We start from the raw sequence: 43,594 nt of genomic DNA on the forward strand, positions 1-43,594 counted from the left end.
GTCCACCCTCAGGTGGACCGACGGGGGCCGTGCCGTGCCTGCGGCCCGTCAGGCGCCTGCCGGCCGCCCGGCGGGGGCAGCCGCGTCCACCGCGTCGTCCTGCGCCTCGGCGCCGACGGGCGCCGCGAACTGGCTCTCGTACAGCCGCGCGTACGCGCCGCCTGCCGCGAGCAGCTCGTCGTGCGAGCCCTGCTCGACGATCGACCCCTGCTCCATGACGAGGATCGTGTCCGCGTCGCGGATCGTCGACAGGCGGTGCGCGATGACGAACGACGTGCGCCCCTCGCGCAGCGCGTTCATCGCCTGCTGGACCAGCACCTCGGTGCGTGTGTCGACCGAGCTCGTCGCCTCGTCGAGCACGAGGATCGCCGGGTCGGCGAGGAACGCGCGCGCGATCGTGAGGAGCTGCTTCTCCCCCGCGCTCACGCTCGAGCCCTCGTCGTCGATCACCGTCGCGTACCCGTCGGGCAGCGTGCGCACGAACGGGTCGACGTGCGTCGCGCGCGTCGCGGCGAGGAACTCCTCCTCGCCCACGTCGCGCCCGTCGCGCACGCCGTAGCGCAGGTTCTCCTCGATCGTGCCCTTGAAGAGCCACGTGTCCTGGAGCACCATCCCGATGTCGGAGCGCAGGTCGTCGCGCGTCATGTCGCGCGTGTCCACGCCGTCGAGCGTGATCCGACCCGAGTCGACGTCGTAGAACCGCATGAGCAGGTTGACGAGCGTGGTCTTGCCCGCGCCCGTCGGCCCGACGATCGCGATCGTCTGGCCGGGCTCGACGACCAGGTCGAGGTGCTCGATGAGCGGCGTGTCGGGGCTGTAGGAGAACGACACGTCGTCGAACGCGACGCGGCCGCGCACCGGGTCGACCTTCTTCGCGGGCGACGGGTCCGGCGTCTGCTCCTCGGCGTCGAGCAGGTCGTAGACGCGCTCGGCCGACGCGACGCCCGACTGGAGCAGGTTCATCATCGACGCGATCTGCGTGATGGGCTGCGTGAACTGGCGCGAGTACTGGATGAACGCCTGCACGTCGCCGAGCGTCATGGTGCCCGACGCGACGCGCAGCCCGCCGACGACCGCGACGATCACGTAGTTGAGGTTCGCGATGAACCCCATCGCCGGCTGGATGGTGCCGGAGATGAACTGTGCCTTGAAGCTCGCGTCGTACAGGTCGCCGTTCTCGCGCTCGAAGTCGTCGATCGCGGCCTGCTGGTGGCCGTAGACCTTGACCAGCGTGTGCCCGGTGTACATCTCCTCGATGTGGGCGTTGAGGCGCCCCGTGGCCGCCCACTGCTGGATGAACTGCGGCTGCGAGCGTTTGGCGATCTGCGCCGTGATGATCACGGACAGCGGCACCGTCACGAGCGCGACCACCGCGAGCAGGGGCGAGATCCAGAACATCACGCCGAGCACACCGAAGACGGTGAGGACCGACGTCACGAGCTGCGAGAGCGTCTGCGTGAGCGTCTGGGAGATGTTGTCGATGTCGTTCGTCACGCGCGAGAGGATCTCGCCGCGCGGGTTGCGGTCGAAGTACGACAGCGGCAGGCGTCCGAGCTTGGTCTGCACCTCGCCGCGGAGCCGGTAGACCGTGCGCTGCACGACGATCGCCGTGATGCGTCCCTGGAGCCACCCGAACAGGAACGAGCCGACGTAGACCGCGAGCACCCACGCGAGCACGGTCGCGAGCGCCGTGAAGTCGATGCCCTCGCCGGGGACGAGGCCGGGGACGCCCGAGACGAGGTCCGCGATCTGGTCCTGCCCCTGGGCGCGCAGCGCGTCGACGGCCTGGGACTGCGTCACGCCCGCCGGGAGCTGGGACCCGACGACGCCCGCGAAGATGATGTTCGTCGCGTTGCCGAGGAGCTTGGGACCGGCCACGGCGAGCGCCACGGACACGACCCCGAGGATCACGACGGCGACGATCGGCACGCGCTCGGGCTGCAGCGACGCGGCGAACCGGCGCAGCGAGCCCTTGAAGTCGAGCGCCTTCTCGCCCGGCACGCCCATGCCGCCCATAGGGCCGTGCCCGCCGCCACCGCGGGGACGTCCGGCGAGCCGGGTCCGGGCGACGTCGCCGCCCTTCGCGGGCGTGCGCGAGGCGTCCTGCTCGCCGCTCATGCTGCCTCCTCGATCGAGAGCTGGGAGTAGACGATCTCCTGGTAGGTCTCGTTGGACTCGAGGAGCTCGGCGTGCGTGCCGCGGCCGACGATGCGGCCGTGGTCGAGCACGAGGATCTGGTCGGCGCCGCGGATCGTCGCGACGCGCTGCGCGACGACGATCACGGTGGAGTGCCGGGTGCGGGGCGCGAGGGCCGCGCGCAGGCGCGCGTCGGTCGCGTAGTCGAGCGCGGAGAACGAGTCGTCGAACAGGTAGACCGCGGGGTCGCGCACGATCGCGCGGGCGATGGCGAGCCGCTGGCGCTGGCCGCCGGAGAAGTTCGTCCCGCCCTGCGCGACGGGCGCGTCGAGCCCGCCGTCCAGCGCCTCGACGAAGTCGCGGGCCTGGGCGACGTCGAGCGCCTCCCACATCTGCTCCTCGGTCGCGTCGGGCCGCCCGTAGCGGAGGTTGTCCGCGACGGTCCCCGAGAACAGGTAGGCCTTCTGGGGCACGAGGCCCAGGAGCGAGCCGAGGTCCGCGCCCGTGAGGTCGCGCACGTCGGTCCCGTCGGTCCGCACGGAGCCGCCCGTGACGTCGAACAGCCGCGGCACGAGGTTGAGCAGCGTCGTCTTGCCGGAGCCGGTCGAGCCGATGATCGCCGTCGTCTGCCCGGGCTCGGCCACGAACGACACGTCGTGGAGCACCGGGTCCTCGGCGCCCGGATAGCGGAACTCCACGCCGTCGAGCTCGACGCGCCCGGTGCGCGAGGTGAGGGTCACCGGCCGCTCGGGTTCGACGACCGTGGCGGTCGTGCGCAGGACGTCCGTGATGCGCTCGGCGGAGACCGCCGCGCGCGGCACCATCATGAACATCATCGTCGACATCATCACGGCCATGAGGATGTACATGAGGTAGGACAGGAACGCGGTGAGCGCACCGACCTCCATGTCGCCTGCGTCGATCTGACGACCGCCGAACCACAGCACCGCGACGCTCGACGCGTTCATGACGAGCATGACGGTCGGGAACATGAGCGCCATGAGCTTGCCCGCCTTGAGCGAGACGTCGAACAGCGCGTCGTTCGCGACGTCGAACCGCTCGGCCTCGCGACGCTCGCGCACGAACGCCCGGATCACGCGGATGCCCGTGATCTGCTCGCGCAGGACGGCGTTGATGCCGTCGATCTTCTTCTGCATCTGCCGGAAGTACGGCACCATCCGCCAGATGATGAGCCCGACGCTCACGCCGAGCACGGGCACGATGACGAGCAGGAGGGCGGAGAGCTCGACGTTCTCCTGGAGCGCCATCACCACGCCGCCGACCAGCATGATCGGCGCCATGACCATGATGGTCAGGGACAGCAGCACGAGCATCTGCACCTGCTGCACGTCGTTCGTGGTGCGCGTGATGAGGGACGGCGCACCGAACTGGCCCATCTCCTGGGCGGAGAAGCGCTGCACGTTGGTGAACAGCCCGGCGCGCACGTCGCGGCCGAACGACATCGCGACCCGCGCGCCGAAGTAGACGGCCGCGACCGCGCACACGACCTGCCCGAGGCTCACGAGGAGCATGAGCCCGCCGGTGCGCATGATGTAGGCGGTGTCGCCCTGCGTGACGCCCTGGTCGATGATGTCGGCGTTGAGGCTCGGCAGGTACAGCGACGCGAGCGTCGCGAGGAGCTGGAGGCCGAGGAGGAGGAGGATCGGTGTCAGGTAGGGACGCAACCGCGTCCGCAAGAGGCTGACGAGCATGGGGTTCCTGTCCGGGTGGGGGCTACGGGACGGGCCGTCGGGCGGGGGGCTCCCGGGCACGCCGGGGGCTCGATGTGGCGGGCGGGGCCGGGCGAGGGCTGCCGCTAGAGTCGTCGCCGGCCCGTCAGGGCGAGGGGTCGGTCGTGACGTCCGCTCCGATGCCGCCCAGGATCAGGTCGGCGAGCTGCACGGCGTCGAGCCTGTCACCGCCCGAGAGGTGCGGCAAGGCGTTTCCGAAGACGAGGGAGAAGACGGCGCGCGCCGCGAGCCCGGGCTCCACACGCAGCTCGGCGCGGTGGGCGGAGAGCTTGCGCTCGATCGCGCCGACGATCTCCCGCGCGGAGCGTTCGCGCGCGTCGAAGCCCGCCCGACGGGCGTCCGGGCCGCCCCCGGCCCGCATCCGGCGCACGGCCTCCGCGCGGTCTGCGGTCGCGCGGTCGCCGGTGGCGTGGTCCGGCCCTGCGTCGCCGTGCTGGCCCCCGCTGCGCTCGGCGGAATGGCGGTGTGGGTCGAGCACCTGGTGCGCCGCTGCGAAGATCCGCATCCCCACGCGCTGCGCCTCGAGCAGGAACTCGACGATGCTCACCACGAGCGGCCGCAGACCGTCGTCGTCCGGGAGCAGGCCGATCGCCGCGACCGCGGGCGCCGGGTCGAGCGAGCGCACGACGGCGGCGTGCAGGATCTCGTCCTTGTCCGCGAACGCGCGGAACAACGTGCCTTCCGCGACGCCCGCGGCGTCGGCGATCTGGCGCGTCGTCACGGCGGCACCGTGCTCGACGAGCAGCGGGATCGTCGCGGCGGCGATCGCGTCGCGACGCTCCTCGCGCGAGAGCGGGCGGGCGCGCGTGCGCTCGGGGGCGGGTGCGTCCGGGGGCGTGTCGTGGGGGACGGCGACGGGTGTCACGTCGCCGACGCTAACTGAGTGAGCACTCACTCTCAAGCTCGTCCGCTCAGGGCGAACCCCGACGGCGGCGACCGGCGTCCGCTCGGCGGGCCCAGACGGCGGTCGCGCGACGAAGCCCCCGCACCCGGCCGGGTACAGGGGCTCCGTGGTCGGCGCTGTGGGCCGACCGCGCTCCGGTTCTGGGGAGCGCGGTCCGCCTCAGCGGTGCGGCGGGAACGACGGCGGCCCACCTGCCGGCGGCTCGTCGGTCGGCGGCTCGTCCGTCGTCGGCGCGTCCTCCACGATCGGCTGCGGTGGCGGCGGCGCGTACTGCGAGGGGCCACCCAGCGGGCGCGGTGCGGGGGCTCCCGGCTCCGGCGGTCCGGCACGGTGCTCGCCGGAGCCGCCCGGATGCTGACCGCGCTCGGTCTGCGGGTCGAACGGCAGACCGGAGCGCGTCCCCGCGCTCGTGGCGTCCGCCGTGGCCGCCTCGGCCTGCCGACGTGCCTCGGCCAGCGCCTCCGACGGGTCGGTGAGCGACGGCACGCCGAACTTCACGCGGTCGCGCTCGCGCTCGCGGCGCGCCTCGGCACTCGCCTCGGCCGCCTCCGCGTCCTGGGCCGGCGTCGCGCCTGGCACTCCCCCGCCGTCGATCCCCGGCACGCCGCCGAAGCCCTTGGCGATGGACCCGAGCGCGGCGGTGAACTCCGTCGGCACGACCCACAGCTTGCTGGCGCTGCCGTTCGCGATCTGCGGGAGCATCTGCAGGTACTGGTACGCGAGCAGCTTGGGGTCGGCGTCGCCCTCGTGGATGGCGTCGAACACCTGGAGGATCGCGCGCGCCTCGCCCTCCGCGGTGAGGATCTTCGACTGCGCGTCACCCTCGGCGCGGAGGATCGCCGCCTGCTTCTCACCCTCGGCCGTGAGGATCTGCGACTGCTTGACGCCCTCCGCGGTGAGGATGGCGGCGCGGCGGTCACGCTCGGCGCGCATCTGCTGCTCCATCGAGCCCTGCACGCTGGGCGGCGGGTCGATCGACTTGAGCTCGACGCGGTTGACGCGGATTCCCCAGCGGCCGGTCGCCTCGTCGAGCACGCCGCGGAGCTGGCCGTTGATCTGGTCACGGCTCGTGAGAGTCTGCTCGAGGTCCATCGAGCCGATGACGTTGCGCAGGGTCGTGACGGTGAGCTGCTCGATCGCCGTGATGTAGTTCGCGATCTCGTAGACCGCCGACTTGGGCTCCGTGACCTGGAAGTAGATCACCGTGTCGATGCTGACCACGAGGTTGTCCGACGTGATCACGGGCTGCGGCGGGAACGACACGACCTGCTCGCGCAGGTCGACCGAGGCGCGCACACGGTCGATGAACGGCACCAGCAGGTGCAGGCCCGGCTCGAGCGTGCGCGAGTACCGGCCCAGGCGCTCGACGATGATCGCGACCGCCTGCGGCACGATGCGCACCGCCTTGACGAGCGCGACGATCACGAAGATCAGGATCAGCGCGAGGACGATGTACGCGAGGATCGTTCCGGGACTGGGGTCGTTCATCGACTACCTCCTGGTCGTCGGCGCGACCGGTCGCCCGGCGGCGCGGTGCGGGTCGTGCCGGTCGGTCACGACCCGGTCGGGTGCTGCGCGGGCAGCGGCGCGACGACGGCCGTCGCGCCGTCGATCCGCACGACGCGCACCTCCGTCCCCACGGGGATCTGGGGGGCGTCGGGCTCGGTCCGCGCGGTCCAGACCTCGCCGACGAGCTTCACACGGCCCCCGAACTCGCTCACGCGGTCGACGGCGAGCGCCGTCCGGCCCACGTGGGCCGCGACGTTCGTCTCGGTGAGCGGGACCCGCGAGCGCAGGTGCCGGAGCAGCCACGGCCGCAGCGTGAGCAGCAGGATGACGCTCACGACCGCGAACGTGACGATCTGGAGCCAGAGCGGCCCACCGGCCGCGTTCACGCCCGCCGCGGCGAGCGAGCCGCCGGCCAGCATGATGAGCACGAGGTCGAGCGAGATGATCTCCACGAGCCCGAGGAGCAGCGCCGCTCCGACCCACCACAGCCAGTCCATCTCGACCCCCGTTCCCACGTGCGCGCTTTACGTGTACTTTACCGAATTTCCGCCCGCGGTGCACGCCCCCGGGCGTACCAGTTCGAGGACCGCGTGCGTCACACGCGTGCGGCGCGCGCCATCCAGCGTCCGCCACCGTGCGCGACGAGGAGCGGCACGCCGAACGCGTCGCTGAGGTTCTCCGCCGTGAGCACCTCGGCGATCGGTCCGGCGCTGTGCACCGCGCCGTCCTTGAGCAGCAGCAGGTGCGTGAACCCCGGCGGGATCTCCTCGACGTGGTGCGTGACGAGCACGAGAACCGGTGAGGCCGGGTCGCCCGCGAGCTCGGCGAGCGCACCAACGAGCTCCTCGCGCCCACCGAGGTCCAGGCCTGCCGCCGGCTCGTCGAGGAGCAGCAGCTCCGGGTCGGTCATGAGCGACCGCGCGATCTGGGTGCGCTTGCGCTCACCCTCCGACAGGGTCCCGAACGTACGGTCCGCCAGGTGGTCCACGCCGAACGCGGCCAGCAGGTCGCTCGCGCGCTCGGCGTCGAACTCCTCGTACTCCTCGCGCCAGCGCCCCGTGACGCCGTACGCGGCCGTGAGCACGACGTCACGCACGGTCTCGTCGCCCGGGATGCGGTCGGCCAGCGCCGCGGACGCGAGCCCGACGCGCGGGCGGAGCTCGAACACGTCGACGCGGCCCAGGCGCTCGCCGAGGACGTCCGCCGTGCCGGCCGTGGGATGCATGCGCGCGGACGCGATCTGCAGGAGCGTCGTCTTCCCGGCGCCGTTGCGGCCGAGCACGACCCACCGCTCGCCCTCGTTCACCTGCCAGTCCACCGCGTCGAGGATGGTCTTGGGGTGGCGTCGGACGGTGACGCCCTTCAGGTCGAGAACCGCGCTCATGGTCACCGACCCTATAGGTTGGCCGACGTGGTCTCACACTCGTCCGAGGGTCCGCACGACGCCTCCGGTCCCGGTTCCGGACCCGGCTCCGCCTCCACCGCGGGTGCCCTCCCCCGCAGCGCGCTCCTCGCGCTCTGGCTGCGCGCGGTGCGCCTCGGCGACGACGACGGTCTGGCCCGCCTGCTCCGCGCGGTGCAGCGCGACGACGAGCCGCACGTCGTGTCCGGGGCGCTGGGCGACCTCCGCCTGCAGGACCTGGCCGGCGCCTGGGCTGGCGACGCGCGCGAGGTCGTGGCACTCGCCCCGGTCCCCGGTGACGTCAGCGGCGTCCCGCCGGAGGCCGCGGCACGCGCGACCGACGCCGGCGAGTGCGTCGTCGTCACCACGTCCTCCGGGTCGTGGGCGCTCGTGCCCGAGGTCACCGAGTTCGGCAGCGACCTCGAGCCCGGTCACCTCGTCACCTGGCACGTGACCTCCGTCGGTCCGTGGAGCACGCGTGTCCTCGGCGCCCTCGGCACGCTCGCCGAGGCCGAACGCGACCTGCGCACCGCCCTGCTCCTCGCAACCCGTGCCCTCGACGAGCTCGACGTCGCGCGCTGGCGCGACGACGCCGCCGGTGCCATCGCCAACCTGCGCGCGGGCGGCGCCCCGACCTGGCAGCTCCCCGCGACCGTGCCACCGCGCGCAGTCCAGGTGCTGACCCAGGCGGTGCGCCTGCGCGCCATCGTCGACCTCGCCACCGCCGACGACGGCGGTTCCGTCAACCTCTGGCAGGCCGACCAGCGCTCCACCGCCCTGCGCGAGGTCGACAGAGCCTCCCGCCACGCCGTCGGCGCCGCCACCCTCTGGATCGCCTCCTGAAGTTCCGCGAGATCGACCCGCGCCTCGTGAGTTCGACCTTCTGAGGGTCGATCTCAAACGCTGGGGTCGAGCTCGCGAGGTGTGCGCGGGTGTCAGCCGGGCAGGTTGTCGGTGACGAGGCGGGATCGGGCCTCGTAGACGCGCAGGGGGTCGGCGGTGCTGGTGGTGGTGGCGGTGCCGGTGACGTCGGTCCAGGTGGGAGTGCCCGTGATGCGGAACTGCCCGGACCAGGTCGTGGTGAGCGCGATCTGGACCTGGTCGGCGGGCTGGTCGTAGGTGTGCGCGACGGTGTGGTGGGGGTAGGCCGCACCGGGGTCGGTCGTGGTGAGCGGGGCGGTGCCGTCGCCGTAGTCCCATGTGTAGGACCGCGGGGTGGCGCGGATCTGCACCGAGATGCCGAGAAGGGTCGTGTCCAGGGTCTGCTCGGTGGGCTGGGTGTAGGTGATGGTTGGAACGTTGACCAGGGTCCACCCGTCGGGGGGCTGCACGACGATCGACGACGGCGCGATCGTCAGGGTGCGGAACGCGGCCTCGGCGTGGGCGGCGAGGTCCGCGGCCCCGATGCAGGCGCCGTCATCGACGAACTCCCAGCCCGAGACCGCGGTGCGTGACCCGTCGGGGCCGTTGGTCCACGTCTGACGGAACAACGGGTCCATCGCGAACTCGTCCGCCGTGCACTCCTGGGTGTGGTCGACCGGTGTCTGCCCGCCGGGGCACACCTGCACCAGCCCGGGATACGTCGTGGCGGTGTCCCCGTCGAAGCACCGGAACGCCGGCCCCCGCCGAAACGCCTCCGACGCCGGAGCGCCACCCGCCGAAGCCGGCACATACTCGGCGCCACCTTGCGGCACATTCGCATGCACCAGTGCTTTGTCATCCTCGAGTGACGTCTCGACCAAGGAGCCCTCGTCAGCCCACGTCACGGTTACCGAGGTCACGGCGAGGATCATCGCAAGCACGAAGACCGGCAAGGCATGCGACGGCTGATGCCCATTCACGATGCTGCACTCACTCCTAGGACGACCCAGCCCGTATCGCCATGGTGCATGTCGACCTGAATTCGCCCTGAACCGCCGTTGTCCTCGGCAACGACCGAGCCATCGCTGGCAACCCTTGTGTAAGGGGACTGCTCGAAGTCGAACAACACAGGGAATCCGCCACCGAAGTCGTCGAACTCGCCAACATCTGGGTTGGAGAGCACCACTTCTGCACCACTAGAGGTGTCGCCGCTCTGCAACCCATCAACCGCCTTAGTACGTATGCTCACACAGAACTCACAACTGTCTGCCCAGGTCATGGCGTCCCACTCAGCGGTGTCACCAGTAGCAACGACGTAGGGGAGAAGCTCGAAAAAATACTCCGCTGCGGCCGCCGCGCCCTCACCGTCGTCGCGATCCATGGCCGCTGGCCGCTCGGGCTTCACCGGGCCGGTCTCTGTCGGCGTGGGCTCGGGCGTCTCCGACGGCGACGGCACGACCGGCTCCTCGACCGACCGCGACGGGCCGGGATCGCCGCCTCCGGTACACCCAGCGACCACCCATCCCACGGCGACGACGGCACCGACGGCGAAAGACCGCCGTCGGGCACGGGACAGCACACGAGAACGGCGCACGAGACCCCCTGCAGATCGATGCGAACACCCCGCACGCCACTCCCATGAGGCGCGCGGGCTGCTGAGCAACCTAGCGAAGCGGCGCCGACGGCGGAACCACGTGTCCCGATCTGTGGACAACCCGCCGGGTGCCCCGCGGCGACTCAGGAGCGCGACGTCACGTACGTGTCGAGGTGCGCGAGCGACGACGCCAGGCCCGCGGCGTGGTCCTCCGGCGAGATGCCGGACGGCACGCCCGTGGCACGGACGGTGACGCGCGCTCCGTCTCCGGCCGGCTCGACGGTCCAGGTCATCGTCATGGTGCCGGCGAAGGCCGGGTCGTCGGACGGGAAGTCGACCTCCTGCACGACCTTCCGGCCGGGCACGAGGTCGACGATCGCGACGTCCACGACGTCGGTCCCCTCGCCGGTCTTGCCGGGGTCGGCGTCCGGGTCGGCGTAGGCGAGAACCATGCGGTAGCTACCGCCGGGGCGCAGATCGAACCGCTCGAAGCGGCCGGTCATACCCTCGGGAGGGAGCCACGCGACGAGCGCGTCACGGTCGACGAGGGCTCGGTAAACGTCGCGGGGCGCGGCGCCGACGAGGCGCGACGCCTCGTCGACCCGGCCGGACCCCGCGGCGGTCACGACTGCCCCAGCACCGTCCGGTAGATCTCGAGCGTGCGCTCCCCGATCGCGTCCCACGCGAAGTGGTCCTCGACGCGCTGCCGTGCGGCGCGGCCCATCTCGGCGGCGCGCTCGGGGTCGCGCACGACCTGCGTGAGCGCGGCCGCGAGGTCCGCGACGAACCGGTCGGGGTCGAGCGGGGTGCCCGTGCCGTCGTCCGCCTGGTCGATGGGCACGAGGAGGCCGGTGACGCCGTCGTCCACGACCTCGGGGATGCCGCCGGTCGCGGTCCCGACGACGGGCAGGCCGACGGCCATGGCCTCGAGGTTGACGATGCCGAGCGGCTCGTACACGGACGGGCAGACGAACACGGTGGACGCGGCGAGCACCGCGACGAGCTCGGCGCGCGGGAGCATCTGCTCGATCCAGACGACGCCGCTGCGCTCCTTCTGGAGCTCCGCGACGGCGCCGCTCACCTCGGCGGCGATCTCGGGCGTGTCGGGTGCGCCCGCGCACAGCACGAGCTGGACGTCGTCGGGCAGCGAGCGCGCGGCGCGCAGCAGGTAGGGCAGACCCTTCTGCCGCGTGATCCGACCGACGAACACGACGGCGGGGCGGTCGGGGTCGATGCCGAGGTCACGCACGACCCGCGCCGCGACGTCGGTCTGCGTCCCCGGCTCGGGGCGCCGCCAGCCGTCGAGGTCGATGCCGTTGTGCACCACGTGGACCTTCGCCGGGTCGACCTGCGGGTACACCCGCAGGATGTCGTCGCGCATCCCGCCGGACACCGCGACGATCCCGGCCGCGCCCTCGTACGCGGTGCGCTCCGCCCAGGACGACAGCGCGTAGCCGCCACCGAGCTGCTCGGCCTTCCACGGGCGCAGCGGCTCGAGCGAGTGCGCGGACAGCACGTGCGGGACGCCGTGCAGCAGCCCGGCCAGGTGGCCGCCGAGGTTCGCGTACCAGGTGTGGGAGTGGACGAGGTCGGCGCCCGCGACGTCGTCGGCCATCTGGAGGTCGACGCCGAACGTGCCGAGCGCCGCGTTGGCCTCGGACAGGACGCCCGGCACCGAGTAACCCGTCACGCCGTCCTCGCCGCGCGGGCCGTCGAAGCAGCGCACGCGCACGTCGACGTGGCGGCGCAGGACCGCGGACAGCTCGGCGACGTGCACGCCGGCGCCGCCGTAGACGTGCGGCGGGTACTCACGGGTCAGCAGGTCCACTCTCACGCGCCACACCGTAGCCGAGTCGCCCGCCGCGGTCCCGCGATGACCGCCGGCGGGCCTGTCTCGCGGCACGCGTGAGAGGGCGCGCCGACGCCGCGAGCGAGCGCGCGGACGCGCCGCGCCCAGGATGCGGCTCCCTGCTGCGTGGTGCCGCCCCGAGGGGCTACGGTCTGGGCATGGCCGCCGCACCACGAGTCCTCGCCATCGTCCTCGCCGGGGGCGAGGGCAAGCGCCTCATGCCGCTGACCGCCTCGCGGGCCAAGCCCGCGGTGCCGTTCGGAGGCATCTACCGACTGGTGGACTTCGCGCTCTCCAACCTCGTGAACTCGCACTACCTGCACATCATCGTGCTCACGCAGTACAAGTCCCACAGCCTCGACCGGCACATCACCAAGACGTGGCGCATGTCGTCGCTCCTGGGCAACTACGTGGCGCCGGTCCCCGCGCAGCAGCGCGTCGGCAAGCACTGGTACCTCGGCAGCGCGGACGCGATCTACCAGTGCCTCAACATCATCGACGACGAGCGGCCGGACATCGTCGTCGTGGTCGGCGCCGACCACGTGTACCGCATGGACTTCTCCCAGATGGTCGACGCGCACGTCGAGTCGGGCGCGCAGCTCACCGTCGCGGGCATTCGCCAGCCGATCTCCATGGCGGACCAGTTCGGCGTCATCGAGACCGACCCGAAGGACCCCACGAAGATCGCGGCGTTCCGCGAGAAGCCCAAGGACCCGGTCGGCCTCGCGGACTCGCCCGACGAGGTGCTCGCGTCGATGGGCAACTACGTCATCGACACCGACGCGCTCGTCGATGCCGTGACGTCCGACGCCGCGAACGCGGACTCGCGCCACGACATGGGCGGCGACATCGTGCCCGCGTTCGTCGAGAAGGGCACGGCGGCGGTCTACGACTTCATCCGCAACGACGTCCCGGGCTCGACGGACCGCGACCGCGACTACTGGCGCGACGTGGGGACGATCGACTCGTACTACGACGCGAACAAGGACCTCATCGCGGTCACCCCGGTCTTCAACCTCTACAACGAGGAGTGGCCGCTCCACACGGGCTACACGGGGCTGCCTCCCGCGAAGTTCGTGCACGCGGGCCGCGGCCGCCTCGGGCACGCCGCGGACTCCCTCGTCTCCCCCGGCGTGATCATCTCGGGCGCGACGGCGGTCGGCTCGGTGCTCTCGCCCGGCACCTACCTGCACTCGTGGTCGTCGGTGTCGGACTCCGTGCTCATGGACGGGGTGCAGGTGCACCGCCACGCGCAGGTCCACCGCGCGATCATCGACAAGAACGTCGTCGTGGGCGAGCAGGCACGCATCGGCCTCGACCCCGAGCAGGACCGCGCCCGCGGGTTCACGGTCACCGAGTCCGGCATCACGGTCGTCCCCAAGGGGACGGTCGTCGAGTGACGCCCGCCCCTGCCGGCGTCGCGCCCGACGCCGTCCGCACCGCGCTGCCCGTCGACGCACCCGCCGAGGTGCCCGGCCCGGGCGCCGACGAGACCGACACCGCGAGGAGCCCCCGCGTGACCCCCGACCCCACGAGCGGCCCCGTCCGGCTCCTCGTCATGGACGTCGACTCGACGCTCATCGAGCAGGAGGTCATCGAGCTCCTCGCCGACCACGCGGGCACGCGCGCCGAGGTCACCGAGGTGACCGAGCGCGCGATGCGCGGCGAGATCGACTTCGGCGCCTCGCTGCGCGAGCGCGTCGCGACCCTCGCGGGGGGGGCGGGGGGTGGGGATGGGGGGGGGCGGGGGCGCGGGGGGGTGTGGGGGGGGGGGGGCGCGGGAGGCCGCGGCCCCCCGCCCGCCGCGGCCGCGCGGGACCCCCCCGGCGGGGGCCGCCGCGCCCCCCCCCCCCCCCCGCCGCCGCGGGTGGGAGGTCGGTCTCGTCTCGGGCGGCTTCGAGGAGATCGTCGCCGACCTCGCGGCCGAGCTGGGGATCACGCGCTTCCGCGCGAACCGCCTCGAGGTCGCGGACGGGCGTCTCACCGGTCGCACCACCGGGCCGGTGGTCGACCGTGCCGCCAAGGAGGTCGCGCTGCGCGAGTTCGCGGCCGAGCTCGGACTGCCGATGAGCGCGACGATCGCCGTGGGCGACGGCGCGAACGACCTCGACATGATCGGCGCCGCGGGCATCGGCGTCGCGTTCGCCGCGAAGCCGGTCGTCCGCGCCCAGGCGCCCTACGGCGTCGACGGCCCGCGCATCGACGCCGTCCTCGACGTCGTCGACCAGGTGGACGCCGCCCGCTGAGTCCCGACCACCACGCGAGGGAGCCCTGGTCCGTGCGGGCCAGGGCTCCCTCGCGTCACGAGTGGGACGCGACCGTCAGGACGGGCGACCCACGTAGGTGAGCAGGGCGCCACGAGGCACCCAGGAGTCCCAGGCCGTCGCCGACTCCAGGACGGAGTACGTCGCGGTCGGCACGCCGACACGCACCTGGGCGAGCGCCCCGCCGTCGGACGACGGGTCGGCCAGGTGCGACGCCGTCGCGGCCATGGTGGGCTCGTGCCCGACGACGAGCAGCGTGCGGACACGCGAGTCCGTCGACCGGACGAGGTCCAGCACGTCGGTCATGTCGGCCGCGTAGAGGTCGTCGCTCACTACGACGTCGGGGTCCACGTCGCCCAGGTGCGCGGACAGGAGCTCCCACGTCTGGCGCGTGCGGAGCGCCGACGAGCACAGCACGCGCTCGGGGACGAGCCCCGTCTCGCGCAGCGCGCCGCCGACGCGGACCGCCTGCCGGCGCCCGTTGAGGGCGAGGGGTCGCAGGACGTCGTCGATGCTCCCGCCGCCCGGCTCCGCCTTCGCGTGGCGCAGGAGGACGAGGCGGCGCACGCCGCCGTCGGTGGTCTCCGCGCCCATGCTCTCCTCCTGAGTCACTGCCCCATGGCGTGCACGCCGCCGTCGACGTGCACGATCTCACCGGTCGTCGCCGGGAACCAGTCGGAGAGGAGCGCGACGACCGCGCGCGCGGCGGGCTCCGCCGTCGTCTGGTCCCAGCCGAGGGGTGCCCGCTTGGGCCAGCCGTCCTCCATCTGCTCGAAGCCGGGGATCGACTTGGCGGCCGTCGTGCGGATCGGGCCTGCCGAGACGAGGTTGGCACGGATGCCGTCCGGGCCGAGGTCGCGCGCGAGGTAGCGGTTCGCGGACTCGAGGCCGGCCTTCGCGACGCCCATCCAGTCGTAGACGGGCCAGGCGAACTGCGCGTCGAACGTGAGGCCCACCACGGCGCCACCGTTCGTCATGAGCGGCTTGGCGGCGACCGCGAGCGACTTGTAGGAGAACGTCGAGACCTGGAGCGCGGTGGCCACGTCCTCCCAGGTGCCGGAGAGGAAGTTGCCGCCCATGACGCTCTGCGGCGCGAAGCCGATGGAGTGCACGACGCCGTCGAGGCGGTCCGTGTGCTCGCGGACCGCGTCGGCCAGGCCGGCGAGGTCAGCATCGTCCGTCACGTCGAGCTGCACGACGGGCGCCTCGACGGGCAGGCGCTTGGCGAAGGCCTGCGTGAGCTTCATCTGGCGGCCGAACGAGGAGAGCACGACCTCGGCCCCCTCCTCCTGCGCGAGACGCGCCGCGTGGAACGCGATCGAGGAGTCGGTGAGCACTCCGGTGATCAGGAGCTTCTTGCCGTCGAGCAGACCCATCGGTTTCCTTCCGTCGTGCACCCGCCGTGCGGGCGCGCTGAGGCTGAGCGTACTGAAAGAGAGGGGGCGCGGGCGCGCCGGTGACCGTGCCCGTGACGAGGCCCACGCACGGGCCGGGTCGCGGGTCCGCTCAGTGGCCCATGCCGAGGCCGCCGTCGACGGGGATGACGGCCCCGGAGACGTACGCGGCGTCGTCGGACGCGAGGAACTGGACGACCCCGGCGACCTCGTCGGCCTGCGCGAAGCGCCCGGCGGGGATCGCGGCCTTGTACGCGGCCTGGCGCTCCTCGGGCAGCTCGGCCGTCATCGCGGTGTCGATGAAGCCGGGCGCCACGACGTTCGCCGTGATGTTGCGCGACCCGAGCTCGCGCGTGATCGAGCGCGCCATGCCGACGAGCGCCGCCTTGGAGGACGCGTAGTTGACCTGCCCGGCGCCCCCGTAGAGGCCGATCACGGACGACACGAGCACGATGCGGCCGCGGCGCAGGCGGATCATGCCCTTGCTCACGCGGCGCACGCAGCGGAACGTGCCGGTCAGGTTGACGTCGATCACGGACTCGAAGTCCTCGTCGGTCATGCGCAGCAGGAGCTGGTCGTGCGTGACGCCCGCGTTCGCGACGAGCACCTCGACCGGCCCGAGCTCGTTCTCGATCTCGGTGAACGCGGCGTCCACGGCCGCGGTGTCCGTGATGTCCGCCACGGCGCCGAACACGCCCTCGGGCAGGTCGCCGCCGCGGTAGACGGTCGCGACGCGGTCGCCGTTCGCCACGAACCGCTCGGCGATCGCGCGGCCGATCCCCCGGTTCGCGCCGGTGACGACGACGGTGCGCGGGGCGGGTGCGGTGGCTTCGGACACGGTGCGGCTCCTCGGGACGGTCGGGTCGGTCGGCGGCCGGGGACGGGTCCCGCACGGCTGGTGCCAGGTGGGCCCGTGCGGGCTCGGGAGGGAGCCGCGCGAACGCGCCGCACCGACCGTACCGCGCGCGGGCCCCGCCGTGCGCGGTGCGCCGAGGTCACACCGCTCCCCCACACTTTGTGGGGTCCCGACAAACGTAGACTGGTGGCGTGAGCACACGACGCACGGCCCGGAGGTCGGCCGAGGCGGTCCCGAGCATCACGTCAGCCCCGGAGCCGCTGGCCGCGGACCAGTCACGCCGCGAGCGCAAGTACCTCATCCAGATGGGCATCCGCATCGTGTGCTTCGTGGCCGCGATCCTGGTCGCGCCGAGCTGGCTGACCTGGGTGTTCGCCGCTGCGGCGATCGTCCTGCCGTACAGCGCGGTGCTCATCGCCAACGCCGGCCGCGACCAGGCCCACTACGACACCTCGCCGATGGAGCACCGCGCGCTGCCTGCTGCCGGGGTACCGGGATCCCACGGGATCGCCGGCGAAGAGTCGCCCGACCCGCAGGACCACGAGGAGGACCACCGGTGACCGACGTCCTGGGCCTCGCCGACCCCGTCGGCGAGGAGGATCTGGTGTGCAGCGCCAAGGGCTGCCGCGAGGCGGCCGTCTGGGGCCTGCTGTGGAACAACCCCAAGATCCACACGCCCGAGCGGCGCAAGGTCTGGCTCGCGTGCGACGCGCACCGTGAGCACCTCGAGACGTTCCTCGGCGCCCGCTCGTTCTGGCGCTCGACCGTGCCCGTCCACGAGCTCGAGCGCCGGGCGGCCCCGTGACGCAGACCGCGCCGTCGAGCCCGGCGCCGGGCGCCCCCGCAGGCCCGACGCCGGAGCGCGCCACCGCGGACGCGCACCAGCCGCGCACGCCGCGGCAGTGGGTCACCCTCGCGGTCGGGGTCCTCGTCCTCGTCGCGCTGTGCCTCGTGGCGGGGCGCTGGCAGTGGAACCGGTACGTCTCGCGCGACGCCGAGATCGAGCGCATCGAGACGAACTACGCGTCGGAACCCGTCCCGGTCGACGACGTCCTCGGCGGCCCGGGCGCCACCCTCGACGAGGTCGACCTCTGGCGACCCGTGACGCTCGTCGGCCGCTACGAGACCGACGCGACCGTCCTGCTGCGCAACCGCCCCGTGGGCGGCAGCCCCGGCTTCCACGTGCTCGTCCCGTTCGTGACGAATCCCACGGCCTCCGCGCCCGACGGCCTCGTCGTGGTCGTCGACCGCGGGTTCGTCCCGCTCGGCAGCGACGCCGTCACGCCGGGCGACGTCCCGCCGCCCCCGGACGGTGAGGTCGAGGCGACCGTCACGCTCCGGGGCGACGAGCCGCCGTCGGGCCGCGACGCTCCCGACGGCCAGGTCCAGGCGATCGCGACCGACCAGGTGCTCGCCGCCGGACCGGACGGCGCCGCGTGGGCCGAGGGCCGGACGGTCGGCGCCTACGGGCAGCTCCGCACGGAGGTGCCGCCGGCGGACGAGACGCTCGAGGCGCTCCCCAAGCCCGACACCGACCCCGGGTCGCACCTGTCGTACGCGTTCCAGTGGGCGGTGTTCGCGATCGGGGCGGTCGCCGGCTTCTGGCTCCTGGTCCGCCGCGACCGGCGCGACGCGCGCGGTGAGGAGATCACGCTCACCGCAGGCGACCTCCTCGCTGCCCAGGACCCGGACGCCGCCCGGGCGCGCCGCGAGCCGCGGTCCCGCCGCCCGAGCGCCGAGGACGAGGAGGACGCCCTCATCGACGCCCAGCTGGGCTCCCACCCCGGGCCGCCAACCGGTCAGGCCGACGAGACGAGCTCCGAGCGCGACCTGCGGCCCGAGCGCCCTCCGCTGCGGTAGCCATGTTCGCGTGCCGCGAGGGTCGCGGGTCCACCGAACGGTGGAGGCGCGCGTCCACCTCGGCAGAGCCGTGACGGTCGATGTGGCCCGGTGGCCGGCGACCGTAGCGTCGCAGCATGACCGCTCTGGAAGTCCGCAACCTGCACAAACGCTACGGGGACCGCGTCGCCGTCGACGACGTGTCGCTGGCCGTCGAGGACGGCGAGATCTTCGGCATCATCGGGCCGAACGGCGCCGGCAAGACGACGACCGTGGAGTGCGTCGCCGGCCTGCGGACACCCGACTCCGGGACGATCTCGGTACTGGGTCTCGACCCGGCCACGGACCGGGCCGAGGTGCGGGAGCAGCTGGGCGTGCAGCTGCAGGAGAGCAGCTTCCCCGACGCGATCACGGTCGCCGAGGCTCTCGACCTCTACAGCTCGTTCTACCGGGACCCCGTCGACTGGCGCGAGCTCATGGAGCTCCTCGACCTCACCGAGAAGCGCGACACCCGGTACAAGGCCCTCTCCGGCGGGCAGAAGCAGCGCTTGTCCATCGCGCTCGCGCTGGTCGGTGGCCCGAAGGTCGCGATCCTCGACGAGCTCACGACGGGGCTGGACCCGCAGGCGAGGCGCGACACCTGGAGCCTCGTCGAGCGCGTCCGGGACACCGGCGTCACGATCGTCCTCGTCACGCACTTCATGGACGAGGCCGAGCGCCTCAGCGACCGGATCGCCGTCGTCAACGGCGGCAGGGTCGCGGCGGTGGACACGCCCGCGGGCCTGATCGCACAGGCGAACGCGGCGCAGCAGGTCCGGTTCCGCGTGAGCCAGCCGCTGGACAGGCGCCTCCTGATCGGGCTTCCCGACGTGACCGACGTCGAGAACACCGCGGACCGCTGGCGGGTCACGGGCCGCGGGCAGCTCCTGAGCAGCGTCGCCGGGGCTCTCGCCCGGGCGCACGTCGTGGCGGAGGACCTCCGCGTCGACCAGCGCACGCTCGACGACGCGTTCGTCGCCTTGACGGGGCGGCCCTCAGGCTCCGCGGACGCCTCCGTGCGGAGGGCCGGCTGATGCCCGCGCTCCGGAAGCTGGTCCGGGTCGAGACGAGGCTCTTCCTCCGGGACTCCGCGACCGTCGTCTTCGGCGTGCTGTTCCCGACGGCGCTCCTGCTCGGCCTCGGCACCGTGCCGACCCTCAGAGAACCGACGCCCGAGACCGGCGGACTCCGGCCCATCGACGTCTGGGCGCCGACCGCGCTGGTGTTCGGGATGGTGATGATCGCGGTGCAGCACGTCCCGGCGGTGATCGCGACGTACCGGGAGCGCGGCATCCTGCGCAGGCTGTCGACCACCCCGGCGCCTCCGCGGAGCGTCCTGCTCGCGCAGGTGATCGTCGCGTTCGCCTCCGTGGTGGTGTCCGCGGTGCTCCTGGTCCTCGCCGCGTGGGCGGTGCTGGGTATCGCACCGCCGGAGCGGCCCCTCGAGTTCGTCGTCGCGTTCGTCGTCGGCTACGCGGCGCTGCTCGGGATCGGACTGGTCTCCGCGGCGGTGGTCCGCACGAGCGGTGCGGCGAACCAGGTCGGCACCCTCCTGTTCGTCGCGCTGATGTTCTTCGGCGGTGCGTTCCTGCCCCGCGTCCTCATGCCCGACCTGCTGCGCGCGGTCGGCGACGTGGTCCCGCCGGGGTTGCAGGCCCTGACCACGGCGTGGTCCGCCGACGCGGGCGCCCTGACCGCCACGGCCGGCGGGCAGCCGTTCTGGCTGCAGATGGCCATAATGGCGGGCATCGCGCTGATCGCGGGCGCCGTCGCCGCGAAGCTCTTCCGCTGGGAGTAGCAACCAGGAGCCGGACCGGGAACAGGAGTCGACGATGCAGGACGCCGGGGCCGCCGAACGCTCGACCTCCGGGCCGCGCGGGCCCGCCGTCGCCGATGGCGCGCAGGCGCCGGGCGGCGCCTCGACGGGCGACTGGAAGGAGGAGCAGCTCCGGGTCTGGGACGTCCTGCAGCTGTTCACCCCGTGGCTGCTCCTCGCGATCTCGACCGCGGTCTACTTCGCGGGGGTGCTCCCGGCGTCCGGTGAGCGCTTCTGGCCCGAGGGCGCCTCCGTCCTCGGACTGGTCGCGGTATCAGCGCTGTGGGTGCTGTTCGGGCACACGCTGCCCCTGAGGAGGGGGACGCTGCGGCCCGTCCCGGCGGGCATCTACTTCGTCGGCCTGCTGGCGCTGTGCGTCACCCTCATGACCTACTCCGAGATCTTCCTCGTCTTCACCGTCGCGGGATTCTTCCACGCGTACCTGCTCACACCGTGGCCCCTGGGCGTGCTCGGCGTCCTCGCCACCTCGGTGGCCCTCAACGGCTCCGTGATGGACGCGTGGGCCGACCCGACCCCGCAGGTGCTCGCCGAGCTCGCGCTCGTCGTCGTGGTGCAGACGGCGGCGATCGGGGCGGGCATCCTGCTGGGGGCGCGCAACGAGTCGGCGGAACGCAAGCGGGAGGAGCTGGTCGAGCGGCTCGAGGCCGCGCTGCACGAGAACGCCGGGCTCCACGCGCAGCTGGTCGTCCAGGCCAGGGAGTCCGGCGCCCAGGACGAGCGGCAGCGCCTGGCCCGCGAGATCCACGACACCCTCGCGCAAGGCCTGGCGGGCATCATCACGCAGCTCCAGGCCGCGGAACGCTCCGTGCCCGCACCGGGCGAGACCGACGCGCACGTCGCGCGGGCGCTCGGGCTGGCGCGCAGCAGCCTGGCGGAGGCCCGTCGATCCGTGCAGGCGCTCGGACCCCAGGAGCTCGGGCGCGCCCACCTCCCCGAGGCGCTGCGCACCCTGACCGAGCGCTGGTCGCACGACCACGACGTCCGCGCTCGCGTCGAGATCACCGGCGCCGAGGAACCGCTGAGCCCGGCGATCGAGGTCTCGCTCTTCCGGGTCGCCCAGGAGTCGCTGACCAACGTGGCGAAGCACGCGGAGGCCTCGCGCGTCGGGGTCACGCTGTCGTACGCAGGCGCCGAGGTGCTGCTGGACGTGCGGGATGATGGGCGCGGGTTCGTCGCAGGGGTCGCCACCGGCTTCGGCCTGACGAGCATGCGCCAGCGGATCAGAGGGGTCGGCGGTCACCTCGAGGTGCAGAGCGCACCCGGTGAGGGAACCTCCGTGAGCGCCCGCGTCCCGGCGATCGCCCCCGGGAGAACGACGGACAGGGAGTAGACCGACGGATGCTTCGACTCGTGATCGTCGACGACCACCCGATCGTGCGAGGCGGCCTCCGCGACACCTTCGCGGACGTCGAGGACATCGTCGTCGTCGGAGAGGCCGCCGACGGCGCCGACGGGGTCGACCGCGCCCGGACCCTGGCGGCCGATGTGGTGCTCATGGACCTGCGGATGCCAGGGACGGACGGGGTCGCCGCGACGGCCGCGCTGCGCGAGCAGGTCCCGAGCGCCCGCGTGCTGGTCCTGACGACCTTCGACAGCGAGAGCGACGTCCTGCCGGCCATCGAGGCGGGGGCGATCGGCTACCTCCTGAAGGACGCGCTGCCCGACGACCTGATCCGCGCTGTCCGTGCGGCCGGGCGCGGGGAGTCGGTGCTCGCGCCGTCGGTGACGCAGCACCTCATGGGACAGGTGCGCAGGCCTGGCGCCGGCACGCTGACCGACCGGGAGAAGCAGGTGCTGCAGCTCGTCGCGAACGGCTCCTCGAACCGCGAGGCCGCCGCCGCGCTGTTCATCGGCGAGGCGAGCATCAAGACCCACCTGCAGCACGTCTACGACAAGCTCGGCGTCCGCGACCGCGCCTCGGCGGTGGCCGAGGGCTACCGCCGGCGACTCCTCACCTGACACCTCGCCGCCTGTCGCGCACAGGCGCAGCGGGCATCTGCCTCAGGCGAGCGAGACGAGCTCCGCGTACTCGTCGCTCCACAGGTCCTCGTCGCCGTCGGGCAGCAGCAGGACGCGCTCGGGCTCGAGCGCCTCGACCGCGCCGTCGTCGTGCGTGACCATGACGACGGCGCCCTCGTACGTCTTGAGCGCCCCGAGGATCTCGGCGCGCGACGCGGGGTCGAGGTTGTTCGTCGGCTCGTCGAGGAGCAGCACGTTCGCCGCCGAGACGACGAGCGTCGCGAGCGCGAGGCGCGTCTTCTCCCCGCCGGACAGCACGTTCGTCGGCTTCTCCGCGTCGTCGCCCGAGAACAGGAACGACCCGAGCACGGAGCGCACCTGGGTGTCGGTGAGGTCGGGCGCGGCGTGGCGCAGGTTCTCGACGACCGTCGCGTCCATGTCGAGCGTGTCGTGCTCCTGGGCGTAGTAGCCGATCTTCAGGCCGTGACCGGGGTGCACCTCGCCCGTGTCCGGCTCCTCGACGCCGCCGAGGATGCGCAGGAGCGTCGTCTTGCCCGCGCCGTTGAGGCCCAGGACGACGACGCGGCTCCCCCGGTCGATCGCGAGGTCGACGCCCGCGAAGACCTCCTGCGACCCGTACGCCTTGGACAGCCCGCTCGCGGTGAGCGGCGTGCGCCCGCACGGCGCGGGCTTGGGGAACCGGAGCTTGGCGACCTTGTCGCTCTGGCGCTCGCCCTCCAGCCCTGCGAGCATCTTCTCCGCGCGGCGCATCATCTGCTGCGCGGCCACGGCCTTGGTGGCCTTGGCGCGCATCTTCTCGCCCTGGGCGAGCAGCGCGCCCGCCTTCTTCTCCGCGTTCTGCCGCTCGCGCCGGCGGCGGCGCTCGTCCGACTCGCGCTGCGCGAGGTACGCGTCCCAGCCAAGGTTGTACTGGTCGAGCTCGCCGCGGTTCGCGTCGAGGTGGAAGACCTTGTTCACGGTGGCGCGCAGCAGCTCGACGTCGTGGGAGATCACGACGAACCCGCCGCTGTACGACTTGAGGTAGTCGCGCAGCCAGATGATCGAGTCCGCGTCGAGGTGGTTCGTCGGCTCGTCGAGGAGCAGCGTCTCGACCCCGGAGAACAGGATGCGCGCGAGCTCGATGCGGCGGCGCTGACCGCCCGACAGCGTGCTGAGCGGCTGGCCGAGCACGCGGTCGTCGAGGCCGAGGTTGCTCGTGATGCGGTGCGCCTCGCTCTCGGCGGCGTACCCGCCGGCGGCGAGGAAGCGCGCCTCGAGCTTCGGGTACCGCTCCATCGCGGCCTCGTGCGTCTCGACATCGGCGCTCGCCATCGCACCCTCGGTCTCGCGCATCTGGCGCACGATCTTGTCGAGGCTGCGGGCCGAGAGCACGCGGTCCATCGCGATGACGTCGAGGTCGCCCGTGCGCGGGTCCTGCGGCAGGTAGCCGATGTCGTTGCCGCGCGTGATCTTCCCCGCCGTCGGCTGGGTCTCCCCCGCGAGCGTCTTGGTCAGGGTCGTCTTGCCGGCGCCGTTGCGCCCGACGAGACCGATCCGGTCGCCCGAGGCGATCTGGAAGGTCGCCTCGTGCAGCAGGACGCGGGCGCCGACGCGCAGCTCGACGCCGTGAGCGGTGATCACGGGAGGGTCCTCTCGGGTGGTGCGGGTGCCCGACGACGGCCCTCGCCGGACCGGTCGGCCGGCGGCTCGTCGTGGGGCCGGGGTGCGTGCGCCCCGGCGTCCGGGCCTCGTCGATTCTACGGGGGCCCGCCGCCGCGTCCCACCCCATTCCGCCGTCGGCGCGCGTGAGGTCGGTCGCGGGGTCCGGGCGGGACCCGGTCTCGGCTGCCGCGGCCCGCTAGGACGCCTGGTGCGCGACCCGGCGGTAGCGTTGACCTGTGACTTTCCAGGAGGGTGGCTCGTTCGAGGGCGGGCGCGTCCGCAAGGGTGGCGGTCGGCGCGGCACGATGATCGCGGGCGGCGGGATCGGGGCCGTGCTCGTCGCGCTGCTCGTCGCGTTCCTCGGCAACCAGACCGGCGTGGACCTCAGTGCGCTCACGGGCGGCGACGGGTCGGACTCCGGCGCGTACGGCGAGGGCCAGCAGGAGTACATCGACACGTGCACGGCCGAGGAGGCGAACTCGACGCGCGAGTGCCGCCTCAACGGCACGGTCCAGTCGCTCGACGCCTACTGGACCGAGGCGCTCCCGCAGCAGGCGGGCGTCCAGTACGCGCTCCCGGAGGTCGTGAGCTTCACCGGGCAGGTCTCGACGGGCTGCGGCGCGGCGACCAGCGCCGTCGGGCCGTTCTACTGCCCGCCCGACCAGACCGTCTACATCGACCTCGGCTTCTACGACGACCTCACGAGCCGGTTCGGCGCGAACGACGGCGGGCTCGCGGAGATGTACGTCGTCGCGCACGAGTTCGGGCACCACATCGAGCAGCTCGTCGGAGCCATGGACACTGCGGACCGCCAGGGCACGGGCCCCGAGTCCGACTCCGTGCGTATCGAGCTCATGGCCGACTGCCTCGCGGGCATGTGGGCGGGTCACGCCGCGAGCACCGTCGACCCGGACACCGGCGTGACGTTCCTCGCGCCGATCACCGACCAGGAGCTGAACGACGCGCTGTCCGCCGCGTCCGCCGTCGGCGACGACCGGATCCAGGAGGCCGCGACCGGCCAGGTGAACCCCGAGGGCTGGACCCACGGCTCGAGCGAGCAGCGCCAGCGCTGGTTCACCATCGGCTACAACGGCGGCACGATCCAGGACTGCAACGCTCTCTCCGCCTCGTCGCTGTGACCGGCAGCGCAGCGGACGACGCCCTCGTCGCCGCGACCGAACGCGTCGCGCAGGTCTTCCGCGACGCTTCGGCCGCGACCGACGAGAGCGGCTGCGGGCGCTGCTTCTCCGAGACCGAGTTGCTGCTGCTCCGCACGCCCGGCGTCGCGGTGCCACGGGAGCTCGCGGTCCGGGTCGCCGGGAAGGACCCGTTCCACTGGGACGACCAGCCCGCGATGATCCGCCGGGTGCTCCCCGCCGCCGTCCGCGCCCTCGCCGACGGCGCGTCCGAGCCATATTTGACAGCACGTGGCCTCGCGGCCGCGGGGTGGTCGACCTGGCCGGCCCCGCAGTCGTCGTCGATCAGAGAGTTTCTCGACGCGTGGTGGACTGCGACGCTGCGCCGGGAGGCGGGCCTGGTCCGCGTGGCGGGAGTCTTCGAGGCCTGCGTCGTCGCGACCGGGAAGGTCCATCCCTGGCTCGACGTCCTGGACCGTGAAGCCCGGACGAGCGATCACGCCTCTCGCCACCGCGACGCGTGCCGGGACGACTGGCAATACGAGCTCACGGGCCACTTCATGTTGTCCGCCTGGTGGTGGGGATCGCGGGACGAGGAGCAGGCCGCCGTCGCCGAGCTCGAACGCTGGTGCGCGACGGCGCCATCCTGATCAGCGGAGGCCCGCGGACCAGCCCGTGGTTCGATGTGCTCATGACAGCAGGGCGAGAAGCACTCCCAGGCGGTGTTCCTCTGGTCGGGCAGGAAGCGCACGATCAACGCCCGGCCCGTTGGCTGCTCTCGCCCGGCACGCGCGTGATCGCGACCATCGCCACGGTCTTCCTCGCGCTCTTCACCTTCGCCGCCGGGTACTGGCGATCGTACGACCTCGCTCTGGTCGTGCCGTGGTGCGTGATCGGGTTCGCCACCCACATGCTCTACGTCCTCATGGCGCGCGGCTACGTGCAGGCAGACGAATACGGCGTCGACGCGCGCAACATCCTCCTCTGCTACCGCTTCACGTGGGCACAGATCGCCTGGTTCGACCCGCAGATGAACGTCGTCGTCGTCACCCACGACGGTAGCCGCACGACGCTGTGGGCCGTGCAACGCGCGCGGATCGCCGCCGCCACCGGTAGGCGCTCCCGCGTGGACGCCGTGGTCGAGGAGCTGGAGCGTCGACGGGTCCACCGTTTCCGAGCCCTCGCCGCCCAAGAGGCTCCCGACCCGAGCCCGCCGCGACCCCGCCTCGTCCGCTTGGCACCCGGCGAGATCGTCCAGCTCCTCACGGTGATGCCCGGGTCGGTGCTGGTCGGGGTTCTCCTCGCCTCTGTGTGACGGGATCGTCAGCCGCGGCTCGCTAGAGCTCGATCGAGTACATCCGGGAGCCTGTGACCTTCTCGTAGCCCAGGCTCGCGTAGAGGCCGTGCGCGCCGGACGGGTTCTCGGTGTCGACGTCGAGCGCGGCGTACTGCATGCCGTCCTCGGCGAAGGCGCGCATCCCGGCCGCGAGCGCCGCGACGGCGACGCGACGCCCCCGGTACGCGCTGCGCACGCCGAGAATCTCGGTGTAGCCGAACGTGTAGCCGCGCACGGGGAAGTCCTCGTCGTAGCGGCCCGCCATCTCGTAGCCGACGACGAGCGGCTCCCCCGCGCGGAGCGCCGCCGCCGTCTCGGGGTCCGTCGTCGGGTCCGCGAGCAGCGCGTCGACGTCGGGCGCGTCGTCGACCACGAGGAACGACCACTGCGGCGCGAACTCGCTGCGCCCGTGCGTCCACGCCTCGGAGGTCCGGGGCTCGCTCCCCCAGTGGTCGCGGAACGCGTCGTTGTGCGCGAGGCGGGTCGCCTCGTCGAGCTCCGCCGACCACGGGACGAGCCGCAGCGACCCGTCGAGCGGCACCTCGGGGATGGGCGTGGAGAGGTCGCGACGCAGGTCGGAGTAGAAGCGGCGGGTCCCGAGCCCGAACCGCGCGTAGAGCCGCGCCTTCGCCGGAGGGTCGGTGTCCTCGCCGTACGTCAGCAGGCGCGCGGGCAGCTCCTTGCCGCTCGCCGCGAGGAGCTGGCGTCCGCGCGCGATCTCCCACGCGAACAGCTCACGCCCGACCCCGCGCTCTCGGTGGGTGGGGTGCACGCCGCCCCAGAGGAACGCGCGCACGGTGTTCGCGTCCCCCGGGTTGGTGTCGACCAGGGCGTACGCGCGCAGCGTCCCGTCGGTGTCGACGCCGACGAGCGAGTCGGCCGCGAGGTCGCGCCACGGCGCGGTGAACAGCTCCTCGATCTCGCCGATCGTCTCGCGGTACGGCTCCTGGTCCGCCTCGGCGATGCCGTTGCGCAGGGCCAGCAGCGCGGGGGCGTCGGCCGGCACGGCGGGGCGCCAGGTCAGGTCGCCCGCGGTCACCGGCGGGAGGGTCGACGGCGCGGCGGCGCGCTCGGCGATCGGGGCGAGCGTCGTGGGGGCCGGGTTCTCGACCTGGTCGGTCGCGGGAGAGGACATGCCGACCACGGTAGGTGCGCCCGCGCCGTCGGGCACGCGCTTTTCCCGCCCCGCCCGGAGCCCGAGCGATGCGTCCCGGCTCGAGCGATGCGTCCCTGAACGCATCGCTCGCCCCGAGACGCGTCGCTCGGCGGCGGTCGGGTCCCCCTGAGACGGCATCCCACGACCGGGCGTGCGCGATCTACGCTGCGAACATGCCGATCGTCGTCCCCCAGGATCTTGCCGACGCCCGTTCGCGGGCTCTTGCCGATGCGCTGCGCACGCGCGTCGTCGTTGCGGACGGCGCGATGGGCACGATGATCCAGGAGCAGGACCCGAGCCTGGAGGACTACCAGGGGCTCGAGGGCTGCAACGAGATCCTCAACGTCTCGCGTCCGGACATCATCGCGGCCGTGCACGACGCGTACCTCGAGGTCGGGGTCGACGCGATCGAGACGAACACGTTCGGAGCCAACTGGTCCAACCTCTCGGACTACGACATCGACGACCGCATCCGCGAGCTCGCCGCGGCCGGGGCGCGGATCGCGCGCGAGCGCGCCGACGCGTTCGCGACCGACGAGCAGCCCCGGTGGGTGCTCGGGTCGATGGGCCCCGGGACCAAGCTGCCGAGCCTCGGGCACACGACGTACGCGCACCTGCGCGACACGTTCGCCGAGCAGGCCGCGGGCCTCCTGGAGGGCGGCGTCGACGCGATCCTCGTCGAGACGAGCCAGGACCTGCTCCAGGCCAAGGCCGCGGTGACGGGGTCGCGGAACGCGATGCGCGACGTCGGGCGCGAGGTTCCCGTGATCGTGCAGGTGACGGTCGAGACCACGGGCACGATGCTCATGGGCTCCGAGATCGGGGCCGCGCTGACGACCCTCCAGGCGCTCGACGTCGACGCGATCGGCCTCAACTGCGCGACCGGCCCGGCCGAGATGAGCGAGCACCTGCGCCACCTTTCCCGGCACGCCGAGATCCCCGTGACGTGCATGCCGAACGCGGGACTGCCCGTGCTCGGCCCGAACGGCGCGTCGTACCCGCTCACGCCCGACGAGCTCGCGGCCGCGCACACCCAGTTCGTCACGGAGTTCGGCCTGGGGCTGGTCGGGGGCTGCTGCGGCACGACGCCCGAGCACCTGCGCCGCGTCGTCGAGGCGGTGCGTGCGCGCCCGGTCGTCGAGCGCCACCCGGAGCGGGAGAACGGCGTCGCGAGCCTGTACTCGCACACGGACCTGCACCAGGACGCGTCGTTCCTCGCGATCGGCGAGCGCACCAACGCGAACGGCTCCAAGGCGTTCCGCGAGGCGATGCTCGCGGAGAACTGGGACGAGTGCGTCGAGATCGCGCGCGCCCAGACGCGCGACGGCGCGCACCTGCTCGACGTCTGCATCGACTACGTGGGGCGCGACGGCGTCGCGGACGTGCAGCAGGTCGTCTCGCGTCTCGCGAGCGCGTCGACGCTGCCGCTCGTCATCGACTCGACCGAGCCCGAGGTGATCGCGGCGGGCCTCGAGCTCGTGGGCGGGCGCGCCGTCGTGAACTCGGTGAACTTCGAGGACGGCGACGGTCCGACGTCGCGGTTCGCGCGGATCATGCCGCACGTCGTCGAGCACGGGGCGGCCGTCGTCGCGCTGACGATCGACGAGGAGGGCCAGGCGCGCACGGCGTCGGGCAAGGTGGAGATCGCGACCCGGCTCGTCGAGACGCTGACGGGCGACTGGGGCATGCGGGTCGACGACATCATCGTCGACGCCCTGACGTTCCCCATCGCCACGGGCCAGGAGGAGACGCGTCGCGACGCGATCGAGACGATCGAGGCGATCCGCGAGATCACGCGCCGCTACCCCGGCATCCACACGACGCTCGGCGTCTCGAACGTGTCGTTCGGGCTCAACCCCGCTGCGCGCACCGTGCTCAACTCGGTGTTCCTCCACGAGGCGGTCGAGGCGGGGCTGGACTCCGCGATCGTGCACGCCGCGAAGATCCTGCCGCTCGCACAGATCCCCGACGAGCAGCGCGAGGCCGCGCTCGACCTCGTGTGGGACCGGCGGCGGTACGACGACGAGGGCAACCTCGTGCACGACCCGCTCGCCCGGCTGCTCGACCTGTTCGAGGGTGTGGACTCGGCGGCGCTGAAGGACGCCCGGGCCGCCGAGATGGCGGCGCTGCCGGTCGGCGAGCGCCTCGAGCGACGCATCGTCGACGGCGCGCGCAAGGGTCTCGAGGAGGACCTCGACGCCGCGATGGCGTCCGGGCTGAAGCCGCTCGAGATCGTCAACGACCACCTGCTCGAGGGCATGAAGGTCGTCGGCGACCTGTTCGGGCGCGGCGAGATGCAGCTCCCGTTCGTGCTCCAGTCCGCCGAGGCGATGAAGACGGCGGTCGCGTACCTCGAGCCGCACATGGAGAAGGTCGAGGGCGAGTCCGGGTCGAAGGGCACGATCGTGCTCGCGACCGTGCGCGGCGACGTGCACGACATCGGCAAGAACCTCGTCGACATCATCCTCACGAACAACGGCTACACGGTCGTCAACATCGGCATCAAGCAGCCGATCTCCGCGATGATCGAGGCCGCCGAGCAGCACGAGGCCGACGTCATCGGCATGTCCGGGCTGCTCGTGAAGTCCACCGTGGTGATGAAGGAAAACCTCGCGGAGCTCGCGTCGCGCGGGCTCGCCGGGCGCTGGCCCGTGCTGCTCGGGGGCGCGGCGCTCACGCGCACCTACGTCGAGGACGACCTCGCGGGCCAGTTCCCCGGCGTCGTCCGGTACGCGCGCGACGCGTTCGAGGGACTGCGCCTCATGGAGCCGCTCGTGCGCGTCGCGCGCGGCGAGTCGCCCGACGCCGTCGGACTGCCCGCGCTGAAGAAGCGCCGGCACGCGGTGGTCACCGTGACCGAGACGCCCGTCGAGGACCTGCCCGCGCGGTCCGACGTCGCGGCCGACAACCCGGTGCCCGCTCCCCCGTTCTGGGGCACGCGCCTCGTCAAGGGTGTCCAGCTCGCCGAGTACGCGGCGTTCCTCGACGAGCGCGCGACGTTCATGGGCCAGTGGGGTCTCAAGCCGGGGCGTGGCGACGACGGGGCGTCGTACGAGGAGCTCGTCGAGACCGAGGGCCGCCCGCGGCTCAACGCGTGGCTCGACCGGATCCGGACCGAAGGCATGGTCGACCCGTCGGTCGTGTACGGGTACTTCCCGGTGTGGTCGGAGGGCGACGACGTCGTCGTCGCGCACCACGGCGCCGGGCTCGCGGGGATCGGCGCGCCTGACGGCGGGTCGGGCGGCGAGCCGGGGACGGAGCGGCTGCGCTTCACGTTCCCGCGCCAGCGCCGCGACCGGCACCTGTGCCTCGCCGACTTCGTCAAGCCGCGGTCGTGGGTCGAGGAGACGGGACGGTACGACGTGCTGCCCGTCCAGCTCGTCACGATGGGCGCGAGCGTGGACCAGCACACCGCGAAGCTCTTCGCCGGGAACCACTACCGCGAGTACATGGAGCTGCACGGCCTGTCGGTGCAGCTCACCGAGGCGCTCGCCGAGATGTGGCACTCGCGCGTGCGTGCCGAGCTCGGGTTCGCCGACGAGGACCCGACCGAGGTCGAGGGCATGTTCAAGCTCGAGTACCGCGGCGCCCGCTTCTCCCTCGGCTACCCCGCCTGCCCGGACATGGAGGACCGCACCAAGGTGGTCGAGCTCCTGCGCCCCGAGCGCGTGGGCGTCGAGCTCTCCGCGGAGCTCCAGCTTCACCCGGAGCAGTCGACCGACGCGTTCGTGTTCCATCACCCCGAGGCCAAGTACTTCAGCGTCTGACGTTCTCCAGCAGTTCCGGAGCTCGCGGGCCACGAGCGTCAGGCCCACCTCCAGGTACTGACGACCTGCTCGATGAGCGCCTCGCCGTTGTCGTAGGGCGTGACGATCGCGATCACGAAGAACTGGACCGTATCCGCGCCGGGTGTGAACGGCTCCGGCGCGAAGGCGGTGATGAAGGCCTTCGTCTGCGTCGCGTCGAAGTCCCCTTCGACCCGGGTGATGTTCGCCGGGACACCGTCGAGGTCGGTCGGCTCGTGCAGACTGATGATCGTGCCGTTCTCCGCGAAGTACGAGTCCGCGAGGGCGTCGACGGCACCGTCGAGATCGCTCCCGACCCCCAGGCGTCGGACGTCGAGACGCGCACTGGTTCGACCTTTACCCGGCCGTAGATCGCTCCTACTCCCGTCGGCAACACCGCGCCGTCGAAGACCTCGCCCCAGAGCTCGAGAGCGCCCAGGCACAATCTCTCGTCGTCGGACGAGATGTTGTTCACGAAGTTCTGCGGACCCTCGTAGGACCAGCACGGCGTCTCGATCTGCTGGCCGGAGACGATCGAGTAGTCCTCCTGCGCGGGAGTTGCGAGGGTTGCCGGCGCGCGCTCGCTCTGTGACGTGGGCGCAGCTCCCGATTCGTCATCCGTCGCGATGTCGCCGGGAAACGCGCAGCCACTCAGCGCGGCAAGGATGCCGGCGACTGCGAGGATCCGGCGGCTGGTGGAGGCCCGGCGACGGGGCGCCGCACGCCCGCCAGGGACGCCCTGTGTCACACGCGACGTGGTCGGGGGCTCGTACGAGTCGAGCAAGATGATCCTCCTGCTGTGGGTGTCTGGCTCCGAAACGCTAGACGCCCGACGCCCGCGGCTATGAGTTATCCACAGGCTCCGACCCGCACGGCACTGGCCCAGCACACTGTGTCCGACCGACCGATCGACCGATTCATGGAGGACCAGAGCCAGCTCGAGCCCTGGGGCGGTGACGTCGACTACGTCCACCTGGACTGGTGCGGATGCACGGACGTCCTCCGCTACATGCGTGAGGAGCTGCGTCTCGACCATGAAGGCGCACCGGACGAGATCCACCCGGAGCCGCTGGCTCGCTCACGCTCCGCGCGACCCGCGAGGAAGCGGCCACGGGATGGCTCCGACTCTGGTGGGACTAGGGGCCCGTCCCCCCAGTGCGTGACCGAGCCAGGCAGGCACCCAGTGCTCAGGCGGGCGGGGCGGTGAAGCGGAACGGCGTCAGGCGGCCGCGCCACCGTAGTGCGCGGCCAGGCGCCGCAGCCCCTCGTCGACGCTCACGGCGGGGCGCCAGCGCAGGTCACGACGCGTGGCCCGCTGGTCGAACCAGTGCGCGGTCGACAGCTGCTCTGCCAGGAAGCGCGTCATCGGCGGCTCGTCGGCACCCGGGCGCACGCGCCACACGGCCTCGACCAGGCTGCCCGCGGCCCGCGCGACCCCGGCCGGCACGCGCCACCGCGGTGGCTCGACGCCGCCCGCTCGGCAGATGCCCGTGAGCAGGTCGGCGACGGTGCGCGGCTCGCCGTTCGTCAGCGCGTAGGCGCGGCCGTGCACGTCGTGCGCCCGGTCGAGCGCGGCGAGGATGCCGTCCGCGGCGTTGTCCACGTACAGCGTGTCGATGAGCGCCGCGCCATGCCCCAGCAGGGGCAGGCGCCCGCCCGCCGCGCGCTCGAGCACCCGCTCCACGAGCTGGGTGTCCCCCGGCCCCCACACGAGGTGCGGGCGCACGGCGACAACGCTCGGCCCGGTCCCGCCCGAACCATCCGGACGCCGACGGCGGTCGCGGCCCAGGGCGAGCAGCTCGCCCGCCGCCTTGGTGCGCGCGTACTCGCCGCGCGCGTGCCGGGGGTCGGCGGGCGTCGTGCCCGCCCCGACCAGGGACGAGCCCAGGTGGGCCACGGACGGCGACGACACCTGCACGAACCGCTCGACCCCGGCACGCTCGGCCGCGTCGAGGAGCGCGGCGGTGCCCTCGACGTTCACGGCGTGGAACTCCGCGGGATCGCCAGCGAGCGACACCTTGGCCGCGAGGTGCACGACCGCGTCGACGCCTTCGACAGCGCGCGCGATGGCCGCCGGATCGGTCACGGACCCCCGGACGTCCTCGGCGCCCGGCACGCCGGACGCGCGACGCTGGAGCGTGCGGACCTCGTCGCCGCGTGCCACGAGCGCGCGGGCGACGGCGCCTCCGAGCAGTCCCGACGCCCCGGTCACGAGCACGGTCACGGCTGCCCCACCCGCCCGCCGGCGAGGACGCCGTCCGCCCAGGCGGCGAGGCGCACCCGGTCGATCTTGGAGTTGTGTCGCACGTCGGTGGGCATGCGCGGCACCACGAGCACGGCCGCGAGCGCCACGGGCGACGCGGCGCGCACGGCGGCGGTGAGCGCCTCGGACGCCAGCCCGGGGCGCCGGGCGTCGGGCACGGTCTCGACCACCGCGACCGCCTGCTGCAGGCCTGCGGGCCCGACGCCGACGACGGCGGCCCGCCGCAGCTGCGCCACCCGCTCCACGTGCTGCTCCGGCCCCACGGGCGCCAGCGGGCCGTCGGCGGTGCGGAGCACGTGAGCGAGGCGCCCCTCGATCCACAGCCGGCCCTGCGCGTCGAGGTGCCCGACGTCGCCGGTGCGGTGCCAGTGTCCGGGCGGGGTGCCGCGCTCGGCGGCCAGGTCGGTGAGCCACAGCCGGTCGTAGCGCTCCTTGAGGTGCCCGGCCTGCACGAGGACCTCGCCGAGAACGCCGGGCGCTTCCGACGGCGTGCCGGTCGCGGCGCCGTCGTCCTCGAGCGCGCTGACGAGCACCTCCGCCCCGGGCACGGGACGGCCCACGCACACGCCCGCGTCGGGGGCCGCGGCGGCGTCGCGGATGCCGTCGAGCGTGACGTCCGTGACCAGCAGGCACTCCGTCATCCCGTACGGGGTGTGCGCGGTGGCCGCGGGCATGAGCTCGGCGGCCGAGCCGAGCAGCGCGGCGGAGATCGGCGCGCCCGTGGAGAGGAATGTGCGCACGCGCGCGAGGGCGGTGCGGTCGGCGGCGTCGAGCGCGTCGGCGGTCGCGACCACGTTGAGGATCGCGGCGGGCGAGAGGAACACGATGCGCGCGTCCGACGCGCGCACGGCGTCGGCGACGGCCCGGGCGGTGAGCGTGCGTGGCGAGGAGACGTCCATGCGTGGCGTCACCGACCGGGTGCCGAGCGCGGGCCCGAGCAGCGCGAACGGGGCGAAGCCCGTGACGAGGCCGGTGTCCGGGCCGACGTCGAAGTGCTCGGCGAGCGTGTCCCGCAGCGCGGAGAGGCGGGCGTGGGAGTACACGACACCCTTGGCCGGGCCCGTGGACCCGGACGTGAACAGCACGGCGGCCTCGTCGTCGGGGCCGGGCTCAGGCGGCAGCGCGGCACCCTCCCCGGCGCGCGCGACGTCGACGAGCTCGTGCTCCACGCCCAGCGCCCGCCGGACCGCGGGCGCGAGCGGGTCGGCCGAGATCCGCACGCCGGGCCAGCCGAGCGCGCGTGCCGCAGCCAGCCCCTTGGTCTGCGCGACGACGAACCGCGGCCATGCCCCGCGCTGAGCGCGGGTGAGACCGCGCACCCCCAGCCCGGCGTCGGCGACCACCACGACGGCCCCGATCCGCAGGCACGCGTAGACCAGCGCGGTCAGCGTGGGACCGGGCTCCACCAGCAGCGACACCCGGTCGCCCCGGCGCACCCCGATCGCGTGCAGGCCCGCGGCCACCCGTCGCACCTGCCGGTCCAGCGCCCGCCAGCTCACGACCCGGGCAGACCCGTCGGCATCGGTCGACGCCATGTCCAATACCGCGGGAGCGTCGTCGTCGGCACGCGCGTCCAGTCCCGCCCACAGCGGTACGAACGACGGGCGATCGCCGTCCGAGGCGGACGAGTCGGCGCGCACTCCAGCGTCGTCCCCGGGCCGCACCTCCCCTGCCAGCCACCCGAGGACGGCAGGCGTCCAGTCGGCGTCCTCGGCGACGAGATGGCCGGCGTCCGCATACCGGTGGACGTGCGCGTGCGGCAGCCGCCGGACGAGGTCGTCGAGGTAGCGGTCGGAGAACACCGGGTCGTGCGGTCCCCACAGCAGCACGGCGGGCACGCGGAGCCGCATGACGCCGACGGCGATGCGGTCGAGCTCCGGCGCGCTGGGGTGCGCGACGTCCACGGGGATGTCGGCGACGAAGCCCTCGATCCCGTCGCGGTCGTGCGCGGTGCGGTAGGGCAGGCGGTAGGCGTCCGCGACGTCCGCAGGCAGGCGCGGGCGCGCCATGGCGAGCGTCGTGTCGAGGAACGCGGGCGTGGTGCGGGTGCCGAGCCGGTGCACGGGTCCGGCGAGCGCGAGGCGCAGCGGCGCGGGCACCGGGGCGCCGTCGGGCTGGTGCACGGCCGTGTTGAGCAGTGCGACGCCGGCGAGCAGGTCGGGGTGGTCGACGGCCCAGCCGAGGGAGACGACACCGCCCCAGTCGTGGCCGAGGGTGACGACGGGCCCGGCAAGACCGAGGGCGTCGGTGAAGGCGCCCAGGTCGGCGACGCGGCGCGCGAGCGGGCGGTGCTCGCCCGTGCGGCCGGAGAACCCCATCTCGAGCTGGTCGACGGCGACGACGCGCCACGCCGCACGGCCACCCCGAGCGGCGGCGACGGAGTCGGTCACGAGCCGCCGCCACAGGTAGGACCACGTGGGGTTGCCGTGCACGGCGAGCACGGTGCCGACGGGCGCGACGCCGTGCCGCTCGAGCTCAGGACCCGTGTCGAGGTAGTGCCAGGTCCCGCCTCGGGCGTCGCGCAGCACGTGGCTGTACCGCGGGTCCAGGCCCGGCAGCCCGTGCGGGACGGTGGCGGCGTGGCGCAGGAGGGGATCGGTCGCGGGCGTGAGAGCGGACCCGGTCACCAGGCCAGCTCCAGCATCGCCGTGTTGATGCCTGAGCCCACGCCCATGAGCAGCACACGGTCCCCGGCGCTGAGGGTGGCCTGCTCCTCGACGAGGGTGATCGGCACGGACGCCGGCCCCACGTTGCCGAGCCGGTCGTAGGTGACGGGCACACGGGAGGGGTTCAGGCCCACCGCCTCGACGATCGCGTCGGTGTGCACGCGCGAGACCTGGTGCGTGATGTACCGGTCCATGGACGACCAGTCCCAGTCGGCGACGGCGTCCTTCCAGGCGTCCACGACGAGCTCGAGGCCGCCCTCGAGCAACGCCTTGGCGTCGGTGAACATGCCCTCGGTGCTGCCGACGCACAGGTCGTGGAACCGCGTGGCGGCGCGAGTGACGCCGCCGAGCACGCGGTGCGCGCCCGGGTGCTCGTCCGCGCGGCCGAGCACGGCGGCGGCCGAGCCGGAGCCGAGCGTGAGCGAGGCGAACTCCTGCATGAAGTCGTCGCGGTCCCGGTCCTCGCGCAGCAGCCGCTCGATCGTGCGGTCGTGGATGACGTCGGCGTCCTCGCCGTCGACGACGACCGCGTAGCGGATCTGGCCGGACTCGATCATGCCCGCGGCGAGGCTCATGCCGTTGATGAAGCCGAGGCACGCGTTCGCGACGTCGAAGTTGGTGGCGGACGACGGCAGGTCGAGACCGTGGTGAAGCCGCACCGCGACCGACGGCTCGAGGTGCTTGCGCGTGACCGACGTGTTGATCAGGAGCCCGACGTCGCTCGGGTCCACCCCGGCGGCGCGCAGCGCCTCCTGCCCCGCGGCGACCGTGGCGGCGTCGACGTCCTCCTGGGCGGTCCAGGCGCGCCGCTCGCGCACGCCCGCCACCCGCTGCAGCAGCGTCGACGGCAGGCGCAGTCGCCGCAGCGCGGGAGCGAGGCGCTCCTGCACCTCGGCGGAGGTCCGCACTCCGGCGGGGAGCCGGCTGGTGACGGACAGCAGCGCGACGTTGGTGAACCTGGCGGTGGCGTTACCTGACACACGAGCTCCAGACGGCCGGACGCACCAGCGTCCGGCTCAGCGACGAGACGACCGGGGGCGCGTGACCGCCGGTGCGGCCGCGCGACCGCGCCGGGCGGGGGCGGCGGCTGGTGCCGCCCACTCCCGCGTCCTTGAGCGTAGGACGCTCGGCGGATGCCCGCCGTTCCAACCGTGCGCTGTGGGGTGCGCCACGTCGTCGCCGAGGGGGTCGGTTCCCTCCGCCCTGCTCGATGACTTCCGCGGCGCCCCGCGGTCTACCCCTGGACCGAGACGGCGAGCCGACCTGGAGACGACCATGGGATCCATCGAGATCGAGCTGTTCACGACCCTCGACCTCGTCGGGCAGGCGCCCGGCGGGCCGGAGGAGGACCCGGAGGGCGGGTTCGCGTTCGGCGGGTGGCAGGCGCCGCTGCTCGACGACGTCGCGGGTGCGCAGATCGCCGCGGCGTACGAGGGGACGGACGCGCTGCTGCTCGGGCGGCGCACGTACGACATCTTCGCGTCGTACTGGCCGTTCCAGGAGGGCGGGCAGGACGACGACTTCGCGGCCCTGTTCAACCGCATCCCCAAGTACGTGGCGTCGCGCGGCACTCCTGACCTGACGTGGGCCGGGTCGGCGCTGCTCGGCCCGGACCTGCCCTCCGCGGTGCGCGAGGTGCGCGACAGGCACGAGCACGTCAAGGTCGTCGGCAGCCTCGACCTGGTGCAGACGCTGCTGCGCGAGAGGCTGTTCGACCGGCTCGACCTGTGGGTGCACCCCATCGTGCTCGGCACGGGCAAGACCGTGTTCGACGGCGGCGCCGTCCCCACCAACCTCACCCTCCTCGAACCGCCCGCGCCGAGCCCGACGGGCACCGTCCTGCTGCGCTACGGCCTCGCCGACGGGACTCCCGGGACGGGCGACATGAGCGAGCCGGGGCGCGGCGTCGGGCAGGACGCCTGACCCGGGAACGGACCACCCGGCACGGGAGCTCGCGAGCCCCCGGACAGCTCACCGACACCAGACCTTCAGGAGGCACCCATGGCGCTCCAGCGCCTCGACAACGTGGCCGTCGTGGTCGACGACCTCGACGCGGCCGTCGCGTTCTTCGCCGAGCTCGGGATGGAGCTCGAGGACCGCATGACGATCGAAGGGCGGTGGGCGGAGCGCGTCGTCGGGCTCGAAGGCCTGCGGTCGGAGATCGCGATGATGCGCGTCCCCGACGGCAACGGGCGCCTCGAGCTCACGCGGTACCACGCGCCCGCGCCGCTCGACCTCGGCCTGCGCACCGCCCCGCCGAACGTGCTGGGCCTGCACCGGGTGATGTTCGCCGTCGACGACATCGACGACACGGTCGAACGGCTCGGCACCCACGGCGCCGAGGTGTTGGGCGAGATCGTGCGGTACGAGGACGTCTACCGGCTCTGCTACCTGCGCGGGCCGGGCGGGATCATCGTCGGGATCGCCGAGCAGCTCGGCTGAGCGCGGCCGCCGAGGGGGCGACCGACGTCTCGCCGCGCAGGATCGACGTCATCTTCTTGCCGCGCGCCACCTCGTCGACGAGCTTGTCGAGGTAGCGGACCTTCTGCATGAGCGGGTCCTCGATGTCCTCGACGCGGACGCCGCAGATCACCCCGGTGATGAGCGAGGCGTTCGGGTTCCACGCGGGCGCCCGCTCGAAGAACTCCTCGAGCGTGATCTCGTCCGCGACCGCCTGCGCCAGGCCTGCGTCGTCGTAGCCGGTGAGCCAGCCGATGACCTGGTCGAGCTCGTCCGTCGTGCGCCCCTTGCGCTCCACCTTGGTCACGTAGAGCGGGTAGATGCTCGCGAAGCTCATCCCGAAGATCCGGTGTCCCGCCATGGGTGTCCTCCTCCTGCCCGGCCGGGCCTGTCCCCGGCTCGGCCCGTGCCGCGATCCGGTACGGACCACGCTAGCGCGGGTCAGGCGGGTCGGGCTGCGACCATCCCGTGCGACGCCTCGAGCCGGTCCACGAGCAGCGTGCCCGCCGCGACGAGCGGCACGAGCACGAGGTTGCCCAGCAGCATCGTGCGCAGGAACGGCAGGCCCGCGACGTAGCTCGCGACGAGCCCGTCGACGCCGGCCGGGTACCAGACGCCGCGACCCTGGAGCCAGACGCCGAAGTTGGTCCACGCGAAGAACCACAGCGAGCCCGCGACCCCGAACGCCGCGCCCGCGCCGACGCGGCGCCAGCCGGTCGTGTTCCGTGCGAGCAGCGAGCCCAGCCCGACGACGAGCCACGCGCTCCACGTGAAGAGCGCGATCGACGTGTTGCCGAGCACGACGTCGGACACGACCGTCACGGCCAGCGGCACGACGAACGCCCAGCGCGAGCGCAGCAGGAGCGTCGCCGCGAACGTGGCGGCCGTGACGAGCTCCAGGTTCGGGGGCGCACCGAGGTCCGCGCGCACGAGGCGCCACACGACGGCGAGCGCCGCGATCGCCACGACGAGCGCCGGACGCCACCAGCGGGTCGCGGGCGAGGTCTGCGAGCGCGTCACGAGGTGAACGTCTCGAGCTTCCACGTGATCTCGTCCCCGTCCTCCGTCTCGAGGGATCCTGCTCCCACGGTAGCCATCTCGCCGTCGACGTACAGCGCCCAGAACTCGCTGTCCGGGTCGGCAGCGACGCCGTCGATCGCCGTGACGAAGGCGTTCTCGCCCTCGCCGGTCACCTGGGCGGACGGGTCTGCCTCGAGCAGCAGGTCGAGCGCGGTCGTGCCGGCGCGGCCCTCGTAGGAGAACTCCGGGGCGTCGTCGGTGTCGCCGGACTCGTCGTCGGACGCCTCGTCCGTCGCGTCGTCAGCGGGCGCGCTCGTCTCCTCGCTCGCGGTCGACGTCGTGACGTCGGTCGCGGGCTCGTCGGTGGACGAGCACCCGGCCAGCAGGCCCGCGGTGAGCAGGACGGCGGTCAGGGCGGTGAGCGGGCGCGCGGGGGTGTCGCGGAAGGTTCGGAGGGTCACGACGCCAGCGTACGGAGCGACCGGCGGTGCGCGCCCGGGCGCCCGCCTGTCGGACGACGCGCCGTCACCCGATCTCCTCCCCGGCGACGGCCTTGGCGGCGAGCCGTTCCTCTTCGCCGACCTCCCAGACCTCGTAGGCGGAGTGGAACGCGAGGAGGATGATCCCGCACCCGAGCACGAGGTCCGGCCAGCCGGACCCGGTCCACGCGGTCACGAGGCCCATCGCGATGACGGCGACGTTCACGAGGACGTCGTTGCGCGCCGAGAGGAACGCGGCCCGGCTGAGCGACCCGCCGTGGTGCCGCACGCGCACCAGGAGCCACGCGCACACGCCGTTGACGGCGATCGCCCCGAGCGAGGCGAGGACGAGCGGCACGACCTGGGGCGCCGTCGGATCGCCGAAGCGCTGCACGGCCTCCCAGGCCGCGAAGAGGGCGGGGCCGAGGATGAGCAGCGCCATGACCTTGCCCAGCGCGGCGCGCCGCGCGAGGGGGAAGCCCAGCGCGACGGCGATGAGGAGGTTGATCGCCGTGTCCTCGAGGAAGTCCACGCTGTCGGCGAGCAGCGACACCGACCCCGCCCCGAGCGCGACGGTGAACTGGACGACGAAGTACGCCAGGTTGAGCGCCGCGACGACCAGGACCACGCGGCGCAGACGACGCGCGACGTCGGCCTCGTCGGGCCGGCGCGCGTCCTGGCCGGTGGTCACCGTCAGACGTCGATGCGGGCGTGGTCCAGCTCGGCCGCCCCCGCGACGATGAACTCCTTGCGCGGCGCGACGTCGCTGCCCATGAGCAGCTCGAACACGCGCTCCGCCGCCTCGGCGTGCTCGGCCGTGACGCGGCGCAGCGTGCGGTGGCGCGGGTCCATCGTCGTCTCGGCGAGCTGGTCGGCGTCCATCTCCCCGAGACCCTTGTACCGCTGGATGTCGTCCTTGTAGCGACGCCCCGCCTTGTCGAGCTTCTTGAGCGTCGCCGCGAGCTCCGCCTCGGAGTAGGTGTAGATGTACTCGTTCTTGCGGCGTCCGGCGCCGATGACCTCGACGCGGTGCAGCGGTGGCACGGCCGCGAACACGCGGCCCGCCTCCACGAGCGGCTTCATGTACCGGTAGAAGAGCGTGAGGAGGAGCGTGCGGATGTGGGCGCCGTCGACGTCGGCGTCCGTCATGAGCACGATCTTGCCGTAGCGCGCGGCCTCGAGGTCGAACGACCGTCCGGAACCGGCACCGAGCACCTGGATGATCGCGGTGCACTCGGCGTTGCGGAGCATGTCGCTCACGGACGCCTTCTGCACGTTGAGGATCTTGCCGCGGATGGGCAGGAGCGCCTGGAAGTCGGAGCTGCGCGCGAGGCGGGCGGTGCCGAGCGCGCTGTCGCCCTCGACGATGAACAGCTCGCTGCGCTCGACGTCGTCGCTGCGGCAGTCCACGAGCTTGGCCGGCAGGGACGACGTCTCGAGCGCGTTCTTGCGCCGTGAGATCTCCTTCTGCTTGCGCGCGGTGATGCGGGCGCGCATCTCCGCCACGACCTTGTCGAGCAGGAGCGCGGCCTGCGTCTTCTCGTCGCGCTTGGTCGAGGTGAGGAGCGCGTTGAGCTCCTTCTCCACCACGCGCGCGACGATGCCGCGCACGGGAGCCGTCCCGAGGACCTCCTTGGTCTGGCCCTCGAACTGCGGCTCCGCGAGGCGCACGGTGACGACGGCGGTCAGGCCCGCGAGCACGTCGTCCTTCTCGATGCGCTCGGACGCGTCCTTGGTCGAGACCTTGAGGCGGCGCGCGTTCGTCTCGACGGACTTGCGCAGCACCTTGAGCAGGCCCTGCTCGAACCCGCCGAGGTGGGAGCCGCCCTTGGGCGTCGCGATGATGTTGACGAAGCTGCGGACCTCGGTCTCGTACCCCGTGCCCCAGCGCAGCGCGACGTCGACCTCGCAGTCGCGCTGCACGGCCTGCGGCGTCATGTGGCCGCGGTCGTCGAGCACCGGGACGGTCTCCGTGAACGACCCCGAGCCCGTGAGGTGCCACGTCGCGGTGACGGGCGTGTCCGGCGCGAGGAAGTCGACGAAGTCGACCGACCCGCCCGTGTGCACGAACGTCTCCTCGTGCGGCCCGGACTCCCCCGGCGTGCCGGGGACGCCCCGCTCGTCGCGCACGGTGATCTCGAGACCGGGGACGAGGAACGTCGTCTGGCGCACGCGCGTGACGAGCTCGTCGTAGGAGAAGACGGCGGTCTTGAGGAAGATCTGGCGGTCCGCCCAGTAGCGCACGCGCGTGCCCGTGACGCCGCGCTTCGTCTTCCCGACGATCGCGAGCTCGGAGCCCGACACGAACGGCTCGAACGGGGCGTCCGGCGTCGGCCCCGACTTCGGGTCGGCGAAGACCCCGGGCTCGCCGCGGTGGAAGGTCATGCGGTGGGTCTTGCCGCCGCGGTCGACCTCGACGTCCAGGCGCGCGGACAGCGCGTTGACGACCGACGCACCGACGCCGTGGAGACCGCCCGACGCCGTGTACGAGCCGCCACCGAACTTGCCGCCGGCGTGCAGCTTTGTGAAGACGACCTCGACGCCCGACAGGCCGGTCTTGGGCTCGATGTCCACGGGAATACCGCGGCCGTCGTCCTCGACCGTCACGGAGGAGTCGGCGTGCAGCACCACGAGGATCTTGGAGCAGTTCCCGGCGAGCGCCTCGTCGACGGCGTTGTCGATGATCTCCCACAGGCAGTGCATGAGACCGCGCGAGTCGGTGGTCCCGATGTACATGCCGGGGCGCTTGCGCACGGCCTCGAGGCCCTCGAGCACGGAAAGGTGCCGAGCGGTGTAGCTGGACTCAGCGGAGGTGGTCGTCACGGCCGCAAGCCTAGACGAGCGCGCCCACACTCTTGCGCTCCCCCGCCGCGGGCCTGCGGCTCCGGCCCAGGCGCGCGAGGCGGCACGGACCCGGCACAGCCCTGGCGCGGACTCGAGACGCTTCGCGGGTAGCGAACCAGGGGCCCGCGGGGGACGAATCCTCAGGAGCGGATGGTTTGATGTTCACGTGACTGCTACGACGACCACCACCGAACCGCTGACCGCGGCCGACCGCTGCGACCGCTGCGGGGCCCAGGCGTACGTCCGCGTGGTCCTGCCGAGCGGTGAGCTGCTGTTCTGCGGCCACCACGCGCGGGCGCACGCCGACGCCTACACCGACCTCGCGACGTCCATCCAGGACGAGACCGACAAGCTGCTCGCGGAGCACGGCGCGCGCTGACGCGCCGCTCGCACCCGCCGGCCACCTCGCCGCGAGCGGGGACCATCAGGGACCACGAGGACCGGCTCCACCGCCCGGTCCGGCGGCCGACAGCCGACGACACGACGAAGGCCCCGAGGAGATCTCCTCGGGGCCTTCGTGCGTCTCGACGTTTCTCACCCCCCGGCCGGCGGGGCGGGCGGGCCCGGGCGGGGAGTCGCTGGCTGGTAGTCCG

Annotated in this window: 41 protein-coding genes; 17 read left to right on the forward strand and 24 right to left on the reverse strand. The window is 72.9% G+C overall.

Annotated elements, in window-relative coordinates; translation table 11 throughout:
* Nucleotides 1-48: 48 nt before the first annotated feature.
* From ACFWH7_RS08795 to ACFWH7_RS08820, 6 genes are all read right to left on the reverse strand, one after another.
* The gene (locus tag ACFWH7_RS08795; protein ID WP_378216124.1) at nucleotides 49-2,118 is read right to left on the reverse strand and encodes an ABC transporter ATP-binding protein; all 2,070 of its coding nucleotides are present in this window, start codon (nucleotides 2,116-2,118) and stop codon (nucleotides 49-51) included.
* Nucleotides 2,115-3,848: an ABC transporter ATP-binding protein gene (locus ACFWH7_RS08800; protein WP_378216125.1), complete on the reverse strand. Its 1,734-nt coding sequence runs from the start codon at nucleotides 3,846-3,848 to the stop codon at nucleotides 2,115-2,117. Before ACFWH7_RS08800 ends, ACFWH7_RS08795 begins: the two co-directional genes overlap by 4 nt.
* A 124-nt stretch (nucleotides 3,849-3,972) precedes the next feature.
* Complete coding sequence (locus ACFWH7_RS08805; protein WP_378216126.1) at nucleotides 3,973-4,752, reverse strand: TetR/AcrR family transcriptional regulator; 780 nt, start codon at nucleotides 4,750-4,752, stop codon at nucleotides 3,973-3,975.
* A gap of 198 nt (nucleotides 4,753-4,950) precedes the next feature.
* Complete coding sequence (locus ACFWH7_RS08810; RefSeq protein WP_378216127.1) at nucleotides 4,951-6,279, reverse strand: SPFH domain-containing protein; 1,329 nt, start codon at nucleotides 6,277-6,279, stop codon at nucleotides 4,951-4,953.
* Nucleotides 6,280-6,344: 65 nt separating this feature from the next.
* Nucleotides 6,345-6,815: an NfeD family protein gene (locus tag ACFWH7_RS08815; protein ID WP_308463674.1), complete on the reverse strand. Its 471-nt coding sequence runs from the start codon at nucleotides 6,813-6,815 to the stop codon at nucleotides 6,345-6,347.
* 80 nt (nucleotides 6,816-6,895) lie between these two features.
* Nucleotides 6,896-7,684 (reverse strand): ABC transporter ATP-binding protein, encoded by a 789-nt coding sequence (locus tag ACFWH7_RS08820; protein ID WP_378216128.1) that lies wholly within the window; start codon nucleotides 7,682-7,684, stop codon nucleotides 6,896-6,898.
* Between the two features lie 27 nt (nucleotides 7,685-7,711).
* Here ACFWH7_RS08820 and ACFWH7_RS08825 point away from each other — a divergent pair, with 27 nt between their 5' ends.
* Nucleotides 7,712-8,545 (forward strand): hypothetical protein, encoded by an 834-nt coding sequence (locus ACFWH7_RS08825; protein WP_378216129.1) that lies wholly within the window; start codon nucleotides 7,712-7,714, stop codon nucleotides 8,543-8,545.
* Nucleotides 8,546-8,637: 92 nt separating this feature from the next.
* On the opposite strand, the gene ACFWH7_RS08830 is transcribed toward ACFWH7_RS08825, so the two are convergent.
* The 4 genes from ACFWH7_RS08830 to glgA all read right to left on the reverse strand — a co-directional run bounded on the left by ACFWH7_RS08830 (nucleotide 8,638) and on the right by glgA (nucleotide 11,991).
* Complete coding sequence (locus ACFWH7_RS08830; RefSeq protein WP_378216130.1) at nucleotides 8,638-9,543, reverse strand: hypothetical protein; 906 nt, start codon at nucleotides 9,541-9,543, stop codon at nucleotides 8,638-8,640.
* Entirely contained in the window at nucleotides 9,540-10,157 is a 618-nt protein-coding gene (locus ACFWH7_RS08835) for a DUF6318 family protein (RefSeq protein WP_378216131.1), read from the reverse strand. Before ACFWH7_RS08835 ends, ACFWH7_RS08830 begins: the two co-directional genes overlap by 4 nt.
* 143 nt (nucleotides 10,158-10,300) lie before the next feature.
* Nucleotides 10,301-10,783, reverse strand: a complete 483-nt coding sequence (locus tag ACFWH7_RS08840; protein WP_378216132.1) for an SRPBCC domain-containing protein — start codon at nucleotides 10,781-10,783, stop codon at nucleotides 10,301-10,303.
* A complete protein-coding gene (gene glgA, locus ACFWH7_RS08845) occupies nucleotides 10,780-11,991 on the reverse strand; it encodes a glycogen synthase (RefSeq protein ID WP_378216133.1) in 1,212 nt (403 codons plus the stop codon). Before glgA ends, ACFWH7_RS08840 begins: the two co-directional genes overlap by 4 nt.
* A gap of 173 nt (nucleotides 11,992-12,164) precedes the next feature.
* On the opposite strand from glgA, the gene glgC reads away from it, so the two are divergent.
* Together glgC and ACFWH7_RS08855 are read left to right on the forward strand one after the other, a co-directional pair.
* A complete protein-coding gene (gene glgC / locus ACFWH7_RS08850; protein WP_141387891.1) occupies nucleotides 12,165-13,406 on the forward strand; it encodes a glucose-1-phosphate adenylyltransferase in 1,242 nt (413 codons plus the stop codon).
* 333 nt (nucleotides 13,407-13,739) lie between these two features.
* Complete coding sequence (locus ACFWH7_RS08855; protein ID WP_378216134.1) at nucleotides 13,740-14,252, forward strand: HAD family hydrolase; 513 nt, start codon at nucleotides 13,740-13,742, stop codon at nucleotides 14,250-14,252.
* A 75-nt stretch (nucleotides 14,253-14,327) separates the two neighbouring features.
* Here ACFWH7_RS08855 and ACFWH7_RS08860 read toward each other — a convergent pair whose 3' ends face one another.
* The 3 genes from ACFWH7_RS08860 to fabG all read right to left on the reverse strand — a co-directional run bounded on the left by ACFWH7_RS08860 (nucleotide 14,328) and on the right by fabG (nucleotide 16,502).
* On the reverse strand, nucleotides 14,328-14,864 hold the full coding sequence (locus ACFWH7_RS08860; protein ID WP_378216135.1) for a SixA phosphatase family protein: 537 nt from the start codon (nucleotides 14,862-14,864) through the stop codon (nucleotides 14,328-14,330).
* Between the two features lie 14 nt (nucleotides 14,865-14,878).
* Nucleotides 14,879-15,646 (reverse strand): enoyl-ACP reductase FabI, encoded by a 768-nt coding sequence (fabI, locus tag ACFWH7_RS08865; RefSeq protein ID WP_378216136.1) that lies wholly within the window; start codon nucleotides 15,644-15,646, stop codon nucleotides 14,879-14,881.
* A gap of 130 nt (nucleotides 15,647-15,776) precedes the next feature.
* Nucleotides 15,777-16,502, reverse strand: coding sequence for a 3-oxoacyl-ACP reductase FabG (gene fabG, locus ACFWH7_RS08870; RefSeq protein WP_378216137.1), 726 nt, complete (start codon nucleotides 16,500-16,502; stop codon nucleotides 15,777-15,779).
* Nucleotides 16,503-16,711: 209 nt separating this feature from the next.
* Here fabG and ACFWH7_RS08875 point away from each other — a divergent pair, with 209 nt between their 5' ends.
* From ACFWH7_RS08875 to ACFWH7_RS08905, 7 genes are all read left to right on the forward strand, one after another.
* Nucleotides 16,712-17,080 (forward strand): DUF3099 domain-containing protein, encoded by a 369-nt coding sequence (locus tag ACFWH7_RS08875; protein WP_378216138.1) that lies wholly within the window; start codon nucleotides 16,712-16,714, stop codon nucleotides 17,078-17,080.
* Complete coding sequence (locus tag ACFWH7_RS08880; RefSeq protein WP_378216139.1) at nucleotides 17,077-17,325, forward strand: hypothetical protein; 249 nt, start codon at nucleotides 17,077-17,079, stop codon at nucleotides 17,323-17,325. Before ACFWH7_RS08875 ends, ACFWH7_RS08880 begins: the two co-directional genes overlap by 4 nt.
* Nucleotides 17,322-18,380, forward strand: coding sequence for an SURF1 family cytochrome oxidase biogenesis protein (locus tag ACFWH7_RS08885; protein WP_378216140.1), 1,059 nt, complete (start codon nucleotides 17,322-17,324; stop codon nucleotides 18,378-18,380). Before ACFWH7_RS08880 ends, ACFWH7_RS08885 begins: the two co-directional genes overlap by 4 nt.
* Nucleotides 18,381-18,496: 116 nt before the next feature.
* A complete protein-coding gene (locus tag ACFWH7_RS08890) occupies nucleotides 18,497-19,432 on the forward strand; it encodes an ABC transporter ATP-binding protein (RefSeq protein WP_378216141.1) in 936 nt (311 codons plus the stop codon).
* Complete coding sequence (locus ACFWH7_RS08895) at nucleotides 19,432-20,196, forward strand: ABC transporter permease (RefSeq protein WP_378216142.1); 765 nt, start codon at nucleotides 19,432-19,434, stop codon at nucleotides 20,194-20,196. The genes ACFWH7_RS08890 and ACFWH7_RS08895 overlap by 1 nt, the downstream gene beginning before the upstream one ends.
* A gap of 34 nt (nucleotides 20,197-20,230) precedes the next feature.
* Nucleotides 20,231-21,565 carry a sensor histidine kinase gene (locus ACFWH7_RS08900; protein ID WP_378216143.1) on the forward strand — a complete coding sequence of 445 codons (1,335 nt, stop codon included), beginning with the start codon at nucleotides 20,231-20,233 and terminating at the stop codon, nucleotides 21,563-21,565.
* Nucleotides 21,566-21,573: 8 nt separating this feature from the next.
* The gene (locus ACFWH7_RS08905) at nucleotides 21,574-22,194 is read left to right on the forward strand and encodes a response regulator (protein WP_378216145.1); all 621 of its coding nucleotides are present in this window, start codon (nucleotides 21,574-21,576) and stop codon (nucleotides 22,192-22,194) included.
* A 42-nt stretch (nucleotides 22,195-22,236) separates the two neighbouring features.
* On the opposite strand, the gene ACFWH7_RS08910 is transcribed toward ACFWH7_RS08905, so the two are convergent.
* The gene (locus tag ACFWH7_RS08910) at nucleotides 22,237-23,835 is read right to left on the reverse strand and encodes an ABC-F family ATP-binding cassette domain-containing protein (RefSeq protein ID WP_141387911.1); all 1,599 of its coding nucleotides are present in this window, start codon (nucleotides 23,833-23,835) and stop codon (nucleotides 22,237-22,239) included.
* Nucleotides 23,836-24,092: 257 nt separating this feature from the next.
* Between ACFWH7_RS08910 and ypfJ the strand changes: the two genes are divergently transcribed.
* From ypfJ to ACFWH7_RS08925, 3 genes are read left to right on the forward strand one after another with little or no spacing between them, the layout of a single operon-like run.
* Nucleotides 24,093-24,995 carry a KPN_02809 family neutral zinc metallopeptidase gene (gene ypfJ, locus ACFWH7_RS08915; RefSeq protein ID WP_277514382.1) on the forward strand — a complete coding sequence of 301 codons (903 nt, stop codon included), beginning with the start codon at nucleotides 24,093-24,095 and terminating at the stop codon, nucleotides 24,993-24,995.
* A complete protein-coding gene (locus ACFWH7_RS08920) occupies nucleotides 24,992-25,642 on the forward strand; it encodes a hypothetical protein (RefSeq protein WP_378216146.1) in 651 nt (216 codons plus the stop codon). The genes ypfJ and ACFWH7_RS08920 overlap by 4 nt, the downstream gene beginning before the upstream one ends.
* Nucleotides 25,621-26,307 carry a hypothetical protein gene (locus ACFWH7_RS08925; protein WP_378216148.1) on the forward strand — a complete coding sequence of 229 codons (687 nt, stop codon included), beginning with the start codon at nucleotides 25,621-25,623 and terminating at the stop codon, nucleotides 26,305-26,307. Before ACFWH7_RS08920 ends, ACFWH7_RS08925 begins: the two co-directional genes overlap by 22 nt.
* Before the next feature lie 22 nt (nucleotides 26,308-26,329).
* Here ACFWH7_RS08925 and ACFWH7_RS08930 read toward each other — a convergent pair whose 3' ends face one another.
* Nucleotides 26,330-27,463, reverse strand: coding sequence for a GNAT family N-acetyltransferase (locus ACFWH7_RS08930; RefSeq protein WP_378216150.1), 1,134 nt, complete (start codon nucleotides 27,461-27,463; stop codon nucleotides 26,330-26,332).
* A 194-nt stretch (nucleotides 27,464-27,657) separates the two neighbouring features.
* Here ACFWH7_RS08930 and metH point away from each other — a divergent pair, with 194 nt between their 5' ends.
* Complete coding sequence (gene metH / locus ACFWH7_RS08935; RefSeq protein WP_378216152.1) at nucleotides 27,658-31,251, forward strand: methionine synthase; 3,594 nt, start codon at nucleotides 27,658-27,660, stop codon at nucleotides 31,249-31,251.
* A gap of 38 nt (nucleotides 31,252-31,289) precedes the next feature.
* Here metH and ACFWH7_RS08940 read toward each other — a convergent pair whose 3' ends face one another.
* The 4 genes from ACFWH7_RS08940 to ACFWH7_RS08955 all read right to left on the reverse strand — a co-directional run bounded on the left by ACFWH7_RS08940 (nucleotide 31,290) and on the right by ACFWH7_RS08955 (nucleotide 37,178).
* Nucleotides 31,290-31,775, reverse strand: a complete 486-nt coding sequence (locus tag ACFWH7_RS08940) for a hypothetical protein (RefSeq protein ID WP_378216153.1) — start codon at nucleotides 31,773-31,775, stop codon at nucleotides 31,290-31,292.
* A 713-nt stretch (nucleotides 31,776-32,488) separates the two neighbouring features.
* Nucleotides 32,489-33,493: an NAD-dependent epimerase/dehydratase family protein gene (locus ACFWH7_RS08945; RefSeq protein ID WP_378216154.1), complete on the reverse strand. Its 1,005-nt coding sequence runs from the start codon at nucleotides 33,491-33,493 to the stop codon at nucleotides 32,489-32,491.
* Nucleotides 33,490-36,159, reverse strand: a complete 2,670-nt coding sequence (locus tag ACFWH7_RS08950; protein ID WP_378216155.1) for an alpha/beta fold hydrolase — start codon at nucleotides 36,157-36,159, stop codon at nucleotides 33,490-33,492. Before ACFWH7_RS08950 ends, ACFWH7_RS08945 begins: the two co-directional genes overlap by 4 nt.
* Nucleotides 36,156-37,178, reverse strand: a complete 1,023-nt coding sequence (locus ACFWH7_RS08955; protein WP_378216156.1) for a 3-oxoacyl-ACP synthase III — start codon at nucleotides 37,176-37,178, stop codon at nucleotides 36,156-36,158. The genes ACFWH7_RS08950 and ACFWH7_RS08955 overlap by 4 nt, the downstream gene beginning before the upstream one ends.
* 295 nt (nucleotides 37,179-37,473) lie before the next feature.
* Between ACFWH7_RS08955 and ACFWH7_RS08960 the strand changes: the two genes are divergently transcribed.
* On the forward strand, nucleotides 37,474-38,121 hold the full coding sequence (locus ACFWH7_RS08960) for a dihydrofolate reductase family protein (protein ID WP_378216158.1): 648 nt from the start codon (nucleotides 37,474-37,476) through the stop codon (nucleotides 38,119-38,121).
* Nucleotides 38,122-38,199: 78 nt separating this feature from the next.
* The gene (locus tag ACFWH7_RS08965; protein ID WP_378216159.1) at nucleotides 38,200-38,640 is read left to right on the forward strand and encodes a VOC family protein; all 441 of its coding nucleotides are present in this window, start codon (nucleotides 38,200-38,202) and stop codon (nucleotides 38,638-38,640) included.
* Here ACFWH7_RS08965 and ACFWH7_RS08970 read toward each other — a convergent pair.
* The 5 genes from ACFWH7_RS08970 to ACFWH7_RS08990 form a co-directional block, all read right to left on the reverse strand.
* The gene (locus ACFWH7_RS08970) at nucleotides 38,609-39,019 is read right to left on the reverse strand and encodes a DUF2200 domain-containing protein (RefSeq protein WP_378216160.1); all 411 of its coding nucleotides are present in this window, start codon (nucleotides 39,017-39,019) and stop codon (nucleotides 38,609-38,611) included. The two genes, ACFWH7_RS08965 and ACFWH7_RS08970, sit on opposite strands and share 32 nt — an antisense overlap.
* Nucleotides 39,020-39,099: 80 nt before the next feature.
* Nucleotides 39,100-39,678 carry a DUF6580 family putative transport protein gene (locus ACFWH7_RS08975; RefSeq protein ID WP_378216161.1) on the reverse strand — a complete coding sequence of 193 codons (579 nt, stop codon included), beginning with the start codon at nucleotides 39,676-39,678 and terminating at the stop codon, nucleotides 39,100-39,102.
* On the reverse strand, nucleotides 39,675-40,139 hold the full coding sequence (locus tag ACFWH7_RS08980) for a DUF4430 domain-containing protein (protein WP_378216162.1): 465 nt from the start codon (nucleotides 40,137-40,139) through the stop codon (nucleotides 39,675-39,677). The genes ACFWH7_RS08975 and ACFWH7_RS08980 overlap by 4 nt, the downstream gene beginning before the upstream one ends.
* A gap of 64 nt (nucleotides 40,140-40,203) precedes the next feature.
* Nucleotides 40,204-40,848 (reverse strand): cation efflux transmembrane domain-containing protein, encoded by a 645-nt coding sequence (locus ACFWH7_RS08985; RefSeq protein ID WP_378216163.1) that lies wholly within the window; start codon nucleotides 40,846-40,848, stop codon nucleotides 40,204-40,206.
* Between the two features lie 2 nt (nucleotides 40,849-40,850).
* The gene (locus ACFWH7_RS08990) at nucleotides 40,851-42,980 is read right to left on the reverse strand and encodes a DNA gyrase/topoisomerase IV subunit B (protein WP_378216164.1); all 2,130 of its coding nucleotides are present in this window, start codon (nucleotides 42,978-42,980) and stop codon (nucleotides 40,851-40,853) included.
* Nucleotides 42,981-43,167: 187 nt separating this feature from the next.
* Here ACFWH7_RS08990 and ACFWH7_RS08995 point away from each other — a divergent pair, with 187 nt between their 5' ends.
* A complete protein-coding gene (locus ACFWH7_RS08995; protein ID WP_021479923.1) occupies nucleotides 43,168-43,380 on the forward strand; it encodes a DUF7455 domain-containing protein in 213 nt (70 codons plus the stop codon).
* Nucleotides 43,381-43,594: the final 214 nt, after the last annotated feature.

This window comes from Cellulosimicrobium cellulans (assembly GCF_042723955.1).
GTDB lineage: Bacteria > Actinomycetota > Actinomycetes > Actinomycetales > Cellulomonadaceae > Cellulosimicrobium > Cellulosimicrobium cellulans_H.

Bases quoted from the DNA above. Each gene is read 5' to 3' on its own strand.
- ACFWH7_RS08795 (WP_378216124.1), bottom strand. From the start codon at position 2,118: ATGAGCGGCGAGCAGGACGCCTCGCGCACGCCCGCGAAGGGCGGCGAC.
- ACFWH7_RS08800 (WP_378216125.1), bottom strand. From the start codon at position 3,848: ATGCTCGTCAGCCTCTTGCGGACGCGGTTGCGTCCCTACCTGACACCG.
- ACFWH7_RS08810 (WP_378216127.1), bottom strand. From the start codon at position 6,279: ATGAACGACCCCAGTCCCGGAACGATCCTCGCGTACATCGTCCTCGCG.
- ACFWH7_RS08820 (WP_378216128.1), bottom strand. From the start codon at position 7,684: ATGAGCGCGGTTCTCGACCTGAAGGGCGTCACCGTCCGACGCCACCCC.
- glgC (WP_141387891.1), top strand. From the start codon at position 12,165: ATGGCCGCCGCACCACGAGTCCTCGCCATCGTCCTCGCCGGGGGCGAG.
- ACFWH7_RS08855 (WP_378216134.1), top strand. From the start codon at position 13,740: ATGGGGGGGGGCGGGGGCGCGGGGGGGTGTGGGGGGGGGGGGGCGCGG.
- ACFWH7_RS08860 (WP_378216135.1), bottom strand. From the start codon at position 14,864: ATGGGCGCGGAGACCACCGACGGCGGCGTGCGCCGCCTCGTCCTCCTG.
- fabI (WP_378216136.1), bottom strand. From the start codon at position 15,646: ATGGGTCTGCTCGACGGCAAGAAGCTCCTGATCACCGGAGTGCTCACC.
- ACFWH7_RS08890 (WP_378216141.1), top strand. From the start codon at position 18,497: ATGACCGCTCTGGAAGTCCGCAACCTGCACAAACGCTACGGGGACCGC.
- ACFWH7_RS08895 (WP_378216142.1), top strand. From the start codon at position 19,432: ATGCCCGCGCTCCGGAAGCTGGTCCGGGTCGAGACGAGGCTCTTCCTC.
- ACFWH7_RS08900 (WP_378216143.1), top strand. From the start codon at position 20,231: ATGCAGGACGCCGGGGCCGCCGAACGCTCGACCTCCGGGCCGCGCGGG.
- ACFWH7_RS08905 (WP_378216145.1), top strand. From the start codon at position 21,574: ATGCTTCGACTCGTGATCGTCGACGACCACCCGATCGTGCGAGGCGGC.
- ACFWH7_RS08930 (WP_378216150.1), bottom strand. From the start codon at position 27,463: ATGTCCTCTCCCGCGACCGACCAGGTCGAGAACCCGGCCCCCACGACG.
- metH (WP_378216152.1), top strand. From the start codon at position 27,658: ATGCCGATCGTCGTCCCCCAGGATCTTGCCGACGCCCGTTCGCGGGCT.
- ACFWH7_RS08960 (WP_378216158.1), top strand. From the start codon at position 37,474: ATGGGATCCATCGAGATCGAGCTGTTCACGACCCTCGACCTCGTCGGG.
- ACFWH7_RS08965 (WP_378216159.1), top strand. From the start codon at position 38,200: ATGGCGCTCCAGCGCCTCGACAACGTGGCCGTCGTGGTCGACGACCTC.
- ACFWH7_RS08970 (WP_378216160.1), bottom strand. From the start codon at position 39,019: ATGGCGGGACACCGGATCTTCGGGATGAGCTTCGCGAGCATCTACCCG.